Raw genomic sequence first — 54,839 nt, 5'->3', positions numbered from 1 at the left:
ATGAGCTGAACACTGTACACACCGTTAAACAGGGTGTCGCCGACGCACCCCTTGATGGCGTCGGTCTTGGGCTTCACGCCGCCGGCGGTAATGGCCCCGGCGCGTTTGAGGTCACTGGCCTTGAACTGATAATACGTTTCGCCGTTTTTGGTGCTGGTGGTGGCCTGAAGGGCGACGCCGTTAATAAAGACCTGTTGATTCGTTTGAGCCGCTGCTGCTGCGCCAAACAGCGAAATCGCGCCAAGGTACAGGCAAGAAGAAATTTTCATAGCTGAGGGTAACAGAGAAAGGTTTACGAACGGTCTTCTGACTTCGTACCGTTCTGTGGGTGTCCTCGGCGTTTTCGCAGACGGGGGATTCTCAAAGTGCCGCCACCATCTTCACTTGGTTCAGCCCCACTCCAAAGCCGTCTGTGATTCGCTCCACCACCACAAAGCCGAAGCGGGCGTAAAAGGCTTCAGTGTGCTGGCTGGTGTCAATCTTGACGCGCTGCACTTCGGGCCAGTGCTGCCGCAGCCAATTCAGGCGCGAACAGGTGAGTTCGCTGCCAAGGCGGCAGCCGTGCAAATCGCCGCGTACCATGCCCCAACTCAGGTAAGCCAGCGTGGGATGTACCTCATAACCGACGCCGCCGCACGCCACGGCCTCACCTCCGCGCTCCAGCACGAAATACGGCCGCTGTTCGCGCTCCACCCGTCCCAGAAACGCCTCGTAGTCCGCCCGCTCGGAAGCAAGGAAATACTTGGGACGGTTGCTTTCAAAAAGAGAAAGGCAGGCGGCATGGTCGGTGATCAGGTATGGGCAAAGCATCTCAGCAGTATGGCAAAGCGGCTCAGGCGCTTCAGCCGTTTTCGCCGAATTAGTGTATCCATAACACCCAGAGGCAACTCAAAATAGACTGTCCGACAAAGATGAACACCACCTAGACTGTTCCTAAATGTGTAACACGAAGTCATTTGGAATGGAAGCGCTTCACAGGTCAGACTGCTTTTGAGATCTGGCAATTGCCAAGTTGAAACCAAGTCGCGCAACACCGTCACACAACGTTAAGGAGGGCCACCCATGACCGTGCCCACTTCCATTCCAGCCAACCCAAATGCCCAGCGCAGTGTTCTCTCGCCGTTGGGTATTTCCGCCGCCACCGTCCACCACAACCCCAGCGTAGCCGAACTGTACCAACACGCCCTGCGGCTCGGCGAAGGCCAAATCACCGAAGGTGGGCCGCTGGCCGTCGTCACCGATAAGACGGGCCGCAGCCCCAAAGACCGCTTTATCGTGGAAGACGACCTGACCCGCCAAACGGTGTGGTGGGGCGGCTTCAATGTCCCCACGACGCCCGAAATCTTTGAGCGGCTGCTGGCCAAAATGAGCGAGTACGCAGGCGAGCGCGAACTGTTCGTTCAAGACCTCTACGCCGGAGCCGATGCCCGCCACCGACTCTCGGTGCGTTTCGTGCAGGAGATGGCCTATCACTCGCTGTTCGTCCACAACATGTTCGTTCGGCCCAGCCCCGAGGAAAAAGCCGACTTCGAGCCGGACTGGACCGTCCTGAACTTGCCCGGTTTCAAGGCAGCCGGCGAGGCCGACGGCGTGCGGAGCGAAACGGCCATTCTGGTCGATTTCACCAAGAAGATGATCTTGGTGGCGGGCACACAGTACGCCGGAGAAAACAAAAAAGGCATCTTCAGCGTGCTGAACTTTTTGCTGCCGGATCAGGGCGTCATGCCGATGCACTGCTCAGCCAATGTGGGCAAAGCAGAAGACGTGGCCCTCTTTTTCGGGCTGTCCGGCACCGGCAAAACCACCCTCAGCGCCGACCCGGAGCGCCACTTGATCGGTGACGACGAACACGGCTGGACAGACGACGGGGTGTTTAACTTCGAAGGCGGCTGCTACGCCAAAGTCATCAACTTGTCCTCAGCGGCTGAGCCAGAGATTTTTGCCACCACCCATACTTTCGGCACGGTGCTGGAAAATGTGGTGGTGAGGCCCGACCACACCCTAGACCTCGCCGACAACTCGCTGACCGACAACACCCGCAGCGCCTACCCGATTGAACAGATCGCCAACCACTGGCCCGGAGGCATGGCCGGAACACCAAAAAATGTGGTGTTTTTGACCGCCGACGCTTACGGCGTGTTGCCGCCCCTGTCGCGCCTGACCCGCGAGCAGATGATGTACCACTTTATTTCCGGCTTCACCGCCAAGATTCCCGGCACAGAAGACGGAATCGCCGAGCCCGAACCGACATTTTCGGCGTGCTTCGGCGCTCCGTTTATGCCGCGCCATCCGGCAGAGTACGCCGAACTGCTGGCGGGGAGGGTGGAGCAAAGCGGCGCGAAGGTCTGGCTGGTCAACACCGGCTGGAGCGGCGGAGCTTACGGAACGGGAAAGCGCATCAGCATTCGGCACACCCGCGCCCTGATTTCGGCGGCCCTCAGCGGCTCGCTTGATCAAGCCGAATTCGAAACTGAGCCGTTTTTTGGGCTGTCCATTCCCAAACAAGTCAGCGGCGTGCCAGCGGAGATTCTTAACCCGCGCCAGACCTGGGCCAAGCAGGACGCCTACGACGTGGCCGCCAAAAAGCTGGCGGGCCTGTTCCGAAGCAACTTTGAGCGCTTTGAGAGCGGCGCAGATGCAGCCGTGACGGCGAGTATGCCGCAGCACAGCTAAGACATTCCCCCAACACATCAAAGCGAGCGGGCCGCCCTTCCAATCGGGGCGGCCCACTCAACTTTTTAAGGATAGCAAATCCGTCCCTTGACGGTGCTCTGACAAAAGCCAGCGCAGCCTTTATCTTGGGCTGACCAACGGCTGAAACGTCGGGCGGAAGATCACCAGTAAGGAACCTCTCCCTTCCTTCTCACCGCCACTGGAGGCCCACCATGACCGCGTTCAGCCTTCCCACCCAAGATCAGATTCACAGCATTCCTAGCGCCCACACCCTCAAAGGCAACCTACTCAGCTACGAGTTCCCCAGCGGATTTGCGGAGCGGCTGGCCCACGAGCACGGCTGGACGCTGCCGTTTACGCTGGAAGTGCTGCGCGAGTACCGCCGCTTTCTGGTGCTGGCGGCCACCTGCGGCCAAAGCGTGACGCCCAGCAAAGCGGTAGACGCCGCGTGGCACGAACACCTGACCCACACCCGCGATTACTGGTTGCGCCTGATCCCGCTGCTGCCTGCGCCGCTGCACCACGACCCTTCGGGCGGCTCGCCAACCGAGAGCGCCCACTTCGCTCAGCAGTACCTCGGCACGCTGGAGCTTTACCGCGCCGAGTTTGGCCAGCCCGATGCGCAGATTTGGCCGAATCCGCACTTCCCCAGCTCACGTCCACCCACTCAGCGCCCTATCAAGCGTCGTCTCCCCCGCTGGCTGCTGCTGGCGGCGGTGTGGCTGCTGGGCGGGTTGGCGCTCTATGCGTTCGGCGTTTGGGCGGTGGCGGGCTTGGCGCTGCTGGGCGTCGTGGTGGCGGCCCAGCTTTCCAGCCCCCGCAAGCAGCGGAGTGGGAGCGGTGGTGATGGCAACGGCGGCAGCGGCTTCTTCGGCTTGCTGGGGGATTTGGGCTCTGGCGGCGGCAGCACTGGAGATTCGTCTTGCGGTGACAGCAGCGGCGATTCGGGCAGTTGCGACAGCGGCGGCGATGCTGGTGGCAGCAGCGATGGAGGGAGCAGTTGCGGTTCCGGCTGTGGAGGCGGGTGCAGCAGCTAGAACATTTGTCAAAAAAGAAGCTCTTTTTTGACCGACCAACGGGAGTGGAATAAAGAGAGCCTTTGGGAGGATGGATGGCTGAGCGTGCTTTTTGCTCGGGTATCCATTCGGACAAAGGCTCTAAACAGTGAACGGCAGCGCCGTACCCCGGCGGGCGGCGAGGTAAACTGGGAAGCAATCTCGAGCACTTCAAGGAGAACCCACATGGACATGCGAAAGCTGATGAAACAAATGCAACAAGCCCAAAGCGCCGCCAGCAAAATTCAAGAAGAATTGGCCGCGCAAACCGTAGAGGGCAGCGCCAGCGGCCTCGTGACGGTAACGGCCAACGGACACGGCAAAATTCAGAGCCTCAAAATCAAGCCCGAAGCGGTTGACCCCAGCGACGTGGAAGCTTTGGAAGACTTGATTCTGGTGGCGATTCAGGAAGCGGCGGGCAAAGCCGACGAGTTGCAGCGCAGCGCCACCCAAGCGCTGGGATTGCCGGGCGGAATGTTCTGAAAAGCCCCCGTACGCAGGCGAGAACGCCGTGAAATATCCCTCCAGTTTGGTGGCGCTGATCCGCGAACTCTCGCGCTTGCCGGGCATTGGCCCCAAAAGTGCTCAGCGCCTCGCCTTTTACCTGTTCGAGCAGCCGCGTGAAGACATCGAGCGCCTCGCCGGATCGCTCCTCGACGCCAAGCGCGAACTGCATACCTGTCCGGTCTGCTTTAACATCACCGACGCAGAACTGTGCGATGTCTGCGCCGACCCGACTAGGATGCAAAACCTGATCTGCGTGGTGGAAGAGCCTGGCGACGTGATCGCCATTGAAAAAAGCGGCGAGTACACCGGCCTTTATCACGTGCTGCACGGCGTTCTAAGTCCCATGAACGGCGTCGGCCCTGATAAGCTGCAACTCAGGCCGCTGCTGCCCAGACTCCAGAGCGGTATCGAAGTGATCTTGGCCACCGGCACCACCGTGGAGGGCGAAGCCACCGCCATGTATGTGCAGCGCTTGATCGAGCCGCTGGGCGTCATGGTTTCGCGCATCGCTTACGGCCTGCCGGTGGGCGGAGCGCTCGAATACGCCGATGAAGTCACGCTGGGACGGGCGCTGAGTGGCCGCCAGCGGGTCAGCAAATAATCAGCAGCCAAACCCTGCCCGCCTGCAAATGGCGGTTTTTTCATCTTCGTGCTCGATTTGGTGACACCAAGGTGAGACGTGAGCGAGTATGATGAGGCACGATGCTGGACGCCCTTAAACAATTGGTCATGGATGTAGACGGCGCTTGGGCTGCGGCTCTCGGCGGCATGGACGGTCTGCTGGTGGACGGCCACACCGAAGCCGATGTAGACCTCACCCTGCTGGTTGCCGAACATGCCGGACTGCTGCGAGCCGCCAAACAATCCTACGAACTCACCCTCTCCGGGGGCACGCCAAGCGAGTGGTTCGTGCGCGGCGAAACCCTGAGCGCTTATCTTTTGCCGCTGCAAGACTTTTTCTTGATGCTGATCCTCGACGGCCACGGCAATTTGGGCCAAGCCCGCATTTACGGCCAACAAACCCTCAGGCAACTGGAGACGTACTTATGAGCGCCCACCTGCGCGAAGTCATTGACCTGCCGGGAGTGGAGGGCGCGGTGCTGAGCAGCAGTGACGGGCTGAGCTTGGAGAGCTACGGCCACTACACCGAACTGCTCGCCGCCGAACTCACCGCCCTCAGAGCGACTTTTGAGCGGGTCTCGCGCTCCAGCGGACTCGGAAAAATGTCGCGGCTGGCCATCACCGCCGAGACGCTGGAAATCGTGGTGGTGACGGCGGGGCCCTACCTGGCCGCCGTCGCCATGACGCGGGGCATTGACACCCGCCCCGCCCAGCAAGCGCTGGCCAAGTTGGCGCTGAGTCTGGAGTTGCCGGGAGCCAGCAATGCCCGTTGATCCCCTTCAGCTGGACGAAGCCCTCGGGCGCATTCTCAGCACCCGTGGCGTGCGCTACGCGGCCCTGGTCGGCCCAGACAGCAGCCCGCTGGGGAGCGCCGGAACCCAGCCGCCTGACGCCAGTTTCGTCAGGGCCGCGCAGGCGGTGGCCCAGAGCCTCAGCGCCACCGTGGGCGATCAGCCGCTCAAAGACCTGATGATGGACTTCGCCGACGGCCCGGTGCTGCTGACCCCCCAAAGCGACAATCTGCTGCTGGTCGGCTTTGATGAAGTCGGCAATTTGGGGCGCGTCCGGTTCGCGGTCAAGCGGGAGATCAGCAGGCTCTGAACTTTCAATCAGTAAGCGGCGGCCCAGTAACTTAGGGGCCGCCGCTTGCTAACATTGTGTGAGGTTGTGGCTCAGTCCGCCGCATCTGCGGGCGCGTACTGAAGGCGGTGCAAGCGGGCGTAATAGCCGTTTTGCGCCAGGAGCTCGCTGTGGCTGCCCTCCTCCACCACTTGCCCGCGCCGCATCACCACAATGCGGTCGCAGTGCTCGATGGTGCTGAGGCGGTGGGCGATGATGATGCTGGTGCGCCCGTGCATCACCTTGGCCAGCGCGTCCTGAATCCGCATCTCGGTTTCGGTGTCCACGCTGGCGGTGGCCTCGTCCAGCACCAAGAGAATGTCCGGGTTCTGAATCAGGGCGCGGGCGAAGGCCAAGAGCTGCTTTTGGCCGGTGCTGAGGGTCGCGCCGCGCTCGCGGACTTCGGTGTTGTAGCCTTCCGGCAGTTCCATGATGAATTCGTGGACACCCACGTATTTGCAGGCCTGAATAACCCGCTCGTGGGGAATGTCGGGGTTGCTCAGCGTCAAATTGGTTTCCATCGTTCCGGCGAACAAAAACACATCTTGCAAGACCACGCCGATGTGGCGGCGCAGATCGTACTGAGCGAGGTCTTTGACGTTGATTCCGTCCACGTCCACCGAGCCGCGCTGCACGTCGTAAAAGCGGCTGACCAGAGAAGTAATGCTGGTCTTGCCCGCGCCCGTCGCGCCCACCAGCGCCACACTCTCGCCAGCCCGAATGTGCAGGTCGATGCCGCGCAGCGTCCAGCGGGGGTCATCGTCGGGGGTGTCCGCCGTCACTTCGGAGTCGTAAGCGAACCAGACTTTATTGAGATCGACCCGGCCTTCAAAGTGGGTCAGGGTTTTGGCATCCGGCTTGTCCTGAATGGTCACGTCCTCGTCCAGCACGCCAAAGATGCGCTCAGCGCTGGCCATCGCCGCTTGCAGGTTGTTCATCACGTCGGCCAGATCCTGAATCGGCTGAAAAAGTTGGCCCACGAAGCCGTTGAACGCCACCAGCGTGCCCAGCGTGATGCCGGAAGCTGCCAGCACCGCGTCGGGATTGCCCACGCCCGTACTCAGGAGAATGCTGCGCCCGGCGAACCACAACACCAGCGAGCTCGCCACCGCGCCGAGCAGCGCCACGGTCGGCTGAAACAGCGAAAACCAACTGACTGAATTGATGGTCGCCCGCAGCAAGCGGCGGTTCGAGCGGTCAAAGTCCTGTGAGTTGTGGTTCTCGCGGCCAAACAACTGCACTGTCAGCATTCCGGTGATGTTTTCGTTGAGCTTGGTGTTGACGATGGCCTGCTGAATACGGGTGTCTCTAAAGGCGTAGCGGATCTTGGTGCGGAAATAAGCCGAGGCGTAAAACAAGATCGGCAGCACCAAAAAGCTGATGATCGCCAGCGGCCATGACACGCTGAGCATAATCACCACGTAAGCGATAATGAGAAAACTGCTGGTAATCAAGCTGACGAGGCCCGCCGTAATGAACTGGTTAATGGCGTCCACATCGCTGGTGACGCGGGTAATCAAGCGGCCTACCGGGTTGGCGTCGAAGAAAGCCAGCGGGAGGCGCTGCAACTTGGTGAAGATATCGCTGCGAATGTCATACAGTACCTTCTGACCCAGATAGTTGATGACGTAGGTGGCAGCGTAGCGCATCAAAAAATCCAGCACGCGCAAGCCGAGAAAGAGCAGCGCCGCATTCAGCAGCACTTGAAAAAGCGCTTGCCGGGTGGCCAGATCGCTGCCCGCCGTCAGCACCTTCGGCCCCAGCGCGTGGTCGATGGCGTAGCGCTGAATCAGCCCGTAGAGCGGCGCGGCCACCGAAAACACGAAGGTGGTGATCAGCGCGATCACCGCCAACTTGGTGTAGGGGCGCAGGTAGTTCAGAATCCGGCGTGTGAGATTCGCGTCGAACTCCTTGAGAAAGGCCTCGTCGGGTTGGGTCATGCCTTCACCTTTTCAGTGCTGAGCGGTTCACCGCTGGGTTTGATCTGGGAAGCGGCTTCAGTCAGGGCGTCTCTAGTCAATTTGCCTTCGTCTTCACTTTTCAAATCGCCCTCTAAGCGCTGCTGGCGGTCTAATTCGGCATAGTGGCCGCCGAGCGCCAGCAAGTCCTCGTGGCTGCCCTGCTCCACGATCTGACCGCGCTCCATCACGATGATGTGATCGGCGTGGCGCAGGGTGCTGACGCGGTGGCCGATCAGCAGCACGGTGCGGCCCTGCTGAACTTGGCGCAGCCCGCTGAGAATCCGGCTTTCGGTTTCGGTATCCACCGCGCTCATGGCGTCGTCGAGCACCAGAATGCGCGGCTCACGGGCCACAGCACGGGCCAGAGCGGTGCGCTGGCGCTGACCACCCGACAGGGTCACGCCGCGCTCGCCCAGCGTGGTGTCGTAGCCCTGCGGGAACCGTTCGATTTCACTGGCCAGTCCGGCGATCTCCGCCGCCGCACGGACACGGTTCATGTCGGGCTGGCGGTCATCGGGAGGCGGCGCTTTCGATTTCAGCACGCTGATGCGGGTCGGGATCGGTGCGTAATTGGCGTTGTCGAGGCCGAAAGCGACGTTGGAAGCGATCGTATCGGAGAACAAGAACGGCTCCTGCGGCACGACCGCCACGTTTTCGCGCAGCACTCTAAGCGGAATGCGCCGCACGTCCACGCCGTCTACCCGCACCGTCCCGCTGCTCACGTCTACGAGGCGCGTCACCAAATTGCCCAGCACGGTTTTACCGCTGCCGGTGGGGCCCGTGATGCCCAAGGTTTGACCTGCTGGAATCTTCAGCGACACGTCTTTAAGCACCTGCTGACCGTCGAAGTTGAGGCTGACGTGATCAAACTCGATCTCGCCGAGAACGGACTTGATGCTGGAATCGGTGCGCCCATCGTCTTTGATGTACGGCTGGGCATTGAAGATGTCTTGGAGGCGGCCCCACGACGCCGAGCCGCGCTGAAGCATATTGGTGATCATCCCAATGCTGAGCATGGGCCAGGCCAAGCGGTCGAGCACCAAGGCAAACTGGGTAAATTGGCCCAGCGTCAGCGGGCTGCCCGGCACCAACCCCAAGATCATCCGGCCGCCGTAGATCAGCACGATCACGTAGGCCAGCCCCATCAGGAGGCTCATGGAAGCTTGCAGCGGCCCTTCCACGGTGGTCAGGCGCAGCGCCCGCTTAATCAGTTCGCTGTTGAGGCTTTTGTATTCGGTGATCTCGCGGTCTTCGATGGCGTAGCCTTTCACGACTCTCGCACCCGAAAAGTTTTCCTGCGCTTTGGCCGAGATGACGCTGTTTTGCTCCTGCACCGCCACGTAGCGGGCACTGATGAGCCGGGCCAGCATAAACAGAACCCCAATAATGACTGGAAACACCACCAGCACAGCCAGGGTCAGTCGCCACGACAAGCTGAAAAACCAAAAGAAACTGACCACGAAGCTGGCAACCACGCTGGAGAGTTGCCAACTGCCAAAGCCGATCATTTCGCGCACCGCCGAGAGGTCGCCGGTCAAGCGGTTCATCAAGTCGCCGGTACGGGCGCGGTCGAAGTAGTGTTTGTCGAGGCCGGAGAGGTGGGCGAACAAATCGCGGCGCACTTCGTATTCGATCTGGCGGCTCGCATACACGATCAGCCGCCGCACCAGCACCATCAGCCCGCCGGACACGACCACCGACAGCACCGCGCCCAGCGCGTAGAGCGCCACTTGCCCCGCCGTGATGCCAGCCGTGGCCGGATTGGTGTCGGCGGCTCCGGTCAGGCCGTCAATGATGAGACGGGTAAAATAAGCCGGCAACGTGACGGCCGTTCCCGCGCCGAAAACGGCCAGCGTGCCGAGGAAGAATTGACGTTGGTGCAGCTTCAGGTACGGCCAAAGGGTGGACAGGGTATTCAAAAGTGACCTCAGGCAAATCTGGGAGCGGAAGAAAACAGCGCGAAATACGCGGCGGACGCCAGCAGCTCAGGCTAAGCAGCCCGGGCCAAACGGTATAGTCTACGCCGCTCTGCCGCCGGGTAAATAAGCCATTTGGCGCAGTTGAGGCAACGGTAAAGCTCTCCAGAAGGGAACAGTCCATTCGGGCTGTGCTACCTCCCCTCCGCTGCCCACCCAACAGCCTGAGAAGTCGTAGGCCTAAGCCTTGAGCCTATCCGCTCTCCATCCGCACCCAAGCAGCCGGGACACGGCCCGTTTATGGGCGGCTGAAGGCAAGCTCTTGGGCCGCAAAATTTGTCCGCACAGCAGGCGGCTGAGCTCAACTTTTCGGTAGCGCCGCTTCCATCCTCACACCCGGCAGAATTGATTGACTTGACACTTTCCAAAGTCGGGTGCTACTATCTCCAACCGGAAGTAAGACGGTCAAAAGCCGCTCAAGCAACCGCGCTCAGGCAGAGAATCACCCCTCTGAGCAGGAGAGGTGCCACCCTAGCTCAACTGGTAGAGCACCCGACTTGTAATCGGAAGGTTGTCGGTTCGATTCCGATGGGTGGCTCCATGTACAAGTCTCCATGCAGCAGTCGCCGAGCCGCTCCCCGGCAAAGCGAGAAGTTTGGGTAGGTGGCCGAGTGGTTAAAGGCGACAGACTGTAAATCTGTTCACGTAAGTGTACGGCGGTTCAAATCCGCCCCTGCCCACCATCTGCGGGAGTAGCTCAGTTGGTAGAGCGTCAGCTTCCCAAGCTGAATGTCGCGAGTTCGAGTCTCGTTTCCCGCTTTTCCTTTTTTGAGTTTTAGGTTCAAGCAGTGCTTTTAGTTCCCTGCTCTTGTAGCTCAGTGGTAGAGCACTCCCTTGGTAAGGGAGAGGTCATCAGTTCAATCCTGATCAAGAGCTCCAGTAAGAATATTTGGCCCGCACCTTCACTCGAAAGAGCTTAGCGCGGGCCGAATTTCCATGACTTTATTTCGAGCAGCGCAGGTTAAGTTTTTGCTTCACCGGAGGAACCACCATGGCAAAAGGAACATTCGAGCGCAACAAGCCCCACGTCAACATCGGCACGATCGGTCACGTCGATCACGGCAAAACCACCCTGACCGCTGCCATCACCTACACGGCAGCCTCGATTGACGCCAGCATCGAGACCATGCGCTACGACCAGATCGACAAGGCCCCCGAAGAAAAGGCCCGTGGCATCACCATCAACACCGCCCACGTCGAGTACTCCACGGCTGCGCGTCACTACAGCCACGTGGATTGCCCCGGTCACGCCGATTACGTCAAAAACATGATCACCGGCGCGGCCCAGATGGACGGCGCGATCTTGGTCGTGTCGAGCGCTGACGGCCCGATGCCCCAGACCCGCGAGCACATCCTGCTCGCCAAGCAAGTCGGCGTGCCCCACATCGTTGTCTTCATGAACAAGGTCGATATGGTCGATGACGAGGAACTTTTGGAACTCGTCGAGATGGAAGTCCGAGAGTTGTTGGGCCGTTATGATTTTCCCGGCGATGACGTGCCTGTCGTCAAGGGCAGCGCCCTCCGCGCCCTCGAAGTCTTGACCGCTACGCCCAAAATGGCACGCGGCACCGACAAGTGGGTCGACAACGTCTGGGAACTCCTCGACGCCGTTGATTCCTACATCCCCACCCCTGAGCGCGACACCGACAAGGCCTTCCTGATGCCCGTCGAGGACGTGTTCACCATCACCGGACGTGGCACTGTCGCTACCGGACGCGTCGAGCGCGGGATCGTCAAGGTTCAGGACGACGTCGAGATCATCGGCCTGCGCGACCTCCGCAAGACCACCGTCACCGGCATCGAAATGCACCGCAAGCTCCTTGATTCCGGCATGGCGGGCGACAACGTCGGCGTGCTGTTGCGCGGCGTGGCCCGTGACGACGTGGAGCGCGGCCAAGTTTTGGCCAAGCCCGGTTCGATCAAGCCGCACACCAAGTTCGAAGCCAGCGTGTATGTGCTCTCGAAAGACGAAGGCGGACGCCACAGCGCGTTCTTCGGCGGCTACCGTCCTCAGTTCTACTTCCGCACGACCGACGTGACGGGCGTGGTGGAACTGTCCGAGGGCGTGGAAATGGTGATGCCCGGCGATAACGTGACGTTTATCGTTGATCTGATCAAGCCGATTGCCATGGAAGAAGGCCTGCGCTTCGCCATCCGCGAAGGTGGCCGCACCGTCGGCGCAGGCGTCGTCACCAAGATCGTGGAGTAAGCCAGCACAACGTTCGTCAAGCAGGGGCAAGCCAGTGTGCTTGCCCCTGCTTGTTTTGTTATAATTCTCACAGATGCCGAATGTCCCTTCTCTGGCCGACTGGCTGCAATCGCTTGAGCGCAGCGGCAATGCCGTCGCCCTGCTGGCCAGCGGCCTTACCGAAGCCGAAGCCCGCTGGCGACCTCAACCGGAAAGCTGGTCGGCACTCGAAATCATTAACCACCTTGCCGACGAGGAAAGTGCCGATTTCCGCACCCGGTTCACTCTGCTTATCAAAGCGCCGCAGGAAGCTTGGCCCAAAATTGATCCGCAGAGCTGGGCGCGGCAGCGGCGCTACAACGCACGGGGCTTGGAGAGTTCCATCGAGAGATTTTTGCAGGAGCGGCAAGCTTCGCTGCGCCAGCTCCAAGCTTGGCCAGAACCGGACTGGGCCGCAAAGCGCGGCAGTCTCAATGCCGCCGACTTAATGGCGTCGTGGCAAGCCCACGATCTGCTGCATCTGCGCCAGTTGGCCCAACTGCGCTACCTCTATTTGGAAGCGTTGGGTCTGAATATCGGCTACGCGGGCACCTGGCCGGGGCTGCTGCGGCCAGAGGAAACCGTCAGCTAGACTTCCAGCTTGACCAAAGAGCTTCAACGCGGTCAGACTGCAAAAAATCGGCTGAGTGTCAGCAGTTTTCCCAACAGCCTGCCCAGCCTGGAAGGTGAGCAAGGCTAGACAGCCGCGCCTCCAGCACCGTATACTCGTGAGCGTTGTCTGCCCTACGCGCAGGCTTTCACCAGTACGCCGCCGCTGTGATGTTGGGTCGGACACTGGGAGTTCGCAAGGTTGGCCCGCCCAATACCGATGAGCAGCATGCTGATTGGCAAGAGCGGCGCACGACCTCCGGACGACAAGGAGAACGAGCATGGCCAAAGACGGACCGCGCATGATTATCAAGATGGAAAGCACCGCTGGAACGGGCTTTTACTACACCACCACCAAGAACCGCCGCAACACGCAGGCCAAACTGGAACTCAAGAAGTACGATCCAGTCGCCAAAAAGCATGTTCCCTTCAAGGAGAAAAAGGTCTGATCTCGGCTGGCCCACCTGATGGTGAGTCACGCAAGGACAGCTCCTTTTTCCGCCATTCTTTGAGGTGAGGTCATGAACATCGTGCAGTATTTCAAAGACGCCCAGGGCGAACTCTCGCGGGTGACTTGGCCGAGCCGTGAAGCGGTATTCGAAGGCACTCAAGCGGTGCTGATCTTCGTGATCGGCCTGACCTTGATCGTCTTTGCCCTCGATAAGGTCTTCGGCATCCTGATCAAATTGGTGTTGCCATGAGCATCGAGTGGTACGCCGTTCACACCTATATCGGCCAAGAAGAAAGGGTCGAGAAAACGCTGATGGAACGCGCCCGCAAGCTGGGAATGCAGGGCACCAAGATTTTTCAGGTGTTGCAGCCCAGCGAAAAGGCCGTGGAGCTGCGCGAAGGCGGCAAGAAAGAAACCGTCGAGCGCCTGCTGTTTCCTGGCTACGTCTTCGTTCAAATGGATATTGAAGACGACGACTCGCCCGGCGAACTCGGTGAAAGCTGGGAAACGGTACGCAACACCCCCGGCGTCACCGGCTTTGTCGGCACCACCACGTACCCGGTGCCGCTCTCGCAAGAGGAAGTGCAGCGACTCCTTATTTCGGTGGGCCTGACCCAACAAACCGAGGAAGCGCCCGCGCCGCGTATCAAGGCCGATTTCAAAGCGGGCGACATGGTGCGCGTTACGGCTGGCCCGTTCGCCGATTTCAGCGGCGTGGTCAGCGAAGTCAACATGCCGCAGGCCAAGGTCAAAGTGCTGGTCAGCATCTTCGGGCGCGAAACGCCGGTTGAGCTCGACTTCTCGCAAATCAGCAGATAAGCCGCTCAGCACTAGCCAAGCCGCTTAAAAATCCGTAAAATAAAAAAGTTGCTGCCAAATCCCCTCAACCGGCAGAACTTAGCGCCAGCACCCCTCAGAGCAGCACCAGGGGGAGCTAAGGAGAAGAAATGAAGAAGATTACCGGCATCGTGAAGTTGCAGCTTCCGGCAGGCAAGGCCACCCCGGCCCCGCCCGTCGGCCCCGCGCTGGGTCAATACGGCGCGAACATCATGCAGTTCACCAAAGAGTTCAATGCGCTGACGGCCGACAAGGGTGACGCGATCATCCCTGTGGAAATCACCATTTTCGCCGATCGCAGCTTTACCTTTATCACCAAGACCCCGCCGATGAGCTACCTGATTCGCAAGGCCGCCGGACTGAGCAAGGGCAGCGCCACGCCCAACAAAGCCAAGGTCGGCAAGCTCGACTGGAATCAGGTCTTGGAAATCGCCAAAACCAAAATGCCCGACCTCAATGCGGGCAGCGTCGAAGCCGCCGCCAACACGGTCGCAGGCACAGCACGCAGCATGGGCGTGACCATCGAGGGAGGCCCCAATGCCTAAGCACGGAAAGCGCTACACGGCGCTCATCGGTAAAGTCGACCGCAACAAGCAGTACACCATCAGCGAAGCTGCTGAACTCGTCAAAGAACTGGCCACCGCCAAGTTCGACGAAACCGTGGAAGTTCACTTCCGCCTCGGCATCGACCCGCGCAAGAGTGACCAAAACGTGCGCGGCACGGTGGCGCTGCCGCACGGCACGGGCCGCAATGTGCGCGTGGCCGTGATCGCCAAGGGTGAGAACGTGGCCGCCGCCGAAGCTGCGGGCGCGGACGTGGTCGGCAGCGAAGAGCTGATCGAGCGCATCGCAGGCGGCTTCATGGACTTCGACTCGGTCGTGGCAACCCCCGACATGATGGCCCAAGTCGGTCAGAAATTGGCCCGTTTGCTGGGGCCGCGCGGCCTGCTGCCCAACCCAAAAAGCGGCACCGTCGGCACCGACGTGGCCGGCATGGTCAAGAGCCTCAAGGCCGGACGCATCGAGTTCCGCAATGACAAGACCGGCGTGATCCACGCGCCGATCGGCAAGGTCAGCTTTGAAGGCGGCAATATCAGCGAGAACTACCAAGCGCTGATCAGCGCCCTCGAAGGAGCCAAGCCTGCCAGCGCCAAAGGCGTCTACCTGCGCAGCGCTTTCCTGACCAGCACCATGGGGCCGAGCATTCCCCTGACGCTCAGCACCCAAGCGCAGTAATACCCAACCATCAGCACCCCGGTGCATTCAGGCACCTCTCAATGTTCGCGGCACCTTAGACAGCGGGTATCTTTGCCAGGGTTTTGACCTCACGGTTAAAAGATTTAAATCCACCCGCCGAGTTGTCTGGAACGCCTCTGGGCACCGGACACCCTTGTTTTCCGATTTCATTCAAGCTGTATGACCAGAAAGGAGGTTCGCAACTATGCCGAACCAACGCAACCAAAACATTCTGGCCTCGCTGAAGGCTTCCTTAGAAGGCGTCGAAACGTTTTTCGTCGTCGACTATCAGGGCCTCAGCGCTGGGCAGTTGGGCGCACTCCGCAAGCAAGTGGTGGAAAAGGGCGGGCGCATTATTGTCGCCAAAAACTCCCTCATCAACTTGGCGCTGGGTGAAACCGATTTCAGCGACGCCCTCAAAGGGCCGAGCGCTATCGTGGTGGCCCAAGACGACGCCGCTGGTGTGGCCAAAGCGCTGAGCGACGCGGCCAAAGCCAACGACAAAGGCATCCCGACCATGAAAGCGGGCTTCCTCGAAGGCAAGCGCGTCGACATCAGCGTGGTGGCGCGTATCGCCTCGCTGGGCACCAAAGATCAGCTCTACTCCGAGCTGGTTGGCGTGCTGGGCGCACATCAAAGCAACTTCGTGGGCCTTTTGGAAGCCTACAAAGCGCAGCTCGAAGAAGCCGCCGCTTAAACTGCGCTTTCCTCTTCCCTCTCACCCGTTTTTCCCTTCAAATTAAAGGAGTCCTACCATGGCTTTCAACAAAGAGCAATTCCTCGACGATCTGTCCAACATCACCCTCCTCGAACTGGCCGATTTGATTGACGCCATCAAAGAGAAGTTCAATGTGACCGCTGCTGTGGCTGTCGCTGGCCCCGCTGCTGGCGCGGCCGCCGTCGAAGAGAAAACCGAATTCGACGTGGTGCTGATCGACGCTGGTACCAGCAAGATCAACGTCATTAAAGAAATCCGCGCCATCACGGGTCTGGGCCTTAAAGAAGCCAAGGATCTCAGCGAGAAGGGCGGAGCACTCAAGGAAGGCATCAACAAAGAAGAAGCCGAGAAGCTCAAGGCCCAGCTCGAAGCTGCCGGCGCTAAAGTCGAACTGAAGTAAGGCCCCTTAACCGGGAGTGCAGCCCTCAACCGCTTGGTTGGGGGTTTTTTGTGCTGGCGTGTGGAGGGTGCTGCACCAACCAGCCTATGCGCCGGGCGCAGTTTGCATTTTCTGCCACCGAGCACAGATGAGACCCGACGTGACGACGGTACGGGGTAGTGCTGTACTCCACACCGTTGAGAGCAAAACTTAGTGCAGCGCGTTCAAATCTTCGCGGGTGGGAGCATACGCGCCTGCGTGCGAGCAGGCCACCGCCGCCGCCTTGAGGCCCATCTGGAGATGATCCGTCCAGAGAGCTTCGGGCTGCTCGGTGGCGCTGACCAAAATGCCAGCACACAGCGCGTCACCCGCTCCCACCGTGTCAGCCACCGTGACCAGCACCGTCGGCAAGTCAACGCGGCCCGACGAGTGGTACAAACTCGCGCCCAGCGCCCCACGGGTCACGATAATTGGAGCGCGAGGATTAAGGCCCCGCAGGTAGCGCAGAGCGTCGTCTTCAGATTGGCCTGCAAAGAAAAAAGCCAAATCTTCGTCGCTGAACTTGAGCATATCCGAGCGCTTGACCACCGCTTCAAACACCGGCAAGTAGGCCGGGTTGCGGTGGACGATGCGGGCATTGGGATCGAAGCTGATCTTGGTGCCTGCCGCCCGCGCATTTTCGATCAGGCCCAGCAGCGTGTCGGCCAGCGGCCAGCGCACCAAGCTGATGCCGCCGACGTGCAGCCAGCGGGCCGATCCCAGCCAGCCGTCCGGCAGGTGGGTCGGGTCAAACATCAAGTCGGCGCTGTTTTCGCCCAAAAAGCGGTAAGCCGGCGGGTTGGCTGAATACACCACTGCCATCAGCGTGGCCGCCGGGAGCCGCTGCAAGAAGCGCGGATCAAGGCCCGCTTCCAGCGAGGCCCGCACCAAATCGTCACCAAAGTTGTCTTGCCCGACTGCGCCCGCAAACGCGCTCGGCACCCCGAGACGGGCGCAGGCGCGGGCCACGTTCCATGCTGCGCCGCCGGGGTGGGCCGTCCACTGGTTGCCGCCAGCAGTCACGAGGTCGGTGAGGGCTTCTCCCGCGCTGACGATGAGGGGCAAAGAGTGATCGGACGGGTCGGCGTAGGTGGAAAAGTCGGGGCGGGTCATTGGAAATTAGAATACCATCTTGCGGGCGTTCGGCAGGCGCTGTTGGGTTGCCCCCCAGCGCAGGGTGATTCACTCCTCAACGAATAGGTTCTTTACCCTGAGCGCTCGGTTGACCGCCACTTCCATTGGCAAAGTTATACTCACCGAATGCACCTCATTTCACGTTTGCTGGCGCTCTGGATCTTTTCAAGCGCTGGCACAGTTGCTGCGGCCCAAAGCATATCCCCGCTCAACGCCGCCGAGGTCGCGGCCATACTCGGACAATTTGAAGCGGTGAGTGTCAGTGCGCCTGTTGGAACAAAACGGGCCATCATCGCTGCAACGAGCCAGATGAACGGCACAGATCAAAGCGGGCTTTATACGGGGACGCGTACGCTGTCCATCTACGATTTCAAAGCTCCAGTGCGCTTGATTGTCGGTTTGGCGGGCGATCCGATTTTACGGGGAAAAAACGAACCCACCCTGAGTTTGCCTGGCCTCTCCCCTTGCGGCCCAGAAGAGCAGTTGGCTCTCCTCGGGGCAAGCAGCAGCTCCGAGACCAATCTGGCCAAGCAGTGCTTGGGTATGGGAAACCGGGCCGAGGGGATAGGCGGGGGGAAAGAATTGATGCTGAAGCAGCTTCCCCGACTCAATGCTTGGAAGCCGTTTTACCGCTGGTATTTTCTGGTGGGCAACGACTCTTCCGAAGCTGCTTACACCGAAGCGCGGAACAACCCCGCCGCCCAGATCGTGTGGTGGGTGTATTTCAGCAGCGACGCTTCAAGCGAAGTGGGCAAGCCGCCGCTCTATACGCCGAACCCTTAATTTGCGAGCAACAGCAAGCGGCCCACCTTCAATTCAGAAGGCAGGCCGCTTTTCTTAAATTGGCTTAGACTTCCAATTCTTTTTTGGTAATGAATGGCATCTGATCTCGTAGTTCCTTGCCCACCACTTCCAACGTGTGGGTTCGCATTTTGCCGCGTTGCTCGTTCATATACGGAAAGCCCGATTCGGCGTCGGCAATGAACTTCTCGGCGAACTTACCGCTCTGAATGTCGGTCAGCACATCCTTCATGGTGGCCTTGGTGTCCGCCGTGATGATACGCGGCCCAGTCACGTAATCGCCAAACTCGGCGGTGTTGCTGATCGAGTGGCGCATCCCTTCAAAGCCCTTCTCGTAAATCAAATCGACGATCAGTTTAACTTCGTGCAGCGTTTCAAAGTAAGCGATTTCGGGTTGATAGCCCGCTTCCACCAGCGTTTCGAAGCCCGCCTGAATCAGGTGGGTGACGCCGCCGCACAACACGCTCTGCTCGCCGAAAAGGTCAGTCTCGGTTTCTTCTTTGAAAGTGGTTTCAAGGACGCCTGCACGGGTGCCGCCGATGCCGCGTGCGTAAGCCAGCGCAATCTCGCGGGCGTTGCCACTGGCATTTTGCTCCACGGCAAAAATGCTGGGCATTCCCGCGCCGTCAGCGTAGACGCGGCGCAACATATGACCGGGGCCCTTGGGAGCGACCAGAAAAACGTCCACGTCGGCGGGAGGCTTGATCCGGCCAAAGTGGATGTTGAAGCCGTGCCCGAAGGCCAGCGCCTTGCCTGCACTCAGGTGGGGTTCAATACTCTCGGTGTAGGTTTTGGGTTGGTTTTCGTCGGGAATGAGCAGCATCACCACGTCGGCTTCCTTCACGGCGTCTTCGATGCTGGCCACGCGCAGACCGGCTTGCTCGGCTTTGGCCTTGCTGCTGGAGCCGTCGCGCAGGCCGACGACCACGTTCAGGCCGCTGTCGCGCAAGTTCTGAGCATGAGCGTGGGCCTGTGAGCCGTAGCCGATAATGGCGATCAGTTTGTCTTCGATGGGGGTCAGTGCAACGTCTTTGTCGTAGTACATTTTTGCGGCCATGTAAGTCTCCTTGTTGGTTCTGACGGCTCAGCGCTGTCCTGCTGCGAATAAAGCCAGCGGGCAGCGGCGGGCGGAAAAGCAATGGTAAGAACTATAGGGCTTGGAAGGTAAAAGGAAGCGGGGTGTTCTAGGGGAGAGCTGGGGAGGGGCAACGTCAGTAAACTCGTTTCCACCCTACCCGCGAGCCCACTCAGAACATATTGTTGACTTCCCGCGCCTTGCCCTCACGCGGCGCACTTTGCAGCACCGGCTGGAGCGTTTCCGTCTCGCCGTCGTGGTAGATATGGCTGGGAATATCGGCGTTGCTGCCGCGCGTCAGGGCGATCCGGCCCGTGCGCATGGTTTCCAGAATACCGAACGTCCGCATCTGTTCGATAAAAGCGGTGATTTTGCCTTCGTCACCGGTCACTTCAAAGGTCAGGGCGTGGTGTCCGGCGTCCACGATCCGGGCGCGGAAATCCTCGGCCATCTGACGAATTTCAATGCGGCGCTCAGTGTTTTCCACCCGCACTTTTACCAGCACCAACTCGCGGTCAACATACTTTTCCAAGCTGTGGTCAATGATTTTGACTACGTCGTGGAGCTTGTCGAGTTGCTTCATGGCCTGCTCGACCACGCCCCTGTCTCCGCTGACCACAAAAGTCATCCGCGAGACGCCGGGCATTTCGGTCGCGCCCACCGACAGGCTTTTGATGTTGTAACCGCGCCGCCCAAAGAGAGACGTGATGCGGGTCAGGACGCGGGGTTCGTCGCGCACCAGCGCCGAGACGAGGTGGTCTGAAACAGGCTGAAACGGTGAAGTCATTGGCTGGCCTCCGTGCTGATTTCGGTGTCTGGTGCGCTGGCCATCACATTCATTTTGTCGCCCAAGTCCGGTACTTTGACCGGCTCGTTTTCGATCATCTCGTACAGCGCCGCGCCTGCCGGAACCATCGGAAAAACGCCGTGTTCGTTGGGCACCACCACTTCCAGCAGGCCCGAGCCGTCGTGTGAGAGCCAGGCGTCAATGGCCGTCTCTAGATCGGCGCTGTTGTCGGCCCGCCAGCCTTTGATGTTGTAAGCGTCGGCCAGTTTGAGGAAATCAGGGTTGGAGTCGCCCAGATAAACTTCGCTGTAGCGCTTTTCGTGAAACAGCTCCTGCCACTGGCGCACCATCCCCAAGTACGAGTTGTTGATGATGCAGATTTTGCAGTTGCGGATGTCGTATTTGGTGAGGGTGGCGAGTTCTTGAGCCGTCATTTGAAAGCCGCCGTCGCCAGCAATCACGATGCTCTGCACACCGGGTTCGGCCATCGCCGCGCCGAGCGCTGCCGGAAAGCCGAAGCCCATGGTTCCGAGGCCGCCGGACGTCAGCCAGCGGCGCGGCTTTTCAAAGCGGGCCAGTTGAGCGGCCAGCATCTGGTGTTGGCCCACGTCGGTGGTCAGGATGTCGTCGGGGCGCAGTCTGGCCACCACTTGCCGCACCGCCTGAGCCGCGCCCCAGGTGGTCGGGTGTTCGCCGCGCGTTTTCCATTCGTCAAGTTGGGCTTGCCACTCCGGCACTTCAAACGGCACTGCGCCCTGAGTCAGGGCAACCGCAGCCTGCTTGGCGTCCGACTTGACCGGCAAGTGGGCACGCACGATTTTGCCGATTTCGGCGGCGTCGAGGTCAATGTGAATGATCTGGGCGTTCGGCGCAAAATCCTTGACGCGGCCTGTCACGCGGTCATCGAAGCGCAGCCCGAAGCCGATCAGCACGTCGGCCTGCGAGATGGCGTGGTTGGCGGCGACGCTGCCGTGCATACCGGGCATGCCGAGCCACAGCGGATCAGACGCCGGAAACGCGCCGAGGCCCATCAGCGTGGTGATGGTGGGGATTTGCCAGGCGCGGGCAAACTCGGTGATTTCTTTGGACGCGCCCTGCGAACCGCCACCGACCATCAAAACAGGCTTTTTGGCCGTCTTGAGCAGTTCGCAGGCCGCGTGGATCGCTTCCGGGCGCGGGCTGATGGCTTCGGGGGCGGCCTGCGGTTTGACCAGTTTGCCAGTAAACGCCGCGAGTTGCACGTCTTTAGGAATGTCCACCAGCACCGGGCCGGGTCTGCCCGAGCGGGCAATCCGAATCGCTTCGGCCACGATGGCGGGCAGTTCGTTGGGATCGGTCACCACGTAGTTGTGCTTGGTGATCGGCAAAGTGATGCCGGTGATGTCGGCCTCCTGAAAAGCGTCGGTGCCCATCAGGTGCCGCGCCACGTTGCCGGTAATGGCCAGGAGCGGCACATTGTCCATCATGGCGTCGGCGAGTCCGGTGACCAAGTTGGTCGCGCCGGGGCCGGAAGTGGCGATGCATACGCCGATTTCGCCGGTGGCCTTGGCCCAGCCTTCGGCGGCGTGAATCGCGCCTTGCTCGTGGCGGGCCAGCACGTGGCGCACTTCGGGATAGTAGGTCAGGGCGTCGTAGACCGGCATGATCGCGCCGCCCGGATAACCGAACACCGTGCTGATGCCGTGCGCGGCGAGGGTGGCCCACAGCGCCTTGGCTCCAGTCATGTCCTGCATCTGCTGATGTTCTTGCTGCTCTGGGTGCTGCTCTGGTCGATCTGCGTCCGGCTGGGTCATGCGCCCTTCTCCTCGTCCTACCTATCCCCTATCCAAAAAATCCCCCGCCCTGGGTGTGGGGCGGGGGCTTCTAGCGTCACGCAGGACTTAGCGCCGACAACCCCCGGAGCCAAGAAGTACTACCACAATGTTAGCTGCGCCTGCGTACATACTCATCAGGGTACGCGCTGGGAAGAGGCGGCGTCAACAAAAATCTAGTCAAGGTCAGATCACGGTCAAGGCATGGTCAAGGCCGGCAGGGCCAAACGGAGCAACACGCTCACAGCTTCTTGGCCTGCGGGTATTTCATGATCGCTTCGTCTTCGGTCAAAAATTCGCCCTCGGCGTCGGGGCTCCAGATGACTTCGGCACGGATCAAGTCGCCGGGATTGACGGCGGAGATGGCCTGAAGAGCCGCCCGGACTTCCGCCGCGTCGGTGGTCCCAGCAGGCGGCAACTGCGCCAAGCTCTGCGCCGCCACGCCGAGCGTCACGACCAAGTACAGCTCGCCCACGTCTTTTTTGAAGGTGTAGTCGGCTTGGTGCTGGTAGCCGGTGCGCGGGTCTTTATTTTGGTAATTGCTGGTGGTCTGATCGGTGAAGGCGGCGCGGGCTTGGGTGGCCCACGCGCCGAGTTGGGCGTCGGCGCTGCTGGCGCTGCCCTGAGCACGCTGCACGTCGCCGTAAGTCCAGCGCTCGGGGTGTCTGAGGACTACCAAAGCCGCTTCCTGAAGCATCTGGGTCAGCCCGGCGTCGGTATCGGGATCGCCGCTCTGGGCCACCGCTTGCAGAGCGCGTTTGACATCGTCGCCGTCGGTCATGACGACTTGCACCATCACCGTCTGGGCGTTGCCGCTCATGCTGCCCAGCAAGCCGCCGCCCATCACTCCGCGCCCCGAAGCCGCGCTGCGGCGCATCACCAAAAACACCACCAAAACAATGCCGCCGATCAGCAAAATGGGAAACAAGCTCAGGCCGCCGCCTCCGCCGTAACCGCCGCCGTATCCCCCACCGTAGCCGCCGTTGTTGATGATGACCGGCCCCCGGTAGCCGCCGCCACTGTACCCGCCGCCTGAATAGCCGCCGCCGCCCCGACTGGAGCCGCCGCCAAAACTGCCGCCACTGGACGAACCGCCGCCGCCGCCGCTGGATCGCCCCCCGAAACCGCCGCCGGACTGGGCCCAAGCGAGGCCGCCTAAAGCGAGTAGACCGAGCAGCAGCGTGACTTTGAGCAGGCGTTGCCAGTGGTGGAGATAAGCGGCAAAAGCAGAAAACATCGAAGCGGAATTGGGCATAGCCAACAGTTTAGAGCGAGTTGGGGCAGGGTGAGACGTGAAGGCCAGGAAACGGTCAATACCGGGGTCAGTACAGCGCCCCGCCTTCGGCTGGCCCCAGCTCGAACTTGCTGAACATCACGGTAAAGCCGCCGCGCTGGGGCGAGCAAGCATAGACGCCCACCTCTGCGGCCAGTTCCGGCGGAAAGTAAGCCAAACGCAGGAGCGACCACTCGGTTTCCTGCGCTTCTTCAGCATAAAAGCAGCGGCTTTGCACGCTCACCGCGTCGCCCCGCCGGGTCAGCTTGAGATCAAAAAAGTCAGGCATGCCCACCGGGCGCACGCTCCAATCGCTGAAGCTGTGTGTGACCACGGCGCTGAGCTGCTGGCCGACAAATTCTACGCCCGCCTTGATCCACTCGCGCTCATTGGCACGCAGCATCAAACCCGCTTGGTCGTACAGCGCTTGATACTGACCGCGCACCCGCACCTGCACGCTGAATTCCTGCGGCGCAGGCAGAGCGAAAAAGTGGCCGTTGTCATGGGTGAAGCCGTAATGGGTCTGCCGCCAAAAGTCGGTGTCGGGGGCGGTTTCGACCTCAAGTTGGGTGTTCTCTAGGTGTGAGCGCGGCGGCGGGTTGAGCCAAGTCAGGGTTTGCCAATCGGTCATCGGTGCGGCCAGCATACACGGCGGGTAGACTGCGGACATGGAACGAGAATTGACGCCGGAAGCCTTTAGCGCCTTGCTGGAGGGTTTGTATGAACGAGACGACCGCTTGGAGCTGCGCCAAGAAGGCGAGTTTTATCCGCGCAGTGAAAAAGTGGACGCCTATATCCTCAGCGGCCACGCCGAAGCACTGCAAAGTGTGGAGTTTGACGGCGACCTGTGGGGCACGCTGGAAGATATAGACGAGCAGGCCGCAGACGAGGACGAGGCGTGGGCCAAAATTCGGGCTTTTTACCTTGACCGGGGCAACCTGCTGCTGCGGCTCGGAGCGGGCGAGGAGTGGATTTTCAACGAAAGCCTGGCGCGGCGCATCGGCCTGCTGAGTCCAGACAGCCACGAGTAAAGGTCAACGCTACGTCAAGTCCGCCTGAACGCCCGCTCATCCACAAGATGAGAAATCGGCGCTAAGGTAGGTCATGTCTCAACGTAACCAACACCGCTTTCCCGTCAAACGTTTTATTTTGCTCGGCGCACTGATCGGCGCAGGCGTGTACTATCTCAGCCGCGAACAAAACCGCAAGGCGCTCGACAACAAGCTGGCCGAACTCGGCATTAAAGACGCCGCCAGCGATATGGCCACCAGCGCCTCCAAAGGCTTTGAGCAAGTCAAAGAAGCGGCCAAAGACGCCGGAGCCACGATTGCCGACAAAGCCGCCGACGTCAAAGACGCTGCCCAACGCAGCACCGAAGAAGGCAAGGAAGCCGCCAAAGACGCTCTGCAAGACGTCTCCAAAGCTGTCCAAGACGCCGCCGCCAAAACCCGTGACGCCGCGCAAGACCTTGGCGCACAGGTCAAAGACAGCGCCCAGAATGTCGCGCCGCAGATCAAGGCCGCTGCTCAGGACGCTGGCAAGGCGGTGGCCGACAAAGCCAATGAAGTGAAAGACAACGCCCAAAAAGCCGTCAGCGGCGCTCAGGATACGGCGCAGGACAAAGCCCAAGACCTGAAGCAAGAGGTGAAAGCGGCTGCCGACGCCACCAAAACGACGGCGCAAAATGCTGCCGAGGATGCCAAGAACACCGCCCAACAGCTCAGCGCCGATGCCAAAGACAAAGTGCAAGACGTGAAGGCCGACGTCAAAACGGAAGCTCACGACACTGGCAAGGACATTCGCGCCAATATCCAGAACTTGGCGCAGGCCACCAAAGACAAAGCGCAAGACGTCAAAGAAGATGTCAAAGACCAAACCCGCAAAAACTAAAACGTTGTAAAAGAGCTGTTCAGACGAAAGGAGCCTAGGCAACAGGCTCCTTTCGCCTTGCTTTCTCACCGGTCAAGCCAAGTCCATTAGACTGGCCGGCATGTCGCTCTCCTCCTCCCGCTTGGCCGTCATTCACACCGGCGGCACGATTGCCAGCCGCCCCGATCCCAGCGGCGCGGGCCTGACGCCGCAGCAAGCGCCGCAAACGCCGATTTCCCCGCAGATCCGCGTGGACGACGTACAGGCCTTCAACTTGCCCAGCCCGCACATCACGCCCGCACATATGGAAACGTTGCGCGGCCTGATCGAAGACCTCGCGCCCGATTACGGCGGACTGGTCGTGACCCACGGCACCGACACGCTGGAAGAAACTGCCTTCTTCTTGCATCTGACGCTCGGCACACCGGCCGGCGTGGTGCTGACCGGCAGTATGCGCCACGCCGAGGAGCTGAGCTGGGACGGCCCCGGCAATTTATACGACGCGGCGCAGGTGGCCCTCAGCCCCCAGACGCGGGGACGCGGCCCGCTGGTGGTGTTCGGCGGCGACATTTTTGACGCCCGAACCGTCACCAAAGTGCATACCACGGCGGTGGACGCTTTCGGAGGGTATCCCGGCCCGATTGGGCGCATAGACCACGGGCCAGTCGGAGCGGCGCTGCATTATTTTGCCCGCCCCGAGCCGCGCCCGCTTTACCGCCCCAGCCGGGTGGACGCCCGCGTGGAAGTGCTGTACGCCTACGCTGGGTGGCGGGGCGAAGGCTACGCACAGGCCGCCGAGCGGGCCGACGGCTTGGTGATCGCTGCGCTGGGCACCGGCAATTTGCCCGCCGAGTTGCTGCCCTTAATCGAGCAAACCTGCGCCCAGACGCAAAAACCCGTCATCATCGCCACCCGCACCCACGCCGGGCCGGTGCTGCCGATCTACGGTTACGCGGGCGGCGGAGCCAGCTTGCTGAGGGCCGGAGCGATTCCCGCCAGTTTTCTGAACGCCCACAAAGCCCGCATTTTGTTGGTGGTGTTGCTGGGTATGGGACTGGGACGAGACGAAATCGCGGAGGTGTTCGGGCGATTTTGAGGGGCGTATCAAAGACACTTTCCCCTTCCCTGCGCTAAGAGCCGCTCTTGCCCCATTTAAACGGACTGAAATTGGTGTGGCGGTCAAACACGTCCACGCCCTCGGCCCGCTTGAGGAAGGAGACGACGGCGTAGGTGACCGGCGTCAGCACCACTTCCAGGCCGACTTTGTAAAGGTAATTAAACAGCACCAAGCCCCACAGCACGTCGCTGGGCAGCACGCCCCAGAAGGCCACCAAGCTGAACACCAGCGTGTCGGCCCCCTGACCGACCAAGGTGCTGCCGATGGTGCGCGTCCACAGCCAGCGACCGCCCGTCAGCAGTTTGAGGCGGGCCAGAACGTACGAATTGAGAAACTCGCCCACAAAAAAAGCCAGGGTAGAGGCCAGCAAAATGCGCGGCGCGAAGGCAAACACCACGCCGAATGCGCCTTTGGTCGGGCTGTCCACGCTCTCGGGCAGGGACGCGACCAGCGCAAAGGTGAGGGTCGCCAGCATATTCATGGCCAGCCCAAACCAAATCACGCGGCGCGAACGGGCGTAGCCGTACACTTCGGTGAGCAGATCGCCGAAAATGTAGGTCAGCGGAAACAAAATGGTGCCGCCATCAAAAGCCGGTTGCCAAAAGCCCAGATTGACGGTGGCGGTTTTGGTGCTGGCCAGGTTGGAAACAATCAGCACCACCGCGAACAGCGCCAAAATAAGATCGAAATACTTGAAACGGGTCGGTTGTGCATTCAAAACTGGCTCACTCAACTTCTGGTCGCTGGACATGCGGCCCTCCTCGTGCGGCAAACTCGCAAAAAGGCGAGCGCCAAAGCGCAGTGTAGCGGGCCAGTTGAGACTTAACCAGTTCCGCTTTGCCGAGCGCTGACCACCCGCTGCGCCGGCATGTCAACATAAAAGCCATGACCGCGCCTCCCCTTTCCTTTTCTGCTGATCTGGCCCGCCACTCCCTCCTGACACGCGGCGAACGCATTCGCACCACGCTGGGCGTTTTGATTGGGTTGTACATTCTGATCGGCGTGCTTTCGCTGGGCATTCTCGGCATTTTCTGGGGATTTTCCGGCCCGTTCTGGAAAGAACTCCAGCCAGACCCAGACGGCCTCAAAAGCTTCGTCAATTGGATTTTGGGCGGCAGTGTCTTGGTGTCTGCCGCCTTTTTCGTGTTGTATGTGCTGGCGCTTCTGGCGGCCCGGCGGGCCATTGCCAGCGTGCAGACTTACGCGCTGAGTGGCCAAACAGGCTCCGCCGCCCGTGACGCCCGGCGCTTCAACAAATGGCTGAGCGCTTGGCAGTGGTGGACGCTGATTTCAGCCGTCTTGAGCGTGTCGCTCGCGCCTTTTTTTATAGGGTGGGCAGCAAAGCTCGATCCGGCCACCACCCAAACCTTGGGGAGCGCCGAGCTGAGTGTGGTGGCCATCAGCGGCGTGCTTCAGGCGCTGCCCACCGTCGTGCTGACTTGGCTGGTGCTGGCCAGCATCAAACGCTTTTTTGCGGCAGTGGCGCTCCACGCGGGCGGCAGTCGGCAGCCGGTCACGCCGGTGGCCAGCGCGGCAGGCGGTTGGCTGATCTTTACCATCGTGGTTTTGGCGCTCGGGCTGGCCGCTTTGGCGTTCTTCACCCTGCTGGTGGCTACTCTCGGCACGCTCCCCACAATGTTCGCGCAAGACGCCAGCTTCGGTGTTGACCCAGCCGCGTTTAAGAGCGCGTTCGGCGGCGTAGCCGTGCTGCTGCTGCTGAGCGCCGTGCTGTACGGGTTCTTGATTGCTCTCACGGCTTGGTCACGCGGGTTTGCGCTGAACGCGGCGGCCCTCCTCGACGCGGCGCGGCTGGGCGGCGAGCGCAGCGCCGCTTCCCTGCCGATGAATGAGGGAACCAATCCCTGGAAGACTTCGATCACGCTCTCCAAATCAGACGATTGGAACGGGCGGTGAGTTCGGTGGAGTGGAGTGGGAGGCGTCTTCTTCAAATTTGAGCCACCCGAGCGGCCCGATACGGCACAATAACGCCATGACTCACCAGCCTCTGCCCGCCCTTTTGCTGCTTTCTCTGAGCCTTCTCAGCGCCTGCACTTCCACCACCACGCCGACCACCCCGACCAGCAAAACCACTTCCCCACCGGTTGCCAGCGGCGACGACGTGCCGACGGTGGCGCGGGCAACCCGGCCCGCCGCGCCCAACTGTGCCGTGCAGAGCCTCGCTTCACAGGTGGTGGGCGGCGACCTCGCCAAACTGAGTTACGCCAATCGCTGGCCCACCCTCAGAACGCAGGCCAGCGCCAGCACCTTGGCCGGGCTGCTGCTGGATACCCGCAAGCTCATCAATGCCAACTATTACGGTTTCAGTCCAGTGGATTTGCAAGCGCTTCACGAAACGTGGGAAGCCAATTTCCGCAAAACCTTCGGCAATTTACAACAGGCCGTCCCCAGCACCGCCGATCCCCTGATGGCGCAGTACATTTCGGCCATCAACGACGACCACACCTTTTACCTGAGCCCGGCCAGCTACCAAGCCTTCAAAAATCAGGGCAGCGGCTCGCCCACCCCTTCGCCCAAGTTCGGCTTCCGGTTTGCAGCGGTGCCGGGCGAAGACGGCGCGGTGCTGATTGACATTGACGCAGGCACCCCTGCTGCCGCCGCCGGCTTACAACGCGGCGACACCATTTTGAGCGTGAACGGCGTAGCCCTGACGCGCAGCAGCAGCGACGACAATGCGGCAGCCAGCCAGTATTCAAGCGTTCTCGCGGCGGCCATCACCCGGGGCGGCAGCGTCACGCTGGGTATTCGGCGCGGGGCCACCCCCCTGAGCATCGCCGTAACGCCGAGTATCGTTTCCAGCAGCTCCGTGCCCTCAGGCCGAATGCTGGGCAGCACCTATGTGCTGCGGCTGCCCTCCTTTGCCACCACCGGCACCGCCCAGCGGGTGCACGATTTGGTGCGGGCCGCTCAGAAAGCCGGAGCGAGCAGCTTGATTCTCGATTTGCGCGGCAACCGGGGCGGCTTGGTCAGCGAGGCCACTGGCGTCAGCGCCGCTTTTGCGCCGAAATTGGCAGGGCAAACCTTGGAGTTCATCGACGCGCAGGACTTGACCTTTTTTTACGACGCCCAGAGCGGTCAGGTCGCGGGGCGCGGGGTGTGCTTGAAGAACACTGAAGCGCTGACGACCATCCAAAATCCGGCGCTGTGGACCGGCAAGCTGGCCACGCTGGTCAACGCCGACAGTGCCAGCGCCAGCGAAGTCGTCACCGAGACGCTGCAAAAAGCGGGAGCAAGCGCTTTTGGCGAAGTCACGGTGGGCGTGGGCAACACCGCCACCACCATCAGCGACCTCGGTTCCGGCAACCGGGGGCTGAGCGTCACCATTGCCCGCAGCCGCGCCTTGGACGGCCAGTATTTGACGGCCAAAGTCGCGCCGAATGTGGCAGTGGGCGATGATCTGAAAGCGCTGGCCCACGGTAACGATTTACCGCTGGAAGCGGCTTTGGGTAGAGTTCAGTAACGCTTCATTCCTCTCCGATTCGCTCCACGGCCAAGACTTCCCGCGCCACGGTCAAAAAAGCCCGCACCACCGGGTTGTCTTCTTGCCTGCGCCACACCGCCACGATGTCCACCACTGGAGCGCCCTCGATGAGCCGGTAGGTGACGCCGGGCAGCGAAACGCGCTGAAAAAACCGGATCGGCAAAAACACCCCGATGCCCGCCGCCACCAAAGACAGCAGGGTCGGCACTTCGATGGCTTCCTGCACGATGCGCGGGGTGTAGCCCGCCGCAGCGCACCAGCGCATGACCTGGTCGTAATACGTCGCGCGGATCTGGCGCGGAAAAAACACGAACGGCTCGTCTTTGAAATCGCTGATGTTCAATCTCTCGCGCTGCGCCAGCGGGTGCGAACTCGGCAGCGCCACCACCAAGTCTTGCCGCCACAGCGCTTCGGCCACGAAGCTGGGATCGCGCACCGGCAGCAGCATCAGCCCGATGTCGAGTTGGCTGCTGCGCAGGCCTTCTTCTTGTTCTTGGGCGGTAAGTTCACGCAGTTCTACGCTGACATTCGGGTAGCGCTGCCGGAAGGTTCGCACCACTTCCGGTAAGCCGCCGAACACCAAACCCGACACGAAGCCCAGCGTCAGCCGCCCGACTTCGCCCCGCGCCGCCCGCCGGGCGCGTTCGATCACTTTGTCGGCCTCGGCCAGGGTGGCCCGCGCCGCTTCCAAAAACTCTTTTCCGGCGGGGGTGAGCTGCACTTTGCGGGTGGTTCGCAGTACCAGCGGCACACCCACTTCGTCTTCTAAATTCTTGATGGAATTGGAAAGCGCTTGCTGCACCACGTAGACCCGCTCGGCGGCGCGGCCGAAATGCTGCTCTTCAGCGAGGGCGACAAAGTGGCGCAGGTGGCGCAGTTCCATGAAGGTCTCCTGTTTAGTGGTGTGTGCCGTTAAAAGCGGCGACTCCACTAGCCTCATCTTACCCCTATCCGCTCCTTTCACCACTCAATTTGGTGAATGAAGGCTTTTGGTAGTGTTGGCAGGCGGCAATACAGAGCACTAGACTGGGAGGCGATCGAAAGCCAATATCGCCGTCTCTCGCCCATTTTGGAGGAAGTACGCATGACCCAGCCTCACCCCCGAGCCAAACTGCCCGCCACCGAGCGCGACAACCTCAATGAAATTGAAAAGCAGGAGTGGCTCGACTCACTGGCCTTCGTGATGGCCAACGCCGGAGACGAGCGGGCCGCGCAACTCCTTGAAGACTTGGATTACTACGCTTACTTTCATGGCGCACCGATCCAGTTCAAGCAAAACACCCCTTACCTCAACACCATCGGCACCGAGCATCAACCGGTTTATCCGGGCGACATTGCCTTAGAACTCAAAATTCGCAACATCATCCGCTGGAACGCGGTGGCGATGGTGGTCAAGGCCAACAAAAACAGTGAGGGCATCGGCGGGCACTTGGCCAGTTATGCCAGCACCGCCGAGCTGTTGGAAGTCGGTTTCAATCACTTCTTCAGGGGCCACGGCGCAGGCCAAGACCGTGACCTGCTGTTTTATCAGGGCCATACTTCACCGGGTATCTACAGCCGCAGCTTTTTGGAAGGGCGCTTTGACGAGGGTCACCTCAACCGCTTTCGCCGCGAGCTGAGCAAAGAAGGCCCCGGCCTTTCCAGCTACCCGCACCCGTGGCTGATGCCCGACTACTGGGAATTTCCGACGGTCAGCATGGGACTGGGGCCGATTCAGGCAATTTATCAGGCCCGCTTCATTAAATACCTGGAAAACCGCAAGCTCAAGCCCGCCGGCGACGCCAAAGTCTGGGCCTTTTTGGGCGACGGCGAAATGGACGAGCCGCAGAGTATCGGAGCGCTGAGGTTTGCCGCTTACGAGAACCTCGACAACCTGATTTTCGTGCTCAACGCCAACTTGCAGCGCCTCGACGGCCCAGTGCGGGCCAACTCCAAGGTCATTCAGGAGTTCGAGGCGCTGTTCCGGGGCGCGGGCTGGAACGTCATCAAGGTGGTCTGGGACGGCAAGTGGGACGAGCTGCTCAGCAAGGACTACAACGGCACCATCGTCAAGCGCTTCGAGCTGCTGGTCGACGGTGAGTCGCAGCGCTACGCGGCCTTCGGCGGCAAAGAACTGCGCGAGAATTTCTTCAATACCCCCGAACTCAAAGCGCTGATCGAGGGCTGGAGCGACGCCGATTTGGAGCTGCTCAACCGGGGCGGGCACGACGTCAATAAAGTCTACGCGGCGTATTCGTCGGCCATTCAGCACAAAGGCAGCCCCACCGTCATCATCGCCCGCACCATTAAAGGGTACGCGCTGGGCGAGAGTGCTATGGCCCGCAACGTCGCCCACAACGTCAAGAAACTGGACTTCGGAGCGCTCAAAACCCTGCGCGACACCCTCAAATTGCCGCTTACTGACGATCAAGTCGAGCACTTGGAGTACTACACCCCCGGCCCCGATTCACCGGAGGTCAAGTACATCTTGGAGCGCCGCGCCGCGCTAGGCGGGCAAATTCCGGCCCGTCACGTCGAGTACCAAATGCCCGCAGTGCCGGGACAAGACTTTTATCAGGAGTTTACCAAGGGCAGCGGCGAGCGCGAGGTCAGCACCACCATGGCACTGGTGCAAGTCATCAGCAAATTGCTGCGCGACAAAGAACTGGGCAAACTGATCGTGCCGATTGTGCCGGATGAAGCCCGCACCTTTGGGATGGACGCGCTGGTGCCGCGCATCGGCATCTACTCGCCGCGTGGGCAAACCTACAAGCCGGTCGACAGCGGCTCGCTGATGGCCTATAAGGAATCCAAAGACGGGCAGATGCTCGAAGAAGGCATCACCGAAGACGGCGCGACGGCCTCTTGGATCGCGGCGGGAACGTCATATGCCACTCACGGTGTGCCGACCATTCCCTTTTACGTGTTCTACAGCATGTTCGGTCTCCAGCGCGTAGGCGACTTGATCTGGGCCGCCGCAGACCAAAAGGCCAAGGGCTTCCTGATCGGCGCAACCGCTGGCCGCACCACTTTGGCGGGCGAAGGCCTCCAGCACCAAGACGGCAACAGCCTCTTGCAAGGCTACGTGGTGCCCAACCTGCGGATGTACGACCCGGCGTTTGCTTATGAGCTGGCCGCCATCGTGGAAGACGGCATCAAAAAGATGTACGTGGACGGCGAAGACGTTTTTTACTACATCATGGTCGACAACGAAAACGAGATTCAGCCTGCCGCGCCCGACATCGAGGGGCTGCATGACGCCATCGTGAAGGGGCTTTACCGTTTTCAGAAATCCGAGAACAAGTCGAAATTGCGGGCCCAACTGCTCGCCAGCGGCCCGGCGATGGGCGCGGCGCAAGAAGCCGTCAAATTGCTTGAAGGTTACGGCGTGGCCGCCGACATCTGGAGCGTGACGAGTTACAAGCAGCTGCACCAAGAAGCGCTGGCCGTTCAGCGCCGCAACATGCTGCACCCCACCGCCACTCAGGAAGTCAGCTACGTGGCCCAGCAGCTCAGCAAAGACAACGCCCCCGGCGTGCTGGTGTCGGTCAGCGATTATGTCAAGCTCGGCGCGGACGGGCTCAACGGCCACCTTGACCGCAAGCTGTGGACGCTCGGCACCGACGGCTTTGGGCGCAGTGAAGCCCGCGCAGAGCTGCGCGACTTCTTCGAAGTGGATGCCAAACACGTCACCGTGATGGCGCTCTACGCCCTGCTGCGCGACGGCAAGATCAAAGGCGAGGTGGTGGCCAAAGCCATCAGCGACTTCGGGATTGATCCTGAGCGGTTGGCTCCGGTGGTTCGCTAAGACCTGTCCCTCTGCTCTGTGGGCCTCCCTCTCCTTCAAGGGGAGACGCCCCGCAGGAGCGGAGGGATACTGCGCGGTTGCTCTTCCCCCACAACCCACACCCCCAAAAGGAAGTTCCCATGCCAACAGAAATCAAACTCCCCGAAGTGGGCGACAACATCGAGCAGGGCACCGTCGTCAGCATTCTCGTTCAAGTTGGCGACACCATTGAAGCGGGTCAGGCCGTCATTGAAATCGAAACCGACAAAGCCGTGGTGGAAGTCCCCGCCGAAGCGGGCGGCACCGTGGCCGAAATTAAAGTCAAGGTGGGCGACAGCGTGCCGGTGGGCGGCGTCATTTTGACGTTGGGCGGTGACACGACTCCTGCTCAGGCCGTTCCTGCCGCTTCTCCCAGTCAAGGCGGCGGCGATGAAGCCATGCTGGTAGAATCGGCTCCGGTGGCGGTGCCCACTGCCGTGCAGCAGCCCACCCCCCAGCAGTCCGCGCCAGCCAGCCAGCCAAGCAGCGGCGCAGGGCAAGATGTGGTTTTGCCAGATGTGGGCGACAACATCGAGCAGGGCATCATCGTCAGCGTGCTGGTCAGCGCGGGCGACGATATCACTGAAGGGCAGGCGATCATGGAGCTGGAAACCGACAAAGCGGTGGTAGAAGTGCCGTCGAGCGCGGCGGGCAAAGTCGCTTCGGTGTCGGTCAAGGTGGGCGATTCGGTCAAAATCGGCGGCGTACTGCTGACCCTTTCCGGTGAAACTGGAACGGACAGCGCGGCTGCTCCGGCGCAAAATGCACCTGCTCAAGCTGAGCAAGCTCCCACTCAAGCCAGCACCAACAACATTACCGATCAGCCCAACTTGCCTCCCGCCGCCAAAACGGGCGGAGCCATCGGCTCGGTGGAGCCAGCACCCGGCACCTACAACACCCAGACTTTTGACGGACGCGAGGTGGTTCACGCCGCTCCCAGCGTGCGCCGCTTGGCCCGCGAACTCGGCGTCAACATCAAGTCGGTGCAGGGTGCAGGCCCGGCAGGCCGCATCAGCGCTGAGGACGTGCAGCAAGCGGCCAAAGGCGGAGGCGGAGGCGGCGCACCTGTTCAGGCTTCTCAGGCCCAGCCCGTTGCCCAGCCGGTGCAATCTGCTGCCGCTGCACAGGCTCCCGCTCCGCAAGCGGCCGCCGCGCCCAGCGCCACCAAGTTGCCCGACTTTGCCAAATGGGGCACGGTGCGCCGCGAGGATATGTCAGGCATTCGCAAAGCCACCGTCCGCAGCATGAACGCCTCGACGAGCATTCCGATGGTCACGCACTTTGACAAAGCCGACGTGACCCGCATGGAAGAAGTCCGCAAGCAGTTCGGCGCAAGGGTGGAGAAAGCCGGCGGCAAACTCACCATGACCCACATCCTGATGAAGGTCGTGGCCAACACCCTCCGCAAGTTCCCCAAGTTCGGCGCGAGTTTGGATTTGGAAAACCAGCAAGTGATTTACAAGGACTACGTCAACCTCGGCGTGGCGGTGGACACTCCCAACGGCCTGCTCGTTCCGGTGCTGAAAAATGCCGACCGCCTCAGCATCACCGAGATGGTGCTGGAGCTCAACGAACTGGCCGGACGCGCCCGTGACCGCAAGCTCAAGCCCGACGAAATGCAGGGCGCGACCTTTACGATCAGCAACCTCGGCGGCATCGGCGGTTACGCCTTCACGCCGATTGTCAACGCGCCGGAAGTCGCCATTCTGGGTGTTTCACGTGGCAGCTTCGAGCCGGTTTGGAACCGTGAGACCGAGTCGTTTGAACCGCGCAACATGCTGCCACTCTCGCTCAGCTACGATCACCGCCTGATTGACGGCGCAGATGCGGCCCGCTTCGTTCGGGCTATTGCCGAATCGTTAGAAGACCCGTTCTTGATTTCGTTGTAGAAGCCGCTCAATGATGGCCCCTGCTGAAGTTGGCGGGGGCTTTTTTTAACCAAACATTTATGTAAAATAAGAATTATGAAGAAATTGTGGTTCGCTGCCAGTTTACTGCTCGCCTCCTGCGCTCCTACTCTGACCGCCGCCCCTAAGCCCATAGCGGGTGAGGTCATTGTAGAAGCAACTTTACCCACATTTACTTCTGTCTCAGATCTTTTTACAGGTAGCAACAAGGCGTTGTTGGGTGACACTGAATCCATAATATTGCTCTCGCTTCTTCCAAAAGGAGATGAAGGTTTAAATAATGAATCCAGAGCGGGTGTCAAAGGAATCACCACAGTGCAAGATTTATTCGTGAAAGCATACGAAGACTCTAGTCCCGCTATCAATTATGATACATTTTACCCTTTTCAGCGAGCAAAAGGAGGAAAAAGTGGTGGCGATTCTCTCAAAATGCTGAGTCAGCAGGGCGCTCCCGCTCATATCCAGGCAACTTGGCAAGCCACCGAAATAAACGGCAAAAATACTATTGATCTGGTCTGGGAAACCAAGCCTTTAGGCAACAAACTCCTGAGTGTCAAAGTTAAAGCGTCGGCTACCGACCCAGCTATCAACACTCGCACCATTGAGGACAGATGGATGGGGGAGTTTCTCAAAAATCCCGGTATTAAACTGATTGCCAGCGGACGCTAAGCCGTCTAAAGATTAAGCCCCCGCTAGCGTTCGGCGGGGGCTTTTATGTTGATTTATCGGAAAATCAGTTTAAAAAGCCTGCGCTACTTTCATACACACCCACCCCAGCACCATGCACGTCGGCAAAGTAATTACCCAAGCTGCGACGATGCGGCCCGCGACTTGCCAGCGCACTGCCTTGAAGCCTTTGGTGGCTCCCACGCCCATGATGCTGGTGGAAATCACATGGGTGGTGCTGACCGGAATGCCCAGAGCGCTGGCTCCCTCGATGATCGCGGCGGCGCTCATTTCGGCCACGAAGCCGTCAATCGGGCGCAGTTCCACCACGCCGAATCCCATGGTTTTGATGATTCGCCAGCCCCCCACCGCCGTGCCGAGGCCCATGGCCGCCGCCGCCGCCAGAATAATCCACAGCGGCACATGGTCAGGTCGGGTGCCGAGGTAGGCCGAGACCGCCAGCGTCATGATGCCCATGGTTTTTTGGGCGTCGTTGCCGCCGTGACTGTAAGCCATAAACGCCGCCGACAAAATCTGTAAGCGCCCGAACACCCGCGTGACGGTGCGGGGGCGCATTCGGCGGGCAATGAGCCACACCACCAAGAACATCAGCAAAATGGGAACCAGAAAACCCAGAACTGGAGAAGTGACCAGGCCCGCCAGCGTTTTGTTGACGCCTTTGGGAATCACCGCTGCCCAGCCGCCCGCCGCCACGCCCGCGCCCACCAAACTAAACACCAGCGCGTGGCTGCTGCTGCTGGGAATGCCCTTCCACCACGTCAGCAAATTCCAGATGATGGCGCTGACCAGCGCGGCGGCCACCAGCGTCAGCGAGGCGACGTCGGGGGCGATAATGTCTTTGTAAACCGTTTTGGCCACAGCGGTGCCGGTCAGCGCCCCGACGACGTTGAGCACGGCGGCCATGGCAATCGCCTGAGCGGGCGTCAGCACTTTGGTGGCGATTGAAGTGGCAATGGCGTTGGCCGTGTCGTGAAAGCCGTTGATGAAATCGAAGATCAGCGCCAGGGCAATAATGCCGATGAGAGCAAGCAGCGCGGTGGTCATCAGGCGTTTTTGAGCAGAATGTTTTCGACCGTCTTGGCAACCCGCTGGGCCTGATCCGAGGCGTCTTCGAGGAGCGAGATGATTTCCCCGGCTCTGGTGGCCTGAATCATCTGCTGCACGTCCATCACGCCGTCATACAGCGCGGCCTGTGCAGCGTCGCTGATGGTGTCGCCGTCATCTTCCAAGGTGCGGACTTCAGTGGCCAGCGCGGCCAGCTCCGGCACACGCTTTTTGTCTTCGATCAGCGGCATGGCTTTGGCCAGTACCACGCACTGGCGCTCCACCACTTCGGCGAGTCGGCGCATGGCTTCTGTCGGGGCAACTTTGTAAAGCCACAGCTTGCGGCCTGCTTCTTCGATAAAGTCGGTCAGATCATCAAGCTCGGCGTTCAAACTAATAATGTCTTCGCGGTCAAACGGCACGATAAACGAGTCGATCAGCATCTGGGTGACCTGGCCCGCCAAGCTGTCTCCAGCGTGCTCCAAATCGCGCAGGGTGCTGACATGCCCGCTGAGGTCGCCGGACGCAGACAGCAGGGTAAGCAGTGCGTGGGCAGTCTGCTGGGCATTTTGGGCCTGTGCGGCGAACAGCTCACCGAATTTCTCGTTCTTGGGCATGAAGCGTGATAAAACCATGACTTAAGCTAGCGGTTTTGCCCCTCCAAATGTCATTCTTTTATCAGATGAGGCCAGTGGCGCTGCACTTACGCCCCAACTCACGGCAGCTTGACCCGCCAGTCCTGACTTTCCCAGTTTTGTTCGGAGCGCCGCGTAAAGTGCAGCTCTGCCTTGCCCGCCAACTCCTGCGCCGTGAACTTGACTTGCCACAGTCCGAAGACGCCCAGAGTAGCCTCGCGGTCTTGGACATCTGTCCACTGCTGGGCGTCCCCGAAACCGAAGTGCAGGGTAAACGGCTGGTTGCCCTGAATGCACAAGTCCAGATTTGCAGTCAGCTCAAAGACCGGCGCGTTGGTCGTCCAAAACGTGACTTTGGGCGCGGGGGTGGCGACCAGGTAGCGGTCTCGCACGGTGTCCAGCGCTTCGTAAGGCTGCTGGTGTTGCCGCGTCCACAAGAGCTTGATGAACTCGGCGTGCGCCCACACCAGCGGCATGGCGCTGCCCGCCGGTTTGCCGGGCTCAAACAGCTTGACGGGGGCGGTGTCCCAGACTTGCTCAGGAAAAAGGCCGCCGTCGCCGCTGGACTTCATCATGGCCGCCAAATACTCGTCCGCCGATCCGCCGGACAACACCGCCAGATGCCCGCGCTCACCGGTGAGTAAGGGCCAGGGCCGCCCAATGCCGTCGTTCTGGCCCAAAAAGGGGCCGCCGTCAGCGGTGTTGCCGTAGCCGTCATGCTGATAGCGGTAATACAGCGGGCCGCTGGGTGTCTCACAGCGCAGTTCGCCGTCCACCACTTTGAGGCTGTTTTGAATGCGCGGGTCGGCGGCGTTTCTCAGGCCCATCCTGACCAGATACCCGAAATCCAAGCTGACCAACTCGCCCGCTTTGACTTTGATGTCGGCGGTGTTGGCAATACTCACGTCTTGCTGGCCGGGGTGCTCGGCGGCCTGCGGCGCGATGCGGATGTAGTAGCCGTCCACGCCGTACTTGGCGGCCAGGGGGGCGTCGTCTCCGCTCACATAACACCAGCCTTCCAAGCGGGCGTTCCAGTCGTCGGCGATGGCCAGAGCGGTTTGGGCCTCCTCGGCGCTCAGCCAAGGCACCGCCGCCACCAATCCGGCGATCATGATGGCCAGGGTGTAGGCACTGACGCCGCTGTTTTCTTCCCAGCGGTCTTCCTGACTGACCGGGCCGTGCCGCGCCAGATACCCGGCTGCCCTTTGCGCCGCCCACTCCAAAGCGCTGCGGGTGAAGTTGTCGTCTTGTTCGAGGTCGCGCAGCTTGGCCATCAAGATCAGCACGAAGGCGGTTTCGTCGAGCTGATCGCCCGACCAGTACGGCTCACCGTTGGGATACAGATTTTGCGGCCAGTGCCCATCCGGCGACTGCGCGGCCAGCAGATAATTGAGGCTGCGAACCGCGTCGTTGACCTGCCCAACGGCCAACAGGGCGGTGGCGGCCTCGACCATGTCGCGGGGCCACACCAGATGGTAGCCGCCCAAACTGCTGTGGGCCTGCCCAAACGGCACGCTGAGGCTGGCCACAATCGCGCCGGAAAAATCGCTGCCTTCGTGCACCCGAATGACTTGGGCGCTCAGGCGGGCGCGGGCTGTTTCGGCGTCTCCGGCGCTCGGCAGCCTCAGGCGCGAAGTCCAGGTTTGCCAAGTCGCCAAAAATTCTTCCCGCTGCAAGGCGTAGGGGCGCTGGAGGCTGCTGCGGGCGTGAATGGCCGCGCCCGCCGCGTGGTGGGCGAAGGCCAGCGCCAGCGTGCCGCGCGGCTGAGTCAGTTCGGCCATCAGCGCCACGTTGCCGTGTTCGGCTTTGCCGTGTTGCCAAGTCATTTCGCCGTTTTGATTAAAGTCCTGCCAGCCGTCGCTAACGCCCACAAATCCGGCGCTGGTTTTGCCGAAATCACCATCGGCCAAAAAAGCCAGAGAAGCGTCACCTTGCTGGGCGTACAGTACGCCGCCTTCTATCCAAGCGGTGTTGTCTTCGCCGGAGTCGGCCAAGTGCGGAGCCAGCAGCGCGTAGAGCGTGCCGCCGCTCAACTCATAGCGAATCAGCAGCGAGTCGTTTTCCACCGACGGCATGATTTCCAGCTTGAGGCTGAAGGCGGGGTCACGTGCCAGACGGTGTTCGATGCTGATCAGCGGGCCGTCTTCGTGGGGCGTCAGGCTGTAGATGCAGTCGCGCTTAATGTCCACCCAGCCGTCAGCGGTCTTGACGATAAAGGTTAAGTCGCGCACCTGCGGCTCGCCGCTTGACGGCCAATAGACTTCATTGACCACGCCGTAGCCGACAGCGGCCCGCACCCGCCCGCCGCCGAGTGCGCCGGTCACGGCGTCTTTGTTGCTGCTCGTCCAAGTGGGCTTGAGGCCGGGCCGTCCGGGGGCTTCGGCGGCGTGCGGCTGAGGTTGGGCGCTGAGGTGAGACATGGTTCCTCCAATGTAGACCTCTAAGCTCAAGCGCAGTTATCACAGTGAAGTGAAATCGGCGGGCAAAGCTACCGAATATGCAGCTTTTGAGCGCCCGGTGCATACTCGGAGGTGACATGGATCCCGATTCCAAACAACCCTCACCCAAAGCCGCTTGGATGCCCAGCGTGGCCGCCGAAACACTCAAAAGCTCAGAGCGGCAGCTTCCCGGTGGGCGGTACGGACGTCCCGTCCTCAGTGCGGTGTTTGTGATGAATTGGCTGTATCTGCCACTGACGCTCAAAGCGGATACACCCACGCTGAAATGGAGCTTTGTAAGCCTTTGGCTGATTTCTAGTTGTATTGTGTTGGCACTTTGGTTTTGGCAACGTCAGCATCACATTGAAGATACTGAGCAGCGCTCTTGGTTGGACTTTCAGTTTCAATGGAAGTATTTCTGCTTTATTTTATTTTGGTTTGGACTGAGCTGTTGCTGGAATAGTTTTTCTCCCAATAGGCAATGGTCAGCCTTGCACCTAGTACTAGCGTCACTGCTGCTCGGCAGCTTAATCTGGCTGATTCAGTCATGGCGTCAGCGCCGCACTCAAGGCCCGTAACGCCGCTCACCCGGCAACTCGGCCTCGTCGTGAATGGCCTGCGCCACCTGCCTGGCCAGCGGGAAATCCACCGCCGCGTACCAGGCTTCTTCCATTTGCCCGTCTCTTGTCCGGTAACACGTCATTACCGGCCCGGATTTGCAGCCGCCCAGGCAGCCGGATTCAGTCAGGCGAAGACTGCCGCCCGCCTTGTAGTAGGCCAGCTTGTCTTGCTCAAGCGCGTTCCAGACGGCGCGGTAAAGGAGATCGGAGCCGCGAGCTTTGCAGTTGCTGTTCTGACAGATCAGCAGGTGGCCGGTGGTGGGAAAATAGCGTGGGGCAGACATAGGCTCCTGAGCTTACAGGTTCGCGCCCTCCCCGTTGCCCTGACTTGTGACAAAGTGACGGCGCTAGAGTAAGTCCATGCCGCTCCGTAGCCTCATGCTCGCCCTGATGATCACTTTTATCTGGGGTGTCAATTTCGTCGTCATTAAGCTCAGCGTCAGTGAAGCGCCGCCGCTGCTGGTGGCCGCCTTGCGGTTTGCCCTCGCCGCGCTGCCCGCCATCTTTTTTATTCCGCGTCCCCAGATGCGTTGGCAAACTTTTTTGGGCTACGGCCTCGCGGTGGGCGTGATGCAGTTCGGTCTGCTGTATTTGGCTATTCAGCTCGGCCTCAGCGCTGGACTGGCGAGTCTATTGATGCAGATGCAGGCCTTTTTTACGGCGATGCTGGCGGCTTTCTTGTGGCGCGAGCGGCTGCCCGCCAACCAAATCGTGGGGATAGCGCTGGCCTTTGCGGGCATGGCGGTCATCGGTTTGCTGGCCGACCACCACACCAGCATCGTTGGCTTGGTTCTGGTCTTGGTCGCCGCTCTCGGCTGGGCCATCAGCAACGTGCTGGTCAAGTCGGCGGGCAAAGCCAATATGCTCAGCTTGGTGGTGTGGTCGGCGCTGATTCCGCCGGTTCCCCTGACCCTGATGACCGGCCTGACCAGCGGCTGGGCCAGCATCGGCCACACACTGACGCACAGCAGCCTCGGCTTTTGGGCGGCGGTGGCGTTTATGGGGTATTTCAACACGGTGCTGGGCTTCGGGGTTTGGAATTGGCTCATTCAGCAGCACGGAGCCAGTCGCGTCGCGCCGCTGTCACTCTTGGTGCCTGTGTTCGGAATGGTCAGCAGCGCTCTGTATTTTCAAGAAACCTTTCCGCCGCTCAAGGTGCTGGGGGCCGTGTTGGTTTTCGTGGGCTTGCTGGTGCATGTCTTTGGGGGCCGGATCGTGGAGCGCTGGAAGGTGCAGGGCGTAGAGGCCTGAGCCGCAGGGCATTCATTGCCTTTGCGTAGAGCCGTCCCCGCCCCCCGTCCGATTCGGTAGGCGGAATTGAGAGAGAGGCCGGTGAATTTCCGGTTCCTATGCCGCAATTCAAACACACAAAGCGGGAAGAGTCAGCCGAGCCACCGCCGCAGAACAGGGCTGAACTGACTATTCGGAAGTTGGCGTAACAAGAGCCGGAATAGTGCCGTGGACAAGACGACGGTTACCGCCGTGATGATCAGCTTCTCTGGCAAGACCTGAACGAACGCCGCCTCAGACATCAGCGAAAGGATCAGCGCCGCGATAACCACTGCTACCCAGCTTGAACCCGACAGACCCAAAACACGCATACATGAGTTTATCAAACTGGTATCACTCAAACTACCGCTTCCCTGTGCCGGATCACATTCACTGGCCTGTGTGAACGGTCAATTCAGAACCAAGCCACAAAGAAGCGCTTGAACCGGCCTTCCGGGACGAAACGCAGCAACCACCGGCCCAGCGCCGTGAGCAACACGAACGTCGCCGCCACACTGACCAGAGCAATCGGCAACTTCCTCAAAAAGTCCGCCGTCCCCGAACTCAGCGACACCACCACCGCTGTGCTGACTATCGCCATCCAGTTCCAACCCGAAACACACAGAAAACGCATCCCTCCAGCTTAGCCCTCCGGCACCACCACCAAGCGCCCTCCGTGCCGAATCACGTCTACCTGCACGCCATAGACCGCTGCCAAATGCTGGGGCGTCAGCACACTTTCGGCGCTCCCCTGCGCCACCACCCGCCCCTGATGCAGCAGCAGCAGGTGATCGGCGCGGGCGGCCAAGTTGAGGTCGTGCAGCACCGCCACCACGCCCAGGCCGCTCCCCGCTTCTTGCCGCAGCGTTTCGATCAAGTTCAGCGCGTAGGCCAGATCGAGGTGATTGGTCGGTTCGTCCAGCAGCAAGAACTGTGGATTGGCGGCCAGAGCGCGGGCCAATGACACGCGCTGCTGCTCGCCGCCCGACAACTCGGCCACCGCTCGATCGGCAAAGTGGGCGGTGTCGGTGCGCTGCATGGCGCGGTCGATGGCCTGTTCATCATCCAAGCTGAGACTGCCCAAAGACAGCGGATGGTGCGGAAACAGTCCCCACAACCACTCACCCGCTCCGCGCCCCAGCGCCACCACGTCGCGCACTTTGGTTTCGGTGGGCAGCGCTTCCGTTTGGGCCAAATACGCCAGCGAGCGGGCACGTTCACGGCGCGAGTAGTCCGGCAAAGCGCGGCCCTGATACTGGACTTCGCCGCTCTGCACCGGCGTCAGGCCAGCCAGCGCCCGCATCAGCGTGGACTTGCCGGCTCCGTTTGGCCCGATGATGGCCGAGAAGCGCCCGCGTTCAAAGGCGGCGCTGACCTGCTGCACCGCCAGCAGGTCGCCCGCCTTGACCGAGAGGTTGAGCGCCTCCAGCATTATGTTTTTTGCCGCCGGAGCAGATAAAGGAAAAACGGGCCGCCCAGCAAAGTCGTGACCACACCCACCGGCAACTCGGCGGGGCGGGTCAGGGTGCGGGCCAGCAAGTCCGACAAGACCAGCAGGGTGCCGCCCGCCACTGCCGAAACAGGCAGCAGCACCCGGTAGTCCGCGCCCCACAGCCGCCGCACCAGATGAGGCGTAACCAACCCCACGAAACCGATGATGCCCGCGTAACTGACTGCCCCCGCCGTGCAGAGGCTCGCGGCGATGATGACCAGCAGGCGCAGGCGCTCGACCGGCAAGCCCAAACTGCGGGCCGTCAGGTCTCCGAGTTGCAAGGTGTTGAGCGCTTTGGACAGCAGCAGCAGCACCCCGCCGCCGATCAGCACGTAGGGCAGCAGGCGGCCCACCTGCGGCCAGCCCGCGAAGGCCAGATTGCCCAGCGTGAAGGCAAAGACCTGACGGATGCGGTCTTCGCTTTGCAGCAGCAAGTAAGTGGTGAAGGCCGTGAGGATGCTGCCCACCACCACGCCAGCCAAAATTAAGCGGGCGGGCGGCAAGCGGCCGCCTTCGCGGGCAATCGCCAGCGCGATAAAGACACTCAGCAGCGCCCCCGAGAGAGCAAACAGCGGCAGCCACAAGGTCGTCAGCCCCAGCGCGATCACCAGCGTTGCGCCCAGCCCCGCGCCGCTTGCCACGCCCATCAGGTACGGGTCGGCCAACGGGTTGCGAAAAACGGCTTGAAAGGCCCCGCCGCTCACAGCCAATGCCGCGCCCACCAAAAAGCCCAGCGCCACACGCGGCAATCTCAGTTGCCAAACGATCACGTCGTTGCCACTCAGTTCGGCTCCGTTCAGCCCATGCCCGATGGCCTGCAGGGTTTCGGCGGGCGAGATGGGGACGCTGCCGAGGCCGATGGCCAGCAGGGCAGTCACGAGGGCGGCGGCGAGCAGCAGCAGGGTGGGGAGAGAGACAAGCGCCAGACGGCGAGAAACTGCAATCGCTGCGCTCACTTCACCCCCTCTCCTGCGGCGCTGCACCCGTCCCGACCTTACTTGAACAGTTCAGGATGCACCACTTTGGCCAGCCCTGCCAGCGCCTGCGGCAAACGCGGCCCCGGACGGGAAAGGAGCTGATCGAGCGCTTTGTCTTCCACCACGCGGCCCAACTTGACAGCGGGGATGGTGTTCCAGCCGGGGCGGGCTTTAGCGGCGGCGAGGTTCATTCCAAAAATAAACTGCGGAGCCGATTTGACCACCAATTCAGGGCTGATCTTGGGAAAGTCGCCCAAACTGGCCGGAATGATATTGATGGCCCCCGCTTTGGTCAGCAGCACGCCGATAAAGGAGTTGGGGCCAACCGTGTAGGGCGTGGGGTCAATTTCGTAATAAGCGGTCGGCTTTTTGGCGGCGTTCTTGGTCAAGATTTCAACTTTGGCGATGTCGCGACGCATCTGAATGATCAGCGCTTTGGCCTGCGCTTCCCGGTTGATTATTTTGCCTAGGATTATTGTTTTGGAAAACACTTCTTCATAGGTTTCAGGATTGACCGCCACTACAGTGATTCCGGCATTGGTCAGCGGCTGAATCAGGTCGCCGTATTTGCTGACGATCACGATGTCGGGCCGGAGGGCCACCACCGCTTCGATGTTGGGCTGGTACAGATTGCCGACTTTGGGCAACTTGGTGACTTGGGCGGGAAAGTCGCTGTATTCGTCGACGCCCACCAATTTGCCGCAGCCGCCGATGGCACACAGCGTCTCAGAGTCGCTGGGCAAAAAGCTGACGATCCGCATCGGCTCGGCCTTCAGCGTGACTTTGCGGCCCAGATCGTCGGTGAGGGTCAGCGGGTAAGAAGTGGCGTGGGCAGCGCCAAGCAGCGCGGCACTGAGAAAAATCACTTTATTCATGAGGAGTCCTCCTCCCCAACCGAAAAGCCGCCCCACCGAACTGGCATCGGGGGCGGAAATAAGCGTCCAGCCGTCTGTTGATTACAGGCCGAGCGTTTCCCTTTCCGCGAGGGGTAAGCTGCATCAGTCAGCCCTGCGCGGGCCGCTGCGGCGAGGCAGGCATTCGGACTCGGAAGGCCGTGCTCGTGCGTGTTCGGCTTCCTTACCGCTGCGCGACAGTGCCGGAATGGGCCAAATAGGCCGTCACCGGGCTTCCCCTGCGCTCACTGCCCTCAGTCTACACCGCCGCTCGCCCTACACCTTGACCCGTACCAACTCAGCGGCTAGGCTAAGCAGATGTCGCCCCGCTCCGGTACACTTTCGCCGTTTATGCAACGCGGGGCCGCGCTGACTGCTTAAAGTCCAGCGCCCGCTGCCCCGCTTGTATGTCATTGCAGGCGGGGCTTTTTTTGTGCCGCACCCAGACCGAACGAGGAGAAGTATGCAAGAACAAGCACTGCAAGAAATTGCCACCGCCACTGACGTCGAGGCGCTGCAACAAGTCAAGACCAAATATGTCGGCAAGTCCGGCCTGGTCACCAAGGAACTCGGCAGCCTCGGCAAGCTGCCGCCCGACGAGCGCAAAGCACGCGGGGCCGAGATCAACGCCGTGCGGGCCGCCTTAGACAGCGCCCTGACCGAGCGCGAGACGGTGCTGAAACGCGCCGCGCTGGACGCCCGCTTGGCCTCGGAAGCGATTGACGTGACCTTGCCGGGGTTGAGCCTGCCTGCCGGCGGCCTGCACCCGATTACCCGCGTGTACGACGACCTCATTGAGATTTTCACCCGGCTGGGCTACGATACCGTGGAAGGGCCGGAAGTCGAAGACGAGCACCACAACTTCGAGGCGCTGAACGTGCCTTGGTATCACCCCGCCCGCGACCTTCAGGACACCTTCTGGCTGGAGGACGGACGCTTGCTCAGGACGCACACTTCACCGATGCAGATTCGCTACATGGTGGATCACACGCCGCCGCTCAAGATCGTGGCACGCGGTAAGGTCTACCGCTACGAGGCCACCGACGCTACCCACGAGGCCATGTTTCACCAGCTCGAAGGCCTGGTGGTAGGCGACGGCATCAAGATGAGCGACCTCAAGGGCACGGTGGCCGAGATGGCGCGGGGACTGTTTGGGGCGAACGCTAAAGTCCGGTTTCAACCGAGCTACTACCCGTTCACCGAGCCGGGAGCCGACTTCGCGGTGTGGTGGGAAAACCCACGTGGCGAGAGCAAATGGCTGGAGCTGGGCGGCTGCGGCATGGTGCATCCGAATGTGTTTAAGGCCGTGGACGATTTGCGCGAGGCAGCGGGCAAGGAGCGCATCTACGAGGGCAAGACAGGCTTCGCTTTCGGGCTGGGGCCGGAGCGCATCGCCATGCTCAAGTACGGCATCCCCGATATCCGCTACTTCTACGCCAACGACCCGAAGGTGATCGGGCAGTTCAGGGGAACGCTGGGGTGAATGGAGAGGAAAAAACTAGCACAAGAAGACCGTGGACACGCTTAGAAACACTTGTAGCTTTTGAGTTTTATCTCGTAACACCATTTGGGAAATTTCATAGAAGCAATCCAGAAGTGATCAAACTTGCCGAGAAATTGGAGAGAACCCCATCAGCTTTGGCTATGAAACTTTGCAATTTAGCCAGCTTGGATACATCTCTAGCTGCCACTGGCCTCGTCAATGTATCTCAGTTAGATAAATCACTGTGGCAGGAAATGGAAAGTGACTGGGAAAGCTTCTTTGAGGAAATAAAATCAGCCAGCATGAGCTTACTCCCTGACTCCTTGCCGCTTGAATCTGCTGACTCCAATATGAGTTGTGAGGGTCTGGAGAGAGCAGTAATGAGCCAAGCTCGTGTAGGACAGATGGTCTTTAGAAGAGCCGTACTCACGGCGTATGATCAAAAATGCTGTATATCTGGACTTGATATTCCACTCTTACTCAGAGCAAGCCATATTTTACCTTGGGCAAAAGATAAGGCCAATCGGCTTAATCCAATGAATAGATTATGTTTGTCGAGTATCCACGATCAAGCCTTCGATAAAGGCATTATCACCATATCGGAAGATTGGAGACTGAGAGTTTCGCCATTATACAAGGATGTCAAACAAGGCTTTTTCCGATCTACTTTTCTTGAATTTGAAGGCATACGAATCACGCTGCCCAAGAGATTCATTCCCAATCAAGAGTTTCTGACTTTCCACCGAGACAACATTTTTCAGCGCTGACATTCAAACCTGAGGACAACCCATGAAACTTCCCTATTCCTGGCTCCAAGAACTGATCCCCCACCTCCCGCCCGTCAATACCCTTGAACCCGTCTTCGCTCAACTCGGCCTGCCGCTGGAAGGCATAGACGACGCCCCCGCCCCACCCGCCGGGGTGCTGCTGGTGGCCGTCACCGAGGCCGCCGCTATGCCCGGCACGCAACTGACCAAGCTCACGCTCGATACCGGCCCACACGGCCCGCGCACGATCGCCAGCGGCGCACCCAACGCGGTCGGCCTGCCTGCCGGAACGATGCTGGCGCTGGTGGTGCCCGGCACCAAACTGGGCGACATGGAGTACGGCGTCCGCAGTTTGCAGGGCGTGGAGTCGTGGGGCATGGCCGCCAGCGCCAAGGAACTCGGCATCGGCGAGAGCAGCGCCGGACTGCTGCTGTTTCCGGCGGGAACAGCCCCGGTCGGCACGCCCCTGGCCGATGTGTGGGCCGCCGACAGCGTGCTCGACATCGAGATCACCCCCAACCGCGCCGACGCCCTGAGCGTGCTGGGCGTGGCCCGCGATCTGGCGGCCTTCCTCAAGCTGGAGCTGAAAGAGCCGTCAATGGGCTTGGCCGCCAATGGCAAAGGCCAGATTGAAGTCACCCTGCCGCCCCGCGCCGTCACCCTGGAGCGCGACCCCAGCAAGAAGCTGCGCTTCGGCTCCGATCATTTCTCGGCCCGCACCGTCAGCGGCGTGCACAACGGCCCCGCGCCGGTGGAGATGCAGCGCCGCCTGACCCTGGCCGGCATGCGCTCGATTGACCTGATCGTGGACAGCAGCAACTACGTGATGTTGGAGCTCGGCCAGCCAACGGCACTCTACGACCGCCGCGACGTGACGAATGACAAGATTCTGGTGTCGTTCGGTCTGCGGCAGGGGGAGAATGTCAAGGATTTGATGGGCGGCGAGCATCAGGTCGGGCCGGAAGATTTGCTGATTCTGGACGGACGCGAGCGCGGCGTGATGAGCGTGGCCGACGCCTTCCAGACTGCCCAGACTCCGCAGACGGACGGCGGCGTGCTGGGCATCGCGGGCATCATGGGCGGCGACCACGGGCACGTGCGGGCCGATACCTCGGAAGTCGTGATCGAGTCGGCGCACTTCGACCCGGTGCTGCTGCGGCGCACCGCCACCCGGCTGGGCCTCAAGACCGACGCGGTGTACCGCTACGAGCGCGGCGTTGACCCGGTGCTCTCGCCTCGCGGAGCCAACCGGGTGGCTGAGCTGCTCACCCAGTACGGCGGCGGCATAGCGGAAACGGGCCTGACCACGGTGGGCACGCCCGACCTCCCTGCCGACATTCAGGTGACCGGCGAACAGGTACGCGGCCTGCTGGGGATGCACGTTGACACCGACGAAATGGTGGACATCCTGATGCGTCTGGGCGCGAAGGTAAAACAGGACAGCGACACCCTGACCGTCACGCCCCCGAGCTGGCGGGTCGATATGGTGGTCTGGCAGGATCTGGCCGAGGAGGTTGCCCGCCTGCACGGATACGCCGAGCTGCCCGAAACCCTGCCCACTTTCAGCCCCCACCCCGACAACCACGGCGCGGGAGCCGTCAGCGCGGCGCGGCGCAGCCTCAAAGGCGCACTGGCCGGACTCGGCGCTCAGGAAGTGGTGACCTACACCTTCACCAGCGATCCCGAGGCCGAGCAGGCCCGCAGCGAAACGCCAAGCGTCAAGCTGCAAAATCCGCTGACGGCGGAGCGCACCGGCCTGCGAACTGCCCTTTATCCCAGTTTGCTGAAGGCTGCCCAGAACCGCCCCAAAGGTGAGCGGGCGCTGCTGTTCGAGATTGGGCGCATCTTCCCCGCCTCGGGCGAAATCGAGAAACTGGGATTGCTGCTGCGCGGGCCGCTGGCTCCCAACACCCATCAAGCGGGGGTGGCTGGAAGTTTCGCCGCCTTCAAGGGCCTGCTGGAAACGCTGGCGGCGGGGCAGGGCGCGGGCCTGGAGATTCGCCAGCTGCGCGGCGCGGACGTACCTGCCACGCTGCACCCCGGCATCGCGGGCGCGGTCGTCTGGAACGGGCAACAAGTCGGCTGGCTGGGCGCACTCCACCCCGAGATTGCCCAGAGCTACGGCCTGAAGGGCGACACCTACCTGCTGGAAGTCAGTTTGCCGCTGCCCGCCGCCGAGTGGGCCTTCAGCGACCCCAGCCGCGCTCCGGCTGCCTGGCGTGATTTGGCCGTCATCGCGCCGCAATCGGTCAGTTACGGCGAGGTGGCCGCGCTGCTGAGGCAAGAAGCCGGGCCACTGCTGGAAAGCCTGGAACCGTTTGACGTGTACGTGGGCGAGCAGATTCCGACCGGGCAGCGTAGCGTCGCCGTGCGCCTCACCTTCAGGGGCGAGAAGACCCTCAGCGACAGCGAAGTCGACCCGATTATGGAGCGGCTGATCGGCGCGGTGCGGGCGGCAGGCTGGGCCATTCGGGAAAAGTGAGGGCGACCGCTTTGCTCAATCACCCCCTCCACTAAGCCATTTGCCTTACTTCCCACTCTGACATGCTGCCCACCTCACCCGCCTAGACTGTGCGGGTGAGTTTGCTTTCCCCTTCCCTGTCCGCTGCCCAGACCGCCGAACACGCGCCCCCCACTCCCACACGCGAACTCGTCAAGATTGCCCTGCCCGTCAGCTTAGAATTTGTGGCGCAGTTGGCGCTGGGCCTCGTTGACCAGATTATCGTGGCGCTGCTCGGCACACTGGCGGTGGCGGGCGTGGGCTTTGCCAACAGCGTCACCCTGATCTTGTTTTTCACGCTCAATGCCATCGGCGCAGGCACCAGCATTCTGGTGGCGCGGGCGCACGGGGCAGGCGACAAATCCGGAGCTTCGCGGCTGTTCGGTGCGGCGCTGGTGCTGGGCGTGGTGGTGTCGGGTGTGCTGGCCGTGCCGCTGATCTTGGGCGGCGCAGGCTTTTTGCGTTCCATCGGAGCCACGCCGGAAGTCGCCGGAGCAGGCGGCCCCTTCCTGAGTGTGGTCGCCATCTCGTTGCCACTGGTCACGGCAGCAGCCATTTTTAGCGGGGCGCTGCGTTCCACCGGCCACGCCCGCACGCCCATGACCATTACCATCGTGGCGGTCATTCTCAATACCGTGCTGGGCTACGCGCTGGTCACCGGTTTCGGCCCCTTTCCAAAGCTGGGCGTGGTGGGCGTCGGCATTGCCACCACCGCGTCGTATGCTCTGCGGGCAGGCTTGCTGGCCTGGCAGACCTACGGGCGCGGCATCTTGGACGCCACCTTGCCGCGCACGCTGGCCAACTGGAAGAGCGTTCTCGCTCCACTGATTCCGCTGAGCTTGCCCATGGCCGCCACCGAGCTGGCCTGGAGCGGCGGCACGTTCCTTTACGCGCTCCTGGCCGGGCGAATCAGCACCAACACGCTGGCCGCCATGCAGATCAGCAACACCCTGGAGGGCGTCTTTATCGTGGCCTCGCTGGGTCTCGGCTCGGCAGCCACCGTACTGATTGGCCAGTCACTCGGACGCGGCAGCGCAGCGGGCGCTCAGGCCTGGGCACACAAAATCCGGCGCTCGGGTCTGGTGGTGGCGCTGGGAGCGGGGGCACTGTTTGCCCTCACCGCGACGCTTTTGGGCGTCTTATTTCCGCAAGTGGACGCAGACGTGCGGCATATCGCCCTCATTTCTATTCTGGTCAACGCCGCTTTTCAAATCATCAAAGTGCAAAACATCTTGCTGGGCATCGGAATATTGCCCGGCGCAAACGACCCCCGTGGCGTGTTGATCGGTGACGCGGTGGCCGCCTTCGTGGTGGGCCTGCCACTGGCGTACCTGCTGGCCTTTCCACTGGGACTGGGCTTCTGGGGCCTGCTGATCGCCCGTGGGCTGGAAGAAACCGCCAAAATGCTCATCTTCATCTGGCGAGCCAGGAAAATTAAATGGGAGCAGCACATCTACACGGGCGAAGGTGAAGCGCCCATCACGGCGGGGCACTGAGTGATGCCGACGGTTGCCCTGCTGCGCGGCATCAACGTGGGCGGCAACCGCAAAGTGCCGATGATCCGACTCAAGGCGGTAGCGCAAAGCTTGGGCCTTACCAAAGTGCAAACCTACATCCAAAGTGGGAATCTGGTGTTTGAGGGACAGGTCAGCCGCAGCGAGTTGGAAGCCGCCATCGAGCGCGAATTTGGTTTTGCCGTGCCCGTCACCTTGCGAAGTGCCGAAGATTGGCAGGCCGTTACCCTTCACAATCCCTACCTCCAACAGGCCGAAGCTGACGGCAGCAAGGTGCACGTCACGTTTCTGGACGCTGAACCTAGTGAAGCGGGCCTAGCCGCGCTGCGAGCCGTCAACAGCGGCGCAGACGAGTGGACGCATGACGGGCTGCACCTTTATCTTCACACGCCCGGCGGCCTGGGTCACAGCAAACTCAACCCCGATAAACTCAAAGTCGGTGCAACAACGCGCAACTGGCGCACAGTGCTGAAATTGAGCGAACTGGCGGGCATCTAGCTCCCCTCCGCCGCCCGCTGCATCAGGCCCAACACCGCTTCTTCCTTGCCTTTGGCCTCCACCTCAATCCACGGCACGTCAAAGTAAGCGCTGGGCAGATCGGCAATCAGGTGGCTGTGGCGGCGATCTTGCGGCCCCTCGATACCGTTGCTGAGGTGAACGACCTGCCACGCTGGCGGCGTCCAGGTGGAGCGGGCCAGCAGCACCCACTCCCGCACGCTGGGGTCTTCCTGATTGTCCAGCTTGTCGTGGACGACGTGGTGGTGCGCGTCGAACACCAGCGGTATGCCCGTCGCCTGACACACTGGCAGCAGCTCGGCGGGGCTGTAAGCGCGTTCATCGTTTTCCAGCACCAGCCGCAAACGGGCCGCATCAGGTAGATCGCGGATCACCTCGGCCAGCACCTCGCCACGCCCCCCTTTGCCGCCGTGGAGGATCATGCAGTGGTAAGGACTGCGCTCGAAGCCGAGCCGGTCGAGCACGTCGGCGTGGGTCAAAAATTGGTGCAAGCTACTCTGGCGCACTTCAGGCCGCTCCGAGTTGAGGACGATGTACTGATCGGGATGAATCAGCACCCGAACGCCCGCCTCCGCGAAGGCTTGCCCCACCGCCGACAATTCAGCGGCCAGTTCGTCCAGCACGGCTTTTCCGGTGGGATCGTCAAGCAAATCGAGCATCGGATAAAGGGCCGCCGACATCCTGAACAAACGGATGCCACGCGCCGCGCAGTAGCCCGCCGCGCTTCTCAACTTGGCGGTGTTGGACGCGTAGAGGTCACGCAGGGCGGCGTAGCGCTCCGCCACGTCCAACATCCGGTAACGCTTGAGGGTGATGGTGCGGAAGCGCAACTCTGGCCCCTGCGTCATGCACACCAGGCCGTAAGCGGGGCGCACGGGAGCGGTCATTTGGTCACACCCTTCATGCGGCACTTGTCAGAGCAGTAGATCACTTTGTCCCAGTCGCGCTCCCACTTCTTGCGCCAGGCAAACGGGCGACCACACACCGGACAGACTTTGTGGGGCCGCTCGGAGGGCTTTTTGCCGCCGCCCATCGCCGTGTTATTCGCCACTGACCGCGTCCAACTGCCTTAGGGCGTCTGCCAAGACCAGATCAGCGTCCTCGTCCGCTTTGACGTGGACAGTGAGCGCGTCTCCGGCGTCCGGCTCCTCCAGCGCGGCGAGTTGGCTGGGCAGCAGTGAGACTTTGGCGTAACTGCCCTGGCGCTCCTCCAACCTTGAGCGCAGCACCTCGGGCGGCACATCCAGAAAAACAAAACCCGTTTGCGGGCCGCCGAGTGTTGTCCGGTAACTGGCCTTGAGCGCCGAGCAAGCCAGCACCACACCTCCGCTTTTGGCCGCCGACTCGTCCAGCGCCGCTTTGAGGCGGGCCAGCCAGGGAGCGCGGTCGGCGTCGGTCAGCCCTTCACCGCTTGCCATCTTGGCTTTGGCTTCAGGAGTATGGAAGTCGTCGGCATCCAAGAAAGGAAAGCCGTAATGCGCCGAGAGGCCGCGCCCCAGCGTGGTTTTGCCGGAGCCGGACACGCCCATCACAATCAGTTGGGCAAAGGGAGAAACAGACATGGCCCTACGCTAGGACGCTGACGCCGCAGGCATCTGCAAGGTAAAGCACAAGGGGACGGAGTGATTAGAAAAAGCGTGCTCGTTTTACAGCTCGTTTTGGGGCTGTTTCCTCTCCCCAGCCTCAGGGCATCGACGTTTCTTTGTTGGGCTGCTGTGCGGCTTTATGAAGCTTGCCTGCCGCCACCAGCAGCACGTCCCACACACTCGAAAAGGGCGGGGCGTAGGCCAAGTCCACTTCGGCAAGATCCCGAATTTTGCTGCGGGAGTGCAGCAAAGTGGCGATCACGTCTATCCGCTTGACGCTGCTGGGATGACCCAGAATCTGCGACCCCAGCAGGCGGCCCGTGCCGCGCTCGGCAGTCAGGCGCACGGCTATCGGAGCGGCGTCCACGTAGTATCCGGCGTGATCCGTACTTTCGACGTCCACGCTCACGGCGTCGAGGCCCAGCGCGTCGGCCTCGTGTTGGGTCAGGCCGCTGCGGGCCACGCCCAGATCAAAGGTCTTGAAGATGGCGCTGCCCACGATGCCGGGAAAGTGCGCTTCGCCGCCCGCCATGTTGACGCCCGCCACCCGGCCCATCCGGTTGGCGGTCAGGCCCATCGGCACATGCACTTTGCGTCGGGTCACGCGGTTGACACTCTCGGTGTTGTCGCCCGCCGAGTAGATGTGCTGAACGTTGGTTTCCTGGCGGTTGCTGACCCGGATGGCTCCCGTCTTACCTATACCCACGCCCGCTGACTGCGCCAGCGCCACGTTGGGCCGCACGCCGACGGCCACGATCAACACGTCACCCCGCACCAGGCCGCCGGACGTCTGCACGCCGCTGACCCGCCCGTCCATGACAGTTACGGCCTCCACATTGACGCCGCAGCGCACGTCCACTTCATTTTTGTCCAGCTCCTGCTGCACCCGCCGCTGATACTCGGGGTCGAGAATGCGCCCCGCCACGCTCGGC

Annotated in this window: 57 protein-coding genes, 4 tRNA genes and 1 riboswitch (2 of these 62 cut by a window edge); of the genes, 36 read left to right on the top strand and 25 right to left on the bottom strand. The window is 61.1% G+C overall.

Going from position 1 to position 54,839, the window contains the following annotated elements:
* Both EHF33_RS02205 and EHF33_RS02200 read right to left on the bottom strand, forming a co-directional pair.
* Positions 1-269, bottom strand: the start of a protein-coding gene (locus EHF33_RS02205) for a hypothetical protein (RefSeq protein WP_124867478.1). The gene continues 346 nt to the left of window position 1, outside the view; the window shows 269 of its 615 coding nt (coding positions 1-269); it begins with the start codon at positions 267-269; the stop codon falls past the left edge of the window.
* A gap of 91 nt (positions 270-360) precedes the next feature.
* Complete coding sequence (locus tag EHF33_RS02200; protein ID WP_124867476.1) at positions 361-810, bottom strand: GNAT family N-acetyltransferase; 450 nt, start codon at positions 808-810, stop codon at positions 361-363.
* A 252-nt stretch (positions 811-1,062) separates the two neighbouring features.
* Between EHF33_RS02200 and pckA the strand changes: the two genes are divergently transcribed.
* From pckA to EHF33_RS02165, 7 genes are all read left to right on the top strand, one after another.
* On the top strand, positions 1,063-2,673 hold the full coding sequence (gene pckA / locus EHF33_RS02195) for a phosphoenolpyruvate carboxykinase (ATP) (RefSeq protein ID WP_124867474.1): 1,611 nt from the start codon (positions 1,063-1,065) through the stop codon (positions 2,671-2,673).
* A gap of 212 nt (positions 2,674-2,885) precedes the next feature.
* The gene (locus tag EHF33_RS02190; protein WP_124867472.1) at positions 2,886-3,710 is read left to right on the top strand and encodes a glycine-rich domain-containing protein; all 825 of its coding nucleotides are present in this window, start codon (positions 2,886-2,888) and stop codon (positions 3,708-3,710) included.
* Between the two features lie 204 nt (positions 3,711-3,914).
* A complete protein-coding gene (locus EHF33_RS02185) occupies positions 3,915-4,211 on the top strand; it encodes a YbaB/EbfC family nucleoid-associated protein (protein WP_124867470.1) in 297 nt (98 codons plus the stop codon).
* 28 nt (positions 4,212-4,239) lie between these two features.
* On the top strand, positions 4,240-4,836 hold the full coding sequence (recR, locus tag EHF33_RS02180) for a recombination mediator RecR (RefSeq protein ID WP_124867468.1): 597 nt from the start codon (positions 4,240-4,242) through the stop codon (positions 4,834-4,836).
* Between the two features lie 101 nt (positions 4,837-4,937).
* Positions 4,938-5,285, top strand: a complete 348-nt coding sequence (locus EHF33_RS02175; RefSeq protein WP_124867466.1) for a roadblock/LC7 domain-containing protein — start codon at positions 4,938-4,940, stop codon at positions 5,283-5,285.
* Positions 5,282-5,629 (top strand): roadblock/LC7 domain-containing protein, encoded by a 348-nt coding sequence (locus EHF33_RS02170; RefSeq protein ID WP_124867464.1) that lies wholly within the window; start codon positions 5,282-5,284, stop codon positions 5,627-5,629. Before EHF33_RS02175 ends, EHF33_RS02170 begins: the two co-directional genes overlap by 4 nt.
* Positions 5,619-5,957, top strand: coding sequence for a roadblock/LC7 domain-containing protein (locus EHF33_RS02165; protein WP_124867462.1), 339 nt, complete (start codon positions 5,619-5,621; stop codon positions 5,955-5,957). The genes EHF33_RS02170 and EHF33_RS02165 overlap by 11 nt, the downstream gene beginning before the upstream one ends.
* Positions 5,958-6,028: 71 nt before the next feature.
* Here the strand turns inward: EHF33_RS02165 and EHF33_RS02160 are convergent, their stop codons facing one another.
* Positions 6,029-7,915, bottom strand: a complete 1,887-nt coding sequence (locus tag EHF33_RS02160) for an ABC transporter ATP-binding protein (RefSeq protein WP_124867460.1) — start codon at positions 7,913-7,915, stop codon at positions 6,029-6,031.
* Positions 7,912-9,855, bottom strand: a complete 1,944-nt coding sequence (locus EHF33_RS02155) for an ABC transporter ATP-binding protein (protein WP_124867458.1) — start codon at positions 9,853-9,855, stop codon at positions 7,912-7,914. Before EHF33_RS02155 ends, EHF33_RS02160 begins: the two co-directional genes overlap by 4 nt.
* 522 nt (positions 9,856-10,377) lie before the next feature.
* Here EHF33_RS02155 and EHF33_RS02150 point away from each other — a divergent pair.
* The 13 genes from EHF33_RS02150 (at position 10,378) to rplL (ending at position 16,390) form a co-directional block, all read left to right on the top strand.
* Positions 10,378-10,453, top strand: a tRNA-Thr gene (locus EHF33_RS02150).
* Positions 10,454-10,509: 56 nt separating this feature from the next.
* Positions 10,510-10,595, top strand: a tRNA-Tyr gene (locus EHF33_RS02145).
* A gap of 3 nt (positions 10,596-10,598) precedes the next feature.
* Positions 10,599-10,671, top strand: a tRNA-Gly gene (locus tag EHF33_RS02140).
* Between the two features lie 45 nt (positions 10,672-10,716).
* Positions 10,717-10,791 (top strand) — tRNA-Thr (locus EHF33_RS02135).
* 112 nt (positions 10,792-10,903) lie between these two features.
* A complete protein-coding gene (gene tuf / locus EHF33_RS02130) occupies positions 10,904-12,121 on the top strand; it encodes an elongation factor Tu (RefSeq protein ID WP_124867456.1) in 1,218 nt (405 codons plus the stop codon).
* Positions 12,122-12,194: 73 nt separating this feature from the next.
* Positions 12,195-12,731: a DinB family protein gene (locus EHF33_RS02125; RefSeq protein ID WP_124867454.1), complete on the top strand. Its 537-nt coding sequence runs from the start codon at positions 12,195-12,197 to the stop codon at positions 12,729-12,731.
* A gap of 298 nt (positions 12,732-13,029) precedes the next feature.
* Positions 13,030-13,197 (top strand): 50S ribosomal protein L33, encoded by a 168-nt coding sequence (gene rpmG, locus EHF33_RS02120; RefSeq protein WP_109826019.1) that lies wholly within the window; start codon positions 13,030-13,032, stop codon positions 13,195-13,197.
* Positions 13,198-13,269: 72 nt separating this feature from the next.
* On the top strand, positions 13,270-13,449 hold the full coding sequence (secE, locus tag EHF33_RS02115; RefSeq protein WP_124867452.1) for a preprotein translocase subunit SecE: 180 nt from the start codon (positions 13,270-13,272) through the stop codon (positions 13,447-13,449).
* On the top strand, positions 13,446-14,018 hold the full coding sequence (gene nusG / locus EHF33_RS02110; RefSeq protein ID WP_124867450.1) for a transcription termination/antitermination protein NusG: 573 nt from the start codon (positions 13,446-13,448) through the stop codon (positions 14,016-14,018). Before secE ends, nusG begins: the two co-directional genes overlap by 4 nt.
* Before the next feature lie 128 nt (positions 14,019-14,146).
* The gene (gene rplK / locus EHF33_RS02105) at positions 14,147-14,581 is read left to right on the top strand and encodes a 50S ribosomal protein L11 (RefSeq protein WP_124867448.1); all 435 of its coding nucleotides are present in this window, start codon (positions 14,147-14,149) and stop codon (positions 14,579-14,581) included.
* A complete protein-coding gene (rplA, locus tag EHF33_RS02100; protein WP_124867446.1) occupies positions 14,574-15,272 on the top strand; it encodes a 50S ribosomal protein L1 in 699 nt (232 codons plus the stop codon). The genes rplK and rplA overlap by 8 nt, the downstream gene beginning before the upstream one ends.
* Positions 15,273-15,477: 205 nt before the next feature.
* A complete protein-coding gene (rplJ, locus tag EHF33_RS02095) occupies positions 15,478-15,969 on the top strand; it encodes a 50S ribosomal protein L10 (protein WP_124867444.1) in 492 nt (163 codons plus the stop codon).
* A gap of 58 nt (positions 15,970-16,027) precedes the next feature.
* Positions 16,028-16,390 carry a 50S ribosomal protein L7/L12 gene (gene rplL, locus EHF33_RS02090; RefSeq protein WP_124867442.1) on the top strand — a complete coding sequence of 121 codons (363 nt, stop codon included), beginning with the start codon at positions 16,028-16,030 and terminating at the stop codon, positions 16,388-16,390.
* A gap of 189 nt (positions 16,391-16,579) precedes the next feature.
* Here rplL and EHF33_RS02085 read toward each other — a convergent pair whose 3' ends face one another.
* Complete coding sequence (locus EHF33_RS02085) at positions 16,580-17,521, bottom strand: carbohydrate kinase family protein (protein WP_124867440.1); 942 nt, start codon at positions 17,519-17,521, stop codon at positions 16,580-16,582.
* Positions 17,522-17,668: 147 nt separating this feature from the next.
* Here EHF33_RS02085 and EHF33_RS02080 point away from each other — a divergent pair, with 147 nt between their 5' ends.
* The gene (locus EHF33_RS02080) at positions 17,669-18,325 is read left to right on the top strand and encodes a hypothetical protein (protein WP_124867438.1); all 657 of its coding nucleotides are present in this window, start codon (positions 17,669-17,671) and stop codon (positions 18,323-18,325) included.
* Positions 18,326-18,389: 64 nt separating this feature from the next.
* Here EHF33_RS02080 and ilvC read toward each other — a convergent pair whose 3' ends face one another.
* From ilvC to EHF33_RS02055, 5 genes are all read right to left on the bottom strand, one after another.
* Entirely contained in the window at positions 18,390-19,400 is a 1,011-nt protein-coding gene (gene ilvC / locus EHF33_RS02075; protein WP_124867437.1) for a ketol-acid reductoisomerase, read from the bottom strand.
* A 190-nt stretch (positions 19,401-19,590) separates the two neighbouring features.
* Positions 19,591-20,205, bottom strand: a complete 615-nt coding sequence (gene ilvN, locus EHF33_RS02070) for an acetolactate synthase small subunit (RefSeq protein WP_164473382.1) — start codon at positions 20,203-20,205, stop codon at positions 19,591-19,593.
* The gene (ilvB, locus tag EHF33_RS02065) at positions 20,202-21,929 is read right to left on the bottom strand and encodes a biosynthetic-type acetolactate synthase large subunit (RefSeq protein ID WP_124872726.1); all 1,728 of its coding nucleotides are present in this window, start codon (positions 21,927-21,929) and stop codon (positions 20,202-20,204) included. Before ilvB ends, ilvN begins: the two co-directional genes overlap by 4 nt.
* A 328-nt stretch (positions 21,930-22,257) precedes the next feature.
* Positions 22,258-23,271 (bottom strand): DUF1517 domain-containing protein, encoded by a 1,014-nt coding sequence (locus EHF33_RS02060; protein ID WP_241191216.1) that lies wholly within the window; start codon positions 23,269-23,271, stop codon positions 22,258-22,260.
* A gap of 67 nt (positions 23,272-23,338) precedes the next feature.
* A complete protein-coding gene (locus EHF33_RS02055) occupies positions 23,339-23,959 on the bottom strand; it encodes a DUF1349 domain-containing protein (RefSeq protein ID WP_241191215.1) in 621 nt (206 codons plus the stop codon).
* Between EHF33_RS02055 and EHF33_RS02050 the strand changes: the two genes are divergently transcribed.
* The 3 genes from EHF33_RS02050 to EHF33_RS02040 all read left to right on the top strand — a co-directional run bounded on the left by EHF33_RS02050 (position 23,958) and on the right by EHF33_RS02040 (position 26,254).
* The gene (locus EHF33_RS02050) at positions 23,958-24,320 is read left to right on the top strand and encodes a hypothetical protein (protein WP_124867435.1); all 363 of its coding nucleotides are present in this window, start codon (positions 23,958-23,960) and stop codon (positions 24,318-24,320) included. The genes EHF33_RS02055 and EHF33_RS02050 overlap by 2 nt on opposite strands.
* Before the next feature lie 73 nt (positions 24,321-24,393).
* Positions 24,394-25,179: a hypothetical protein gene (locus EHF33_RS02045; protein WP_206431598.1), complete on the top strand. Its 786-nt coding sequence runs from the start codon at positions 24,394-24,396 to the stop codon at positions 25,177-25,179.
* A 100-nt stretch (positions 25,180-25,279) separates the two neighbouring features.
* A complete protein-coding gene (locus EHF33_RS02040; protein WP_124867433.1) occupies positions 25,280-26,254 on the top strand; it encodes an asparaginase in 975 nt (324 codons plus the stop codon).
* 34 nt (positions 26,255-26,288) lie between these two features.
* Here the strand turns inward: EHF33_RS02040 and EHF33_RS02035 are convergent, their stop codons facing one another.
* The gene (locus tag EHF33_RS02035) at positions 26,289-27,026 is read right to left on the bottom strand and encodes a queuosine precursor transporter (protein WP_124867431.1); all 738 of its coding nucleotides are present in this window, start codon (positions 27,024-27,026) and stop codon (positions 26,289-26,291) included.
* Positions 27,027-27,160: 134 nt separating this feature from the next.
* Here EHF33_RS02035 and EHF33_RS02030 point away from each other — a divergent pair, with 134 nt between their 5' ends.
* Together EHF33_RS02030 and EHF33_RS02025 are read left to right on the top strand one after the other, a co-directional pair.
* Positions 27,161-28,189, top strand: coding sequence for a hypothetical protein (locus EHF33_RS02030; RefSeq protein WP_124867429.1), 1,029 nt, complete (start codon positions 27,161-27,163; stop codon positions 28,187-28,189).
* A 76-nt stretch (positions 28,190-28,265) separates the two neighbouring features.
* Positions 28,266-29,753: a S41 family peptidase gene (locus tag EHF33_RS02025; RefSeq protein WP_164473381.1), complete on the top strand. Its 1,488-nt coding sequence runs from the start codon at positions 28,266-28,268 to the stop codon at positions 29,751-29,753.
* A gap of 4 nt (positions 29,754-29,757) precedes the next feature.
* On the opposite strand, the gene EHF33_RS02020 is transcribed toward EHF33_RS02025, so the two are convergent.
* Positions 29,758-30,657 (bottom strand): LysR family transcriptional regulator, encoded by a 900-nt coding sequence (locus EHF33_RS02020; protein ID WP_124867426.1) that lies wholly within the window; start codon positions 30,655-30,657, stop codon positions 29,758-29,760.
* Between the two features lie 201 nt (positions 30,658-30,858).
* On the opposite strand from EHF33_RS02020, the gene aceE reads away from it, so the two are divergent.
* From aceE to EHF33_RS02005, 3 genes are all read left to right on the top strand, one after another.
* On the top strand, positions 30,859-33,561 hold the full coding sequence (gene aceE, locus EHF33_RS02015) for a pyruvate dehydrogenase (acetyl-transferring), homodimeric type (protein ID WP_124867424.1): 2,703 nt from the start codon (positions 30,859-30,861) through the stop codon (positions 33,559-33,561).
* Between the two features lie 119 nt (positions 33,562-33,680).
* The gene (gene aceF, locus EHF33_RS02010) at positions 33,681-35,468 is read left to right on the top strand and encodes a dihydrolipoyllysine-residue acetyltransferase (RefSeq protein WP_124867422.1); all 1,788 of its coding nucleotides are present in this window, start codon (positions 33,681-33,683) and stop codon (positions 35,466-35,468) included.
* Between the two features lie 75 nt (positions 35,469-35,543).
* Positions 35,544-36,155: a hypothetical protein gene (locus tag EHF33_RS02005; protein ID WP_124867420.1), complete on the top strand. Its 612-nt coding sequence runs from the start codon at positions 35,544-35,546 to the stop codon at positions 36,153-36,155.
* A gap of 69 nt (positions 36,156-36,224) precedes the next feature.
* On the opposite strand, the gene EHF33_RS02000 is transcribed toward EHF33_RS02005, so the two are convergent.
* The 3 genes from EHF33_RS02000 to EHF33_RS01990 form a co-directional block, all read right to left on the bottom strand.
* Positions 36,225-37,217 (bottom strand): inorganic phosphate transporter, encoded by a 993-nt coding sequence (locus tag EHF33_RS02000; RefSeq protein WP_124867418.1) that lies wholly within the window; start codon positions 37,215-37,217, stop codon positions 36,225-36,227.
* Positions 37,217-37,852: a DUF47 domain-containing protein gene (locus tag EHF33_RS01995; protein ID WP_124867416.1), complete on the bottom strand. Its 636-nt coding sequence runs from the start codon at positions 37,850-37,852 to the stop codon at positions 37,217-37,219. The genes EHF33_RS02000 and EHF33_RS01995 overlap by 1 nt, the downstream gene beginning before the upstream one ends.
* An 80-nt stretch (positions 37,853-37,932) precedes the next feature.
* The gene (locus tag EHF33_RS01990; RefSeq protein WP_124867414.1) at positions 37,933-40,272 is read right to left on the bottom strand and encodes a glycoside hydrolase family 15 protein; all 2,340 of its coding nucleotides are present in this window, start codon (positions 40,270-40,272) and stop codon (positions 37,933-37,935) included.
* Between the two features lie 116 nt (positions 40,273-40,388).
* On the opposite strand from EHF33_RS01990, the gene EHF33_RS01985 reads away from it, so the two are divergent.
* Positions 40,389-40,868, top strand: coding sequence for a hypothetical protein (locus EHF33_RS01985; RefSeq protein WP_124867413.1), 480 nt, complete (start codon positions 40,389-40,391; stop codon positions 40,866-40,868).
* On the opposite strand, the gene EHF33_RS01980 is transcribed toward EHF33_RS01985, so the two are convergent.
* The gene (locus tag EHF33_RS01980) at positions 40,856-41,194 is read right to left on the bottom strand and encodes a (2Fe-2S) ferredoxin domain-containing protein (RefSeq protein ID WP_124867411.1); all 339 of its coding nucleotides are present in this window, start codon (positions 41,192-41,194) and stop codon (positions 40,856-40,858) included. The genes EHF33_RS01985 and EHF33_RS01980 overlap by 13 nt on opposite strands.
* Positions 41,195-41,270: 76 nt before the next feature.
* Between EHF33_RS01980 and EHF33_RS01975 the strand changes: the two genes are divergently transcribed.
* Entirely contained in the window at positions 41,271-42,161 is an 891-nt protein-coding gene (locus EHF33_RS01975) for an EamA family transporter (protein WP_124867409.1), read from the top strand.
* 131 nt (positions 42,162-42,292) lie between these two features.
* Here the strand turns inward: EHF33_RS01975 and EHF33_RS01970 are convergent, their stop codons facing one another.
* From EHF33_RS01970 to EHF33_RS01950, 5 genes are all read right to left on the bottom strand, one after another.
* On the bottom strand, positions 42,293-42,511 hold the full coding sequence (locus EHF33_RS01970) for a hypothetical protein (protein WP_124867407.1): 219 nt from the start codon (positions 42,509-42,511) through the stop codon (positions 42,293-42,295).
* Between the two features lie 83 nt (positions 42,512-42,594).
* Complete coding sequence (locus tag EHF33_RS01965) at positions 42,595-42,813, bottom strand: hypothetical protein (protein WP_124867405.1); 219 nt, start codon at positions 42,811-42,813, stop codon at positions 42,595-42,597.
* A gap of 9 nt (positions 42,814-42,822) precedes the next feature.
* Positions 42,823-43,611, bottom strand: a complete 789-nt coding sequence (locus EHF33_RS01960; RefSeq protein ID WP_124867403.1) for an ABC transporter ATP-binding protein — start codon at positions 43,609-43,611, stop codon at positions 42,823-42,825.
* Positions 43,611-44,627: a FecCD family ABC transporter permease gene (locus EHF33_RS01955; RefSeq protein ID WP_241191214.1), complete on the bottom strand. Its 1,017-nt coding sequence runs from the start codon at positions 44,625-44,627 to the stop codon at positions 43,611-43,613. The genes EHF33_RS01960 and EHF33_RS01955 overlap by 1 nt, the downstream gene beginning before the upstream one ends.
* Before the next feature lie 38 nt (positions 44,628-44,665).
* Complete coding sequence (locus EHF33_RS01950; RefSeq protein ID WP_124867401.1) at positions 44,666-45,523, bottom strand: ABC transporter substrate-binding protein; 858 nt, start codon at positions 45,521-45,523, stop codon at positions 44,666-44,668.
* A 137-nt stretch (positions 45,524-45,660) separates the two neighbouring features.
* Positions 45,661-45,842, bottom strand: a riboswitch (cobalamin riboswitch).
* Positions 45,843-46,004: 162 nt separating this feature from the next.
* Between EHF33_RS01950 and pheS the strand changes: the two genes are divergently transcribed.
* The 5 genes from pheS (at position 46,005) to EHF33_RS01925 (ending at position 52,303) form a co-directional block, all read left to right on the top strand.
* On the top strand, positions 46,005-47,024 hold the full coding sequence (gene pheS, locus EHF33_RS01945) for a phenylalanine--tRNA ligase subunit alpha (RefSeq protein ID WP_124867399.1): 1,020 nt from the start codon (positions 46,005-46,007) through the stop codon (positions 47,022-47,024).
* On the top strand, positions 47,021-47,791 hold the full coding sequence (locus EHF33_RS01940; protein WP_124867397.1) for an HNH endonuclease: 771 nt from the start codon (positions 47,021-47,023) through the stop codon (positions 47,789-47,791). The genes pheS and EHF33_RS01940 overlap by 4 nt, the downstream gene beginning before the upstream one ends.
* A 22-nt stretch (positions 47,792-47,813) precedes the next feature.
* Positions 47,814-50,273 carry a phenylalanine--tRNA ligase subunit beta gene (locus EHF33_RS01935; RefSeq protein WP_124867396.1) on the top strand — a complete coding sequence of 820 codons (2,460 nt, stop codon included), beginning with the start codon at positions 47,814-47,816 and terminating at the stop codon, positions 50,271-50,273.
* Between the two features lie 95 nt (positions 50,274-50,368).
* Positions 50,369-51,787 carry an MATE family efflux transporter gene (locus tag EHF33_RS01930; RefSeq protein ID WP_241191213.1) on the top strand — a complete coding sequence of 473 codons (1,419 nt, stop codon included), beginning with the start codon at positions 50,369-50,371 and terminating at the stop codon, positions 51,785-51,787.
* 3 nt (positions 51,788-51,790) lie between these two features.
* Positions 51,791-52,303, top strand: coding sequence for a DUF1697 domain-containing protein (locus EHF33_RS01925; RefSeq protein WP_124867394.1), 513 nt, complete (start codon positions 51,791-51,793; stop codon positions 52,301-52,303).
* Here the strand turns inward: EHF33_RS01925 and uvsE are convergent.
* From uvsE to EHF33_RS01905, 4 genes are all read right to left on the bottom strand, one after another.
* Positions 52,300-53,208 carry a UV DNA damage repair endonuclease UvsE gene (uvsE, locus tag EHF33_RS01920; protein WP_124867392.1) on the bottom strand — a complete coding sequence of 303 codons (909 nt, stop codon included), beginning with the start codon at positions 53,206-53,208 and terminating at the stop codon, positions 52,300-52,302. The genes EHF33_RS01925 and uvsE overlap by 4 nt on opposite strands.
* Entirely contained in the window at positions 53,205-53,372 is a 168-nt protein-coding gene (locus EHF33_RS01915) for a DUF2256 domain-containing protein (protein ID WP_241191212.1), read from the bottom strand. The genes uvsE and EHF33_RS01915 overlap by 4 nt, the downstream gene beginning before the upstream one ends.
* Entirely contained in the window at positions 53,362-53,883 is a 522-nt protein-coding gene (locus EHF33_RS01910; RefSeq protein ID WP_206431596.1) for a gluconokinase, read from the bottom strand. The genes EHF33_RS01915 and EHF33_RS01910 overlap by 11 nt, the downstream gene beginning before the upstream one ends.
* A gap of 121 nt (positions 53,884-54,004) precedes the next feature.
* Positions 54,005-54,839, bottom strand: the 3' portion of a protein-coding gene (locus tag EHF33_RS01905) for an FAD-dependent oxidoreductase (protein ID WP_124867390.1). 533 nt of this gene lie beyond the right edge of the window; the window shows 835 of its 1,368 coding nt (coding positions 534-1,368); its start codon lies beyond the right edge, outside the window; the stop codon is at positions 54,005-54,007.

Source organism: Deinococcus psychrotolerans (assembly GCF_003860465.1).
GTDB classification, from domain to species: Bacteria; Deinococcota; Deinococci; order Deinococcales; family Deinococcaceae; genus Deinococcus; species Deinococcus psychrotolerans.
Note: the sequence above shows the minus strand (reverse complement) of the source record. Positions and strands in the feature narration are given on the sequence as shown.

Excerpts from the sequence above, each read along its gene's own strand:
- EHF33_RS02200 (WP_124867476.1), bottom strand. The coding sequence starts at position 810 with ATGCTTTGCCCATACCTGATCACCGACCATGCCGCCTGCCTTTCTCTT.
- pckA (WP_124867474.1), top strand. The coding sequence starts at position 1,063 with ATGACCGTGCCCACTTCCATTCCAGCCAACCCAAATGCCCAGCGCAGT.
- EHF33_RS02190 (WP_124867472.1), top strand. The coding sequence starts at position 2,886 with ATGACCGCGTTCAGCCTTCCCACCCAAGATCAGATTCACAGCATTCCT.
- EHF33_RS02185 (WP_124867470.1), top strand. The coding sequence starts at position 3,915 with ATGGACATGCGAAAGCTGATGAAACAAATGCAACAAGCCCAAAGCGCC.
- EHF33_RS02175 (WP_124867466.1), top strand. The coding sequence starts at position 4,938 with ATGCTGGACGCCCTTAAACAATTGGTCATGGATGTAGACGGCGCTTGG.
- EHF33_RS02170 (WP_124867464.1), top strand. The coding sequence starts at position 5,282 with ATGAGCGCCCACCTGCGCGAAGTCATTGACCTGCCGGGAGTGGAGGGC.
- EHF33_RS02165 (WP_124867462.1), top strand. The coding sequence starts at position 5,619 with ATGCCCGTTGATCCCCTTCAGCTGGACGAAGCCCTCGGGCGCATTCTC.
- EHF33_RS02160 (WP_124867460.1), bottom strand. The coding sequence starts at position 7,915 with ATGACCCAACCCGACGAGGCCTTTCTCAAGGAGTTCGACGCGAATCTC.
- tuf (WP_124867456.1), top strand. The coding sequence starts at position 10,904 with ATGGCAAAAGGAACATTCGAGCGCAACAAGCCCCACGTCAACATCGGC.
- EHF33_RS02125 (WP_124867454.1), top strand. The coding sequence starts at position 12,195 with ATGCCGAATGTCCCTTCTCTGGCCGACTGGCTGCAATCGCTTGAGCGC.
- rpmG (WP_109826019.1), top strand. The coding sequence starts at position 13,030 with ATGGCCAAAGACGGACCGCGCATGATTATCAAGATGGAAAGCACCGCT.
- secE (WP_124867452.1), top strand. The coding sequence starts at position 13,270 with ATGAACATCGTGCAGTATTTCAAAGACGCCCAGGGCGAACTCTCGCGG.
- nusG (WP_124867450.1), top strand. The coding sequence starts at position 13,446 with ATGAGCATCGAGTGGTACGCCGTTCACACCTATATCGGCCAAGAAGAA.
- rplK (WP_124867448.1), top strand. The coding sequence starts at position 14,147 with ATGAAGAAGATTACCGGCATCGTGAAGTTGCAGCTTCCGGCAGGCAAG.
- rplA (WP_124867446.1), top strand. The coding sequence starts at position 14,574 with ATGCCTAAGCACGGAAAGCGCTACACGGCGCTCATCGGTAAAGTCGAC.
- rplJ (WP_124867444.1), top strand. The coding sequence starts at position 15,478 with ATGCCGAACCAACGCAACCAAAACATTCTGGCCTCGCTGAAGGCTTCC.
- rplL (WP_124867442.1), top strand. The coding sequence starts at position 16,028 with ATGGCTTTCAACAAAGAGCAATTCCTCGACGATCTGTCCAACATCACC.
- EHF33_RS02085 (WP_124867440.1), bottom strand. The coding sequence starts at position 17,521 with ATGACCCGCCCCGACTTTTCCACCTACGCCGACCCGTCCGATCACTCT.
- EHF33_RS02080 (WP_124867438.1), top strand. The coding sequence starts at position 17,669 with ATGCACCTCATTTCACGTTTGCTGGCGCTCTGGATCTTTTCAAGCGCT.
- ilvC (WP_124867437.1), bottom strand. The coding sequence starts at position 19,400 with ATGGCCGCAAAAATGTACTACGACAAAGACGTTGCACTGACCCCCATC.
- ilvN (WP_164473382.1), bottom strand. The coding sequence starts at position 20,205 with ATGACTTCACCGTTTCAGCCTGTTTCAGACCACCTCGTCTCGGCGCTG.
- ilvB (WP_124872726.1), bottom strand. The coding sequence starts at position 21,929 with ATGACTGGAGCCAAGGCGCTGTGGGCCACCCTCGCCGCGCACGGCATC.
- EHF33_RS02060 (WP_241191216.1), bottom strand. The coding sequence starts at position 23,271 with ATGCCCAATTCCGCTTCGATGTTTTCTGCTTTTGCCGCTTATCTCCAC.
- EHF33_RS02050 (WP_124867435.1), top strand. The coding sequence starts at position 23,958 with ATGGAACGAGAATTGACGCCGGAAGCCTTTAGCGCCTTGCTGGAGGGT.
- EHF33_RS02055 (WP_241191215.1), bottom strand. The coding sequence starts at position 23,959 with ATGTCCGCAGTCTACCCGCCGTGTATGCTGGCCGCACCGATGACCGAT.
- EHF33_RS02045 (WP_206431598.1), top strand. The coding sequence starts at position 24,394 with ATGTCTCAACGTAACCAACACCGCTTTCCCGTCAAACGTTTTATTTTG.
- EHF33_RS02040 (WP_124867433.1), top strand. The coding sequence starts at position 25,280 with ATGTCGCTCTCCTCCTCCCGCTTGGCCGTCATTCACACCGGCGGCACG.
- EHF33_RS02035 (WP_124867431.1), bottom strand. The coding sequence starts at position 27,026 with ATGTCCAGCGACCAGAAGTTGAGTGAGCCAGTTTTGAATGCACAACCG.
- EHF33_RS02030 (WP_124867429.1), top strand. The coding sequence starts at position 27,161 with ATGACCGCGCCTCCCCTTTCCTTTTCTGCTGATCTGGCCCGCCACTCC.
- EHF33_RS02025 (WP_164473381.1), top strand. The coding sequence starts at position 28,266 with ATGACTCACCAGCCTCTGCCCGCCCTTTTGCTGCTTTCTCTGAGCCTT.
- EHF33_RS02020 (WP_124867426.1), bottom strand. The coding sequence starts at position 30,657 with ATGGAACTGCGCCACCTGCGCCACTTTGTCGCCCTCGCTGAAGAGCAG.
- aceE (WP_124867424.1), top strand. The coding sequence starts at position 30,859 with ATGACCCAGCCTCACCCCCGAGCCAAACTGCCCGCCACCGAGCGCGAC.
- aceF (WP_124867422.1), top strand. The coding sequence starts at position 33,681 with ATGCCAACAGAAATCAAACTCCCCGAAGTGGGCGACAACATCGAGCAG.
- EHF33_RS02005 (WP_124867420.1), top strand. The coding sequence starts at position 35,544 with ATGAAGAAATTGTGGTTCGCTGCCAGTTTACTGCTCGCCTCCTGCGCT.
- EHF33_RS02000 (WP_124867418.1), bottom strand. The coding sequence starts at position 37,217 with ATGACCACCGCGCTGCTTGCTCTCATCGGCATTATTGCCCTGGCGCTG.
- EHF33_RS01995 (WP_124867416.1), bottom strand. The coding sequence starts at position 37,852 with ATGGTTTTATCACGCTTCATGCCCAAGAACGAGAAATTCGGTGAGCTG.
- EHF33_RS01990 (WP_124867414.1), bottom strand. The coding sequence starts at position 40,272 with ATGTCTCACCTCAGCGCCCAACCTCAGCCGCACGCCGCCGAAGCCCCC.
- EHF33_RS01985 (WP_124867413.1), top strand. The coding sequence starts at position 40,389 with ATGGATCCCGATTCCAAACAACCCTCACCCAAAGCCGCTTGGATGCCC.
- EHF33_RS01980 (WP_124867411.1), bottom strand. The coding sequence starts at position 41,194 with ATGTCTGCCCCACGCTATTTTCCCACCACCGGCCACCTGCTGATCTGT.
- EHF33_RS01975 (WP_124867409.1), top strand. The coding sequence starts at position 41,271 with ATGCCGCTCCGTAGCCTCATGCTCGCCCTGATGATCACTTTTATCTGG.
- EHF33_RS01970 (WP_124867407.1), bottom strand. The coding sequence starts at position 42,511 with ATGCGTGTTTTGGGTCTGTCGGGTTCAAGCTGGGTAGCAGTGGTTATC.
- EHF33_RS01965 (WP_124867405.1), bottom strand. The coding sequence starts at position 42,813 with ATGCGTTTTCTGTGTGTTTCGGGTTGGAACTGGATGGCGATAGTCAGC.
- EHF33_RS01960 (WP_124867403.1), bottom strand. The coding sequence starts at position 43,611 with ATGCTGGAGGCGCTCAACCTCTCGGTCAAGGCGGGCGACCTGCTGGCG.
- EHF33_RS01950 (WP_124867401.1), bottom strand. The coding sequence starts at position 45,523 with ATGAATAAAGTGATTTTTCTCAGTGCCGCGCTGCTTGGCGCTGCCCAC.
- pheS (WP_124867399.1), top strand. The coding sequence starts at position 46,005 with ATGCAAGAACAAGCACTGCAAGAAATTGCCACCGCCACTGACGTCGAG.
- EHF33_RS01935 (WP_124867396.1), top strand. The coding sequence starts at position 47,814 with ATGAAACTTCCCTATTCCTGGCTCCAAGAACTGATCCCCCACCTCCCG.
- EHF33_RS01925 (WP_124867394.1), top strand. The coding sequence starts at position 51,791 with ATGCCGACGGTTGCCCTGCTGCGCGGCATCAACGTGGGCGGCAACCGC.
- uvsE (WP_124867392.1), bottom strand. The coding sequence starts at position 53,208 with ATGACCGCTCCCGTGCGCCCCGCTTACGGCCTGGTGTGCATGACGCAG.
- EHF33_RS01910 (WP_206431596.1), bottom strand. The coding sequence starts at position 53,883 with ATGTCTGTTTCTCCCTTTGCCCAACTGATTGTGATGGGCGTGTCCGGC.